The sequence below is a fragment of the Chelativorans sp. AA-79 genome, assembly GCF_029457495.1.
Lineage (GTDB): Bacteria > Pseudomonadota > Alphaproteobacteria > Rhizobiales > Rhizobiaceae > Chelativorans.
Genome location: NZ_CP120361.1, coordinates 615,703 through 668,862, shown reverse-complemented (window position 1 = coordinate 668,862; position 53,160 = coordinate 615,703). Strand labels below are relative to the sequence as shown.

Sequence of the window (53,160 nt, the reverse complement as noted above, 5' to 3'; positions counted from 1 at the left end):
GATGTGCGTCGAAGAGGTCATGTGCCTCGTCCCGCCTCCCCTCCCGCTGCAGCCGGACCGTATCGACCAGCATGTCCGGAAAGACATAGCCCGTCATCGCACCGTCGGCGCCGCGCTCCATCTCGAAATCGAGGAAAAGTCCGCCATTGCCGCAGAGGATGGAGATCTGGCGCATCTCGCCCGCCGCCTGGAAGGCCCGCAGCTTCGATATCTTTTCCAGACCCGGCCAGTCCTCGTGCTTGAGCATCACGCAGGAGGGGTGGTTCTGAACGATCGTGCGGATGACGTTGGGCGTCATCACCACGCCGAGCGTCAGCGGGTAGTCCTGGATGACGAAGGGCACGTCCTCCCCGATCGCCTCGACCGCCTGGGCGTAATAGGTGACGATCTGCTCATCGGTCCTGAGTGAGGAGGGCGGCGCGATCATGACGCCGGCGGCACCCAACTCCATCGCGTTGCGGGCAAGCGAGCGCATGGCGGCAAAGCCCGGGGCGGAGACGCCGACGACGACCGGCACGGCGGCACGGCCCACCACCTGGCGGGTGATGGCAAGTGATTCCTCGGGCTCGAGCTTCGGCGCCTCGCCCATGATGCCGAGGATGGTGAGCCCGGTCACGCCGCAACCGAGATAGAAGTCCGTCAGCCGGTCCACCGAGGCCGCATCCAGCCGCCCGTCGGGATGGAAAGGCGTGGCGGCGATCGCATAGACGCCCTTCGCAGTGTGGTCGAGCTTCATCCCTTGGCCTTCTCGGCTTCGTAGCGCGCCTTGGTCTCGGCATTCATGGGATAGAGACCGGGAAGCGGAACGCCGCGGTCCACCTCCTTCATGATCCAGGCTTCCATCCGCTCCTGCTCGGGCGCCTCCGCCAGCAGCTCGTCGAGCAACCCCGCCGGAATGAGCACCGCGCCGTCGTCGTCCACGACGATGATGTCGTCCGGGAAGACAGCGACGCCGCCGCAGGCGATCGGCTGCTGCCACGCGACGAAGGTGAGCCCGGCCACCGAGGGCGGTGCCGCGACCCCGCTGCACCAGACCGGCAGGCCGGTATCCAGCACACCTGCCGCGTCACGCATGACGCCGTCCGTCACGAGCGCGGCCACACCGCGCTTCACCATCCGCGCGCAGAGGATATCGCCGAAGATGCCGGCATCGGTGACGCCCATGGCGTCGGCCACGACCACCGCGCCTTCCGGCATGTCCTCGATGGCCGCGCGGGTGGAGATGGGCGAGGCCCAGCTCGCCGGCGTGGCGAGGTCCTCGCGGGCGGGCACGAAGCGCAGCGTGAAGGCACGCCCGACGATGCGCGGTTGGCCGGGCCCGAGCGGTTTCGTTCCGCGCAGCCACACATTGCGCAGCCCCTTCTTCAAAAGAATCGTCGTCAGCGTGGCGGTCGTTACGTTCTTGAGCGTCTCGATCGCGCTCTTGTCCAAAGCCATGGGTGTCCCCCGGATCAGATGCTTGCGATGAGCCCGCCGTCCACCCGGATGACGGAGCCGGTGATATAGGATGCCCGCGCGCTGGCGAGAAAGGCGACGGCATCGCCGTATTCGGCCGGCTCGCCGTAGCGGCCGACGGGGATGGAAGCGGTGCTTTCCGCAGCCACGTCTTCGGCGCTGCGGTTCTCTCGCGCGGCCTTCTGCTCATCGAGAAACTTGATGCGCTGGGTCGCGATGCGGCCGGGCAGGACGATGTTGGCGGTAACGCCGTCGCGACCGACTTCACGCGCGAGCGTCTTGGACCAGCCGACGAGTGAGAGCCGCAGTGCGTTGGATATGCCGAGATTGGGAATCGGCGCCACCACGCCGGAGGAGGTGGAGGTGACGATGCGCCCCCAATTCCGCTGGCGCATGCCGGGCAGCGCCCGGTCGGTAATGGCGATCACCGAAAGCACCATGGACTGGAAATGCTTCGCCCAGAGCTCCGGCGACTGGCCGGAAGCGGGCGTGGGCGGCGGGCCGCCGGTGTTGTTGACGAGGATGTCCACCCCGCCCCGCTTTGCCTCGATCGCAGCGAAATTGCTCTCCACGGCCGGGAGATCTGCGAGATCCCAGGCGACCGCTTCCGCCTCACCGCCCGAAGCCTTGATCTCCGAAGCCGTGGCGCCTGCCGCCTCCGCGTTGATATCCGCGGCATAGACGAAGCAGCCTTCGGCCGCGAGCGCCCTCGCGATCGCGCCGCCGAGCCCGCCGCCGGCGCCGAATACCAGCGCCGTCTTGTTCCTGATTCCGAGATCCACGTGCCGTCTCCGTCTGCCTGTAGCGCGTCGATTATCAGCCTTGCGGATCATAATCAAACATGGCTCTTCCTTCGTCCGAATCGGGAAAGATCCATCGTATGGACACCGGCTTCCTTGCAAAGCTTCGTGCCTGTCGCCGAGCATGGCCCGCTCGCGGAAGATGGCCGCCAGGGGCCTCTGGCGAACCGCTCTACAGTCTCTTGGAAATCGGGGAAATCTGGTACTCCCAAGGGGACTCGAACCCCTGTTTCCGCCGTGAGAGGGCGGCGTCCTAGACCGCTAGACGATGGGAGCGCTCAGAAGCACGCGATATAGTCGCGATCGGATTGGAATGCAACAGCTTCGAACGGCGTGTTCAAACATTCCGGTCAAACGGCTCCAGAAGGTCCCATAGATTGCCGTAGAGATCGGCGAAGACCGCCACTATGCCGTAGCTTTCCCGGCGTGGCTCTTCGCGGAAAACCACTCCGCGCGCCTGCATGGCCTGGTGGTCGCGCCGGAAATCGTCCGTATGGAGGAAGAGGAAAACGCGGCCGCCGGACTGATTGCCGATTGCGGCCTCCTGAGCGGCGCCGTCGGCCTTCGCCAGAAGCAGGCAGGCGCCGCCCGCATTCTGCGGGCCAACCACCACCCAGCGCTTTCCGCCGTCGCCGATCCGCGTGTCCTCAATGACGCGGAAGCCAAGCTTCTCACGGTACCAGGCGATCGCTTCGTCATAGTCCCACACCACGAGGCTGGTGAGAGCGATGCGCCGGCCGGGGCCGCTCATCGTGCTTCGCGGGTGACCGAGAAGCGTCCGATCAGCCGTCTTTCGGGGATGTCGTAAAGGAGGATCGCCTCGCGATCGCCCGCCAGCGCCACATGCAGGGTCAGCCGGTTGCCGGAAGCAGCATGGGAGATGATGCGCGCGCCGACCGGGAGCGGAATGTCGCCGGAAACCGTCTCGCCGGAGGGGACAGCTGCGGTATCGGACGCGCCCGGCTGCGGGACCGCGGTCTCCGGCTCCTTCACCGATTTGTAGACAAACGCCAGCACCACCGCCATAACCGCTGCGAACAGGATGCCGAGATTGATGATCATGAAACGCACGAGCTTGCGGCGCACGCGCTCTGCCGCCGGGTCGAGCGGCTTCTCTTCGTCGAGTTCGAGCGAGGCGTTCGGCCCTGCCATGCATGTTCCAATCGCAAGAAAAGTCGGAAAATGAGCGATCCTGATAACGAAGCCGGCAGCGAATGGAAAGAGCTGCGCGCGGATGAAACGGCGGAAGGCAAGCGCCTCGACCAGTGGCTTGCCGCACTGCTTGCTCCTGAATTCTCGCGCAGCCGCGTGCAGGCGATCATCCGCGAAGGTGCAGTAAGCCTCGACGGCCGCGCCGTGAGTGAGCCCAAGCGGAAGGTCTCCGCCGGCGAATGCTACCGGATCATGCTACCCGAGCCGGAAGCCCCAGAGCCCGAAGGCGAGGCCATACCACTCAGTATCCTTTACGAGGACGACGCCCTGATCGTGATCGACAAGCCGGCCGGCCTGGTCGTGCATCCCGGGCCGGGCAACTGGACCGGCACACTGGTCAATGCGCTGATCCACCACTGCGGCGCCACGCTTTCGGGCATCGGCGGCGTTCGCCGGCCGGGCATCGTGCACCGGCTCGATCGCGATACGAGCGGCGTGATGGTGGTCGCCAAGGCCGACCACGCGCATCGGGTGCTCGCCGACGCCTTCGCCGATCACGGCCAGGATGGAGACCTCGAGCGGGCCTATGTGGCGCTGGTCTGGGGCGTGCCGCCGCGCAGCTCCGGCTCGGTCGTCGCACCGCTCGGTCGCTCGACAAGCGACCGCACGCTGCGCGCCGTGGTGCCGGCGGGCCGGGCCGATGCGCGCCATGCGGTCACACGCTACGCCGTGCTGGAGCGATATGGACCTGGCCGGCCGGAGGAGCAGATCGCATCCCTCGTCGAATGCAGGCTGGAGACGGGCCGCACACACCAGATCCGCGTCCATATGGCGCATATCGGCCATCCTCTCGTTGGCGACCCGGCCTATGGCCGTGCGTTCCGCACCAAGGTGAACCGGCTGCCGCCGCAGCTCGCGGCAAAGGTCGCCGCCTTCCCGCGCCAGGCGCTTCATGCACGCCTGCTCGCCTTCCGCCATCCCGAGACGGGTGAGATGATGCGGTTCGAAGCGCCAATTCCACACGACATGACGGAACTCTTGGAGGGTTTCGCCGGTTTATGATCACAGAATGCGGATCGAAGTCACGAGCCCGGTAACGCTTTGTTGACCGGAAAGGGAAGCTTTAATTCCTCCGCATTTGTTCCTATATAGGCTATATGTCGTGGCGCGCACCGATGCGGCCACGCGTCCGCCCGCCTCTGAGGGGGCGTCGAGAAAAGGAGGGTGCTAATATGGCCCAGACATTGCCGAGCATTGTTTCTGGCGAGGGTGGTCTCACCCGTTACCTGGAGGAAATCCGCAGATTTCCCATGCTTCAGCCGGAGCAGGAGTACATGCTTGCGAAGCGCTACCGTGAGCATGGCGACACCGACGCTGCGCATAAGCTTGTGACCAGCCATCTACGGCTCGTGGCTAAGATCGCCATGGGCTATCGTGGCTATGGCCTGCCCATCGGGGAGGTGATCTCCGAGGGCAATGTCGGCCTCATGCAGGCCGTCAAGAAATTCGAGCCCGAACGCGGCTTCCGTCTTGCCACATACGCAATGTGGTGGATCAAGGCGGCGATTCAAGAGTATATCCTGCGCTCGTGGAGCCTCGTGAAGATGGGCACCACGGCCAACCAGAAGCGGCTGTTCTTCAATCTCCGCAAGGTGAAGGGCAAGATCCAGGCGCTCGAGGAAGGCGACCTCAATCCCGAGCAGGTGTCGGAGATCGCCACCCGCCTCAATGTGAGCGAGGACGAGGTGATCTCCATGAACCGCCGCCTGTCGGGCGACGCTTCGCTGAATGCGCCCATTCGGGCGACCGAGGGCGAATCCGGCGAGTGGCAGGACTGGCTCGTGGACGAACACGACAACCAGGAACAGATGTTGGTCGAGCAGGACGAGCTCGAATCGCGCCGGCGCATGCTGGAGGATGCGATGGACGTGCTCAACGACCGCGAACGCCGAATCTTCGAAGCACGCCGCCTCTCCGACGAGCCGCTGACGCTGGAAGAGCTTTCCGGCGAGTTCGACATCAGCCGCGAGCGCGTGCGCCAGATCGAGGTTCGCGCGTTCGAGAAGGTGCAGGAGGCGGTGACGGCCTCCGCCAAGCGCCAGGCCCAGGCCGTCCGCCCGGCACGGGGCGAAGGCGAGCGCGCCTCGGTTTAACAGGCCGGCCCCGCCTGCCGTGATGGAATTGGAGACCCTCCCCTCGGGGAGGGTTTTCCTTATCCGCTGGAATCGCGGCTCCACGCATCGATCGCTTGGTTGAAGATACGTTCGCCGGGCACACCCTTTTCCATGGTGATGAGGGCCCGCCGCCCCGAGCTGTAGACGATCGGAATGTCGATCCAGCTTTGCCGGCGCAGAAGCGTCAGGTTGACCCGCTGATCGGCCTGGCTGTCGCTCAGGGCCACCAGGAAGAAGCCGTCGGCGATCTTCGCCGGGATGCCGAGGAGCGGGCTTCCCGTGTCCTGCTCGGTGCGCTTCATGCTCATCCGCAGCACATTGCTGATGCCGCCGCCCTGGAAGTTTTCCGGCGTGAGGAAGATCAGCTCGACGATATGGCTGGCCGGCAGCGACTGGTCCGTGTTGCGGCGGATGGTCATCCTGAGCTGCAGGCCCTTCTCGGGGATCGTGGCTTCCGCCTGGATGGCGGGCTCAGGAGGGATGTTTTCGCCCGGCGATTCCTCTATGAGGGACCAGACGACGGAGCCGTTCTCGGCATAGCCTTCCGAAGCGTTCGTGCGCTCCTCGTAGAAGATGGCTTTCTGGCCGACGGGCAGGGCCTCCTGATCCGTACCAGAGCCGGCAGCGCTTCCAGAAGAAGCCTCCCCTGTCTGCCCGCTGCCCTGCACAGGCGCGCCGCTCCCCTGCGTCGCCTGCGCGACGGACGTCCCTTCACCAAGGCCCGGCTCGCCTCCCGCCGGTCCTTCGTCCACCTCGCGGCCGTCGGGCATCAGCCTTTGCGTGAATTTTTGCCGCACTTCGCTTGCCGGTTGCTCTTCCGGCGCAGGTGTCGGCTCGGTCTCCGCCGGCTGGGTATTCCCGGCTACCGCAACCTGCGCACCGGCGCCATCCTGTTCGGCGGGAGGTGCGTCCTGCTCGGCGCGAGGTGCATCCCGCCCCCGCCCGGCGATCAGGTCGTCGAAACTCGCAAAGCCTGCAAGCTGTGACGCTTCGTCCCGATAGAGCCAGCCGCCATAACCCGCAGCGCCCACCGCAAGCAGGAGAAGCAGCAGGACGAGCGGTCTTACGATCCCGCCGCGACGCTGCCGTGCCGGCGCATTGCCGGCCAGCCTTTCCTCGACAGGAGGAAGCGCTTCCGGCCCCTCGACGGAAGGCTGGGAGGTCTGCGACCAGTCCACCTCATCGAGCGGAGCGCGGACGGGATCGGCATGCAGTGCCGGACCGGCCCCGGTTGACCATCCGGCGGCGGACTGCGCATCATCGGGGTCGAAAGGATCCTGCGCGTGCTGCGCCTCAGGCGGCGGCGTCTCGGCGCGGTCCCACTGCGTCTCGGCATCGCCGTTGCTGCTGGCCTCCTCGTCTTCCGTCGGGCGGATGGCCGGGGCGGCCCGTTCCAAGGCCTGGAGATCCGAAAGGAGGCTGTCGAAATCGTCCTCCAGGGAAGATGCCGGCGGCGGAGCATAGTCCGCCTCCACCTGGCCGATGGCCTCCTCCAGAAGCTCTCGCTGGCGCTCGGCCACCTGGGGTGGCGACGACACCGCGGCAAGCTTGGCCTCGATCGTGATGCGTGCCTTCTGGTAAATTTTCTCGCGCGCCTCGGGCGTGTTATCCTTCAGCGCCTCGACGGCCTTGCGCAAAACCGCAGCAAAATCTGCCATAATCTGAAATGCCTGCTCCTGCTTGCCGTTGCGGACCCAAACTCGCCGGAAACTCGCACGAAAATGTGGTCACACTACAACACGGCCCAAAATATTGAAACTGTGACATGCCGGAGATCACACGAAAATTCAATGTGTTAGGCCATATGCTCGGATTCCTGCGCCAGAACGGCCCGCGCCGCTTTTCTCCCGCCCGGAAGAAAAGCGCAAGATGCAGCCCGATTCTCGCCTCGCAGGCATTCCGCTTCACCGACAAGGACCGGAGAAATGCGGATGAACCGCTGCTCCCGGCAGCCGATATTCTCCGGCATCCGAGCAACGGAAAGAAGAAGATCGGGCGGCTGCTTCATGAAAGCACGATCGTCTCGAAAACTAGTCCTGGAACGGATCGGTGACCAGAATTGCGTCTTCGCGCTCGGGGCTGGTCGAAAGGATTGCGACCGGCGCGCCGATGAGCTCTTCGATATGGCGCACATATTTCACCGCCTGGGCCGGCAGGTCGTTCCAGCGGCGCGCGCCGCGTGTCGTTTCCTTCCAGCCCTCAAGCGTCTCGTAGATCGGTTCGAGCCGCGCCTGCGCGCCCTGGCTTGCCGGAAGATAATCGATCACCTGCCCGTCGAGCCGGTATCCTGTGCACACCTTGATCTCATCCAGGCCATCGAGAACGTCGAGCTTGGTGAGCGCGATGCCGTTCATGCCGTTGGCCACCACGGCTTGCCGCACCAGGACCGCGTCGAACCAGCCGCAGCGGCGCTTGCGCCCGGTGACCGTGCCGAACTCATGCCCGCGCGTGCCGAGGAAGTCGCCCACCTCGTTGTCCTGCTCGGTCGGGAACGGCCCCTCGCCCACCCGCGTCGTATAAGCCTTGGTGATACCCAGCACATAGTCCACGGCGCCCGGGCCGAGGCCGGAGCCGGTTGCAGCCTGCCCGGCCACGGTGTTGGACGAGGTGACGAAGGGATAGGTGCCGTGATCGATGTCGAGCATCGTCCCCTGCGCCCCTTCGAACAGGATGCGGCTTCCCGCCCGCCGCGCATTGTCGAGGATCGTCCACACGCGGTCGACGAAGGGAAGGATCTTCTCCGCGACCGACGTAAGCTCCTGCATGATCGCCTCGTGGGAGACCTCCGGATGTCCGAGGCCGCGCCGAAGCGCGTTGTGGTGGGTGAGCAGCCGGTCGACCTTGAGCGCCAGCGTCTCCGGATCGGCGAGGTCCATCACGCGGACCGCACGGCGGCCCACCTTGTCCTCATAGGCCGGGCCGATGCCGCGTCGCGTCGTGCCGATCTTCGTTCCCGAATTGGAGGCGGCGTCCTCGCGGAAGCCGTCAAGTTCGCGATGCAGGGAGAGAATCAGAGCAGTATTCTCGGCGATCTTCAGGCTGTCGGGCGTCACCGTCACGCCCTGCCCCTTCAGCCGCTCCACTTCCGCCACGAAGGCATGCGGATCGAAGACGACGCCATTGCCGATGACGGAAAGCTTTCCCTGCCGGACCACGCCGGAGGGCAGGAGCGAGAGCTTGTAGCTCACCCCGTCAATGACGAGCGTGTGACCGGCATTGTGTCCGCCCTGGTAGCGCACCACCACATCCGCGCGCTCGGAGAGCCAGTCGACGATCTTTCCCTTGCCCTCGTCGCCCCATTGCGAGCCAACGACCACCACATTCGCCATCAGTGCTTTCCTTCCTCTCGGCCGGAGTGCACCGGCCTTCGAAAACCAGAGGCTCTATACCTTCATGCGGGGCTCGATGCGACCCCTCTTTCGCCGCACTCTGGAGGCCGGCGGGAATTTCAGGCGGGGTAGTGCATGAAGCGGATGGATGCTTTATCCCTGAACCAGCATCATGATCCGGACTCCCCCCGCATGCTCAATTCCGCCTATCCGTTGCTTCTGCTGACGACGCTTTTCTGGGGCGGAAACGCCGTGGCGGGGAAACTGGCGGTGGGTCACGTGTCTCCTTTCGCGCTCACGTTCCTGCGCTGGATCGTCGCGCTTGCGCTTCTTCTGCCGTTCGCGTGGAAGCCGCTTCGCCGGGATTGGCCGGACGTGAAGCGGCATCTGCCTCTTCTGGCGAGCCTGGGCGTGATCGGCTTCACTTGCTTCAACGCGGCCATGTACAGTGCCCTGACGCTCACCTCGGCAGTCAACGTCTCCATCGAGCAGGGGGCGATCCCGCTCGTGATCATCGTGGTGAATTTCCTCGTCTTCCGCGTGAAGGCCACCTGGCTCCAGCTTGTGGGCTTTCTCCTCTCGCTCATCGGTATCGGCCTGACGGCAAGCCACGGCGACATCACGAGGCTCGCCGCTCTCGACATCAACTTAGGCGATCTCTTGATGCTGATCGCCGTGCTCGTCTACGGATTCTATACGGTGGGTCTCCGCTTCAAGCCGGAGATCCATTGGCTGAGCATGATCACGGTGCTTGCCGCCTCCGCCCTGGCAAGCTCCGTTCCGCTGCTTGCGTGGGAGCATTCGACCGGCGATCTGATCCTCCCGGATCTCAGGGGCTGGGCAATCGTGATCTATGTCGCCGTCATGCCCTCTGTCCTGTCACAGGTCTTCTATATCCGCAGCAACGAGCTCATCGGCCCCAACCGCGCCGGGCTCTTCGTCAATCTGGTGCCGATTTTCGGGACGCTGCTTTCCATCCTGATCCTCGGCGAGGATTTTCACCTCTACCACGCCGCCGCGCTTCTTCTGGTCTTCTGCGGCATCTCGCTTGCCGAATACAGCGGACGAAGGGCCGAGGCCGCCTCGCCGCGCGTCCGGGCACCGGTGGACGGGTCATAAGCCGGGCGCACGCGCAGCACGCCCGGCGAGGGTTCGCTATGCGCCGACGTCGAACCGTAGCGGCCTGGCCGAGAGGATGGTGCCCGTCGACTTGAGTTCGTCCACCACCGCCTGCGGGAACGGCGCATCGAGATAGAGCAGCGCGATGGCGTCCCCGCCGGGCCGGTTGCGGCCGAGCTGGAAGTTCGCGATGTTCACCCCGTGCTTGCCGCAGATGGTGCCGAGCTGACCGATGATGCCAGGCGTGTCGTAATTGGTGGTGTAGAGCATGTGCTCGCCGATCTCGGCATCGAGATTGATGCCCTTGATCTGGATGAAGCGCGGCTTGCCGTCGGAAAAGACCGTGCCGGCAATCGAACGCGTGCGCTCGGTGGTCTTCACCGTCAACTTGATATAGCCATCGAACACGCCGGACTTGTCGCGCTTCACTTCCGAGACGATGATGCCGCGTTCCTTCACCATGATCGGTGCCGAGACCATGTTGACGTCGTTCACCTGGGGCCGGATGAGACCCGCCAGCGCCGCACTGATGAGCGCCCGCGTGTTCATGGTGGCGGTCGAGCCGTCGAACAGAATCTCGACCTCCTCGATCGGCTCGTCCGTCACCTGGCCGACGAAGGCGCCGAGCACTTCCGCGAGCTTGATGAACGGCTTGAGGCGCGGTGCCTCCTCCGCCGTGATCGAGGGCATGTTGATGGCGTTCGTGACGGCGCCCTTGATGAGGTAGTCCGACATCTGCTCGGCCACTTGCAACGCCACGTTCTCCTGCGCTTCCGTCGTCGAGGCGCCGAGATGCGGCGTGCAGACCACATTGGGCATGTTGAAAAGCGGGTTCTCGGTCGCAGGCTCGTTCTCGAACACGTCGATGCCCGCGCCGGCGACCTTGCCGGACTTGAGCGCCTCGAGCAGGTCGGCCTCGACGATCAAGCCGCCGCGCGCGCAATTGATGATGCGCACGCCCTCCTTCATCTTGCCGATCGCTTCCGCGTTGATGATGCCCCGCGTCTTGTCGGTGAGCGGGGTGTGCAGCGTGATGAAATCGGCACGCGCGAAGAGTTCGTCGAGTTCCACTTTCTCCACGCCGAGTTCCTCGGCCCGGTCTTCCGAGAGGAAGGGATCAAAGGCCACCACATGCATCTTGAGCCCGATCGCGCGCATGGCGACGACGGAACCGATATTGCCGCAGCCGATCACGCCCAGTGTCTTGCCGGTGATCTCGACACCCATGAAACGGTTCTTCTCCCACTTGCCGGCATGGGTGGAAGCGTTGGCCTCGGGAATCTGCCGCGCCACGGCGAAGAGCATCGCGATCGCGTGCTCCGCAGTCGTGATGGAATTGCCGAAGGGCGTGTTCATCACGATGATGCCGCGGCGCGAGGCGGCGGGGATGTCGACATTGTCGACGCCGATGCCGGCGCGGCCGATCACCTTGAGGTTCGTGGCGGCGGCGATCAGCTTCTCCGTGACCTTGGTGGCGGAGCGGATCGCGAGTCCGTCATACTGGTCGATGACGGAGAGAAGCTTCTCCTTGTCCTTCCCGAGATCGGGCTGGTAATCCACGTCGATGCCGCGCTGCTTGAAAATGTCGACGGCGGTCGGCGAAAGCTTGTCGGAAACGAGAACGCGAGGTGCCATCTCCAGGCTCCATTCTGTCGAAAAAGGGAAAAGGGAGGCCGCAAGACGGATGCGGCCGGGAAGAATCAGGCCGCCTGAAGCGCGGCTTTCTGCTCCTGGAAAGCCAAGTCGAGCCAAGGCGTCAGGGCTTCGAGATCAGCGGTCTCCACCGTGGCGCCGGCCCAGATCCTGAGGCCCGGAGGCGCATCGCGGTAGTGGCCGACGTCGTAGGCGACCCCTTCCTTGTCGAGCCTGGAGACGATGCCCTTGGCGAAGGCCGCGCGGGCCTCTTCGTCCAATGCCGCAACGGCCGGATCGACGATGCTGAGGCAGACCGAGGTGTTGGAGCGCGTGGACGGATCTTCCGCCAGATGCGCCAGCCAGCCGCTCTTCTGCACGAAACGGTCGATGACGGCGAAATTGGCGTCGGCGCGGGCGATCAGACCTTCGAGCCCGCCGGCCGACTTCGCCCATTCGAGCGCGTCGAGATAGTCTTCCACACAGAGCATGGAGGGCGTGTTGATGGTCTCGCCCTTGAAGATGCCTTCGATCAGCTTGCCGCCCTTGGTCATGCGGAAGATCTTGGGCAATGGCCAGGCGGGCGTGTAAGTCTCGAGCCGTTCCACCGCGCGGGGAGAGAGAATGAGCATGCCGTGGCCGCCCTCGCCGCCCAGCACCTTCTGCCAGGAGAAGGTGACGACGTCGAGCTTGGCGAAATCGAGCCGCTGGGCGAAGGCCGCCGAGGTGGCGTCACAGATGGTCAGGCCGCCGCGGTCGGCCGGAATGAAATCGGCATTCGGCACGCGCACGCCGGAGGTGGTGCCGTTCCAGGTGAAGACGACGTCCCGGTCGAAATCGACCTGGGAAAGATCGGGCAGCTTGCCGTAATCGGCCTCGATGCGGCGGACATCCTCGATCTTGAGCTGCTTGACGACATCCGTCACCCAGCCTGCGCCGAAGGATTCCCAGGCCAGCATATCGACACCGCGTTGGCCCAGAAGCGACCACAGTGCCATTTCGACGGCACCCGTATCCGAGGCCGGCACGATGCCGATGCGGTAGTCTGCGGGAACCTGAAGCACTTCGCGTGTGAGTTCGATCGCGCGGGCAAGCTTCTCCTTGCCGATCTTTGCACGATGCGAGCGCCCGAGGGCAGCGCCTTTCAGGGCCTCGACCGTCCAGCCGGGGCGCTTCGCGCAGGGTCCTGAAGAGAAATTGGGATTGGCCGGACGCATGTCCGGCTTCGAGAGCGTGGTCATGTTGTACCTATCCTTCCAGATAGCACGCCCCTCGGTGGGGAGGGGTGGCCCGCGGATGGGGTTAGTCGAACTCGCACTGAAAGGCAAGTGGCAATCATATCGAGGCCTGCCCGTGTGCGGCACGGGATCGAGCATTCCGTGGGCGGCGCAGGCGCCTAGAGCGGGTAACACATCCCAGATATCGGATTATGTTAGAATTTTATTTCATGAAAAGGAGAAGCCTATGGCATATATAGAATTTTATTCCAAAGCACATCCATGTTTGGGGTGCTTTCCTTTGCGATGAGAAAAGAAGAGTTCTCCCATGGCCACCCAAGCTCACCCCTCCCGACCGGCGGAGCAAAAGCCGTTCTACCGTTCTTTCGGTTTTCAGGTGCTCTTCGCGATGGCGGTCGGCCTCGTCCTCGGCTTGATCGCCCGCGACATGGGCACAGGCCCGGCAGGCGATCCGAACTGGCTCGCGCAGACGCTGCAGACCATCGGTTCGATCTTCGTCCAGCTCCTGCGCGCACTCGTCCCGCTGCTCATCTTCACCGCGATCGTCGCCTCGATCAGCAATCTGCGGGCACTCTCCAACGCGGCCGCGCTCGTGTGGCAGATGCTGCTGTGGTTCGCCATCACCGCATTGATCGCAGTGGTGATCGGCATTTCGCTCGGTCTTATCATCCAGCCCGGCACGCGGGCCGTGATCGACCAGGCCGCGGCGGCCGCACCCGCCACCACCGGTTCCTGGCTCGACTTCCTGAAGGGGCTCGTGCCGGCCAACATGCTCGGCCTTCAGGCATCCACCAGAATAAGCGAAACGGGTGCCACCACAGCGCTCAATTTCAATGTCCTGCAGATCCTCGTGGTCTCGATCGTCATCGGCATCGCGGCCCTCCGCGTCGGGCAGGCGGCCGAGCCTTTCCTCGAACTGAACCGTTCCCTGCTCGCCATCGTCCGGAAAATCCTGTGGTGGGTGATCCGGCTGACCCCGATCGGCACGATCGGCCTGCTCGGCAACGCCGTTGCGCAGTATGGCTGGCAGACGCTCGGCCAGTTGGGCTGGTTTTCCGCCGCTGTCTATATCGGCCTCGCCCTCGTCCTGTTCGTCGTCTACCCGGTGCTGCTTTTTGCGAACGGCCTCAACCCCGTCCGCTACTTCGCGGGTGCATGGCCGGCGATCCAGCTCGCCTTCGTCTCGCGCTCCTCGATCGGCACCCTCCCGGTGACCGAGACGGTTACCGAACGCGAGCTCGGCGTGCCCCGTGAATATGCCGCCTTCGCCGTGCCCCTTGGCGCCACGACGAAGATGGACGGCTGCGCGGCCATCTATCCGGCGATCGCGGCGATCTTCGTCGCGGAGTTCTACCACGTGCCGCTGGCGCTCCAGGACTATTTCCTGATCGCCTTCGTCTCGGTGGTCGGCTCCGCCGCGACCGCGGGCCTTACGGGCGCGGTCGTGATGCTCACCCTGACGCTGTCGACCCTCGGTCTGCCGCTCCAGGGCGTGGGTCTGCTCCTGGCGATCGACCCGATCCTCGATATGGGCCGCACCGCGGTGAATGTCGCCGGACAGGCGCTGGTCCCCACGATCGTGGCCAAGCGGGCCGGCATTCTCGACCAAGCACGCTACGACCACGCCGGACAGGTGGACCTGCTCCAGGCCGAGCCCGCGCCCCGGGCCGCCTGATTCGCTATCCGAACGGCGGAAGAAAAAGCCCGGCATGCGGACCGCGTGCCGGGCTTTTCGATTGGAGGCGTCCGGAGCGGTCACCAGAGATCGTATCTCAGGCCCACTTTCACCTGATGGTAATCCAAGCCCTCCTCAACAGTGCCGGCGTCCACGTCCACATATTTCGTGCCGGGGGAGCTCAGAAATTGGTAACCCACGTCGAGCGACATGTTCTTTGTGATTTGATAGCTCACCCCCGCATTGAGAGAGTAAGCGAACTCGTATTGGCGGTCGACGGCTTCGGCCGCAGCACCGAGTGCGGCCGAGGAGGCCGAGATCTCATGCATCGAGTAGAGGATGCCCGCGCCGGCGCCGACATAGGGCGTGAAGCCCACGAAAGTGCCGAGATCGAGATAGCCGTTGACCATGGCTCCCAGAACTCGGTGATCCGCCGAAATTGATACGACGCCGTCGTCATAGTCGAACTCGTCGCTCGAGATATAGGCGAGACTGACATCGGCCCTGAGCAGGTCGGTGAAGTGATACCCGAAGCCGATGCTGCCGCCGAAGCGGTTGTTGTCGGCCTCGTCGCCGAACAAGTCGGCGTCATAGGCCGACTCGTTGGCGGCGTAGGTCACGTCTCCCCGCAGATACCAGCCCGAGCCGACCTCCACAGGCACGAGCGGCGCCTCATCGATCACGATGGGCGGTTCGTAGTCGGCCGCGTGTCCGGTGACAGCCGTGCCTAACACAACCGTGGATGCGATCAGGGTGAGGCTGCAGGATTTCCGCATGGTTCCGTTCTCCGCGAATCGCGGCGGAGCCGTAGCTGCCCCCGCCGCCCTTGTTGCGGAGACTGTTAACCATTTTGGTTAAGCCGCGGTTAAGGATAACGGAAGGTTACAGGAAAAGCGGCCACCGAGGCCGCTTGCCGGCAAACGAAAACCGCCCGGCGATGCCGGGCGGTCGATCAAGAAGACGGATTTCGTTACTTGTAGATCACCGGCTCTGCGGGCGGTACATAGGGAGGCTCGTAGGAGACGACCTGCGGGGCGGCGCAGTTCGCATTCGCGCCACCGAAGGAGTAGCGCAGGCCTGCGCGCGCTTCGTGCACGTTGAACCCGTCGTCGAATCCGGGACCGGCACCGATGCTCGCGCCACTGGGGCTGAACTCCTCGAACATGCGCCCGCCTTCGATCCGCGTGAAGCGGTAACCGGCATCGAGCTGCAGGTTCTGGGTCAGGCAATAGGACGCGCCGGCCATGAGCGACCAGGCAAAGCGCCATTCCTTGGCGCCCTTATGGATCCAGGTGTCGTCCCCGATGGTGTTGTGGAGATCGTCCCATTTCACATAAGCGCCGCCGATGCCCGCGCCCACATAGGGCGTGATCCCGCGATAGGTGCCGAGGTCCACATAGGCGTTGGCCATCAGGAGCAGCGCGCTGTAGGAGGTGCTGTCCCTCGAGCTGCAGGGAACGGCGCCGCAATAACCATGCGTGGTGCCACGGAAATCCGAGTCGAACCAATAATCGGCGGTCAAATCGGTGCGGAAGTGACGTGTCACCTGATAGCCGATACCGCCGCCGAGCGACATGGCGCCGTCGAGATCCGTCGAGGCGAATTCGCCGGTGTCCGGCGGATCGGTGTAGAGGATGTATTCGGTGCCGCGCAGCTCCGACCAGCGATAGCCGATATCCCCACGCAGGTACCAGCCGCCGACCGCGACCGGCTGTTCGATGATCTGCGGAGGCGGCGGAGCCTCGACAGGCGGCACATACAAGTCAGCGGCATAAGCGCTTGTCGTGAAAGCAAGCGCGGCTGCCGTAAAAATCGGCTTCGTCATCTTCAACATCTACATCCCCCAAATGCCGTCCGGTGACCGGCGCCACGGCTGGTTGAATCATGCCGAAGATTGCAACAGAAAAGTTAAGCCCCTCTTAACCCTAACGAATTTTCCGCTTTTCGTTTACCTTGTCTGCTGCGGAGTGTTCCGGCGGCCGGCGCAGGCCCGGCCGCCTGGGACCAAGGAGGGTTGTCAGGCGGCTGCGGTTCTCGTTTCCGCGATGGCTTCGACGATGTTGTCGACGACCGCCACGACGAGATCGGGGTTGTCGCCCTCGGCCATCACGCGGATGAGAGGCTCGGTGCCGGAGGGGCGGATGACGAGCCGGCCGCTTTCGCCAAGCCGGGCCTCCGCGTCGGCGATCGCCGCTTTGACGGCAGCGCTCTCGAGGGGCTTTCCGCCGCTGGTATGCACATTCTTCAGCACCTGCGGCACCGGCTCGAACTTGCGGCAGACCTCGCTCGCCGGCCTGTCCAGCCGCTTGATATGGGCGAGCACCTGCAGCGCGGTGACGAGGCCGTCGCCAGAGGTGGAGAAATCGGACAGGATGACATGGCCGGACTGCTCGCCGCCGACATTGAGGCCGTGCTCGCGCATATGTTCGACCACATAGCGGTCGCCCACCTTGGTGCGGTGAAGCGACAAGTCACGCTCGCGCAGGAAGCGCTCAAGGCCCAGATTCGACATCACGGTGGCGACGATGCCGCCGCCGACGAGCTTCTCGCTCTCGTGCCAGGACTGGGCGACGAGTGCCATGATCTGGTCGCCGTCGATAATCGTGCCGTTCTCGTCGACGATTACGACGCGATCGGCATCGCCATCGAGCGCGATGCCGATATCAGCGCGCACCTCATGCACCTTCTTTGCAAGGCTCATCGGGTGGGTGGAACCGCAATCCTGGTTTATGTTGAAACCATTCGGATCCACATGGATCGGCACGACCTCGGCGCCGAGTTCCCAGAGGGCTGCCGGTGCCACCTTGTAGGCTGCGCCGTTGGCGCAGTCGATGACGATACGCAGGCCTGCCAGCGACATGTCGCGCGGCAGGGTGCGCTTGGCGAATTCGATATAGCGGTCGTGCACGCCGTCGACGCGCTTGGCCCGGCCGAGCGAATCGGCATCGGCCAGCGCCAGTTCGATATCCCTGTGGAGCATCGATTCGATGCGGTTTTCGATCTGGTCGGACAGTTTGTAGCCGTCAGGTCCGAAAAGCTTGATGCCATTGTCGTGAAACGGGTTGTGCGAGGCCGAGATCATGACGCCGATGTCGGCCCGCAGCGAGCGCACCAGCATGGCCACGGCGGGGGTCGGGATCGGCCCCAAAAGGAACACGTCCATGCCCGCCGCGCAGAAGCCCGCGACCATCGCATTCTCGATCATGTAGCCCGACAGACGCGTGTCCTTGCCGACCACCACCCGATGACGATGGCTGCCGTTCTGGAAGGTGAGGCCGGCGGCCATGCCGACGCGCATGGCCACTTCCGCAGTCATGGGAAAGCGATTCGCGCGTCCCCGAATCCCGTCGGTTCCGAAATATTGTTTCGACATAGGTTTTTTCGTCCGCACCGATCTTGATCGCAAAGCAGCGCTCCTTCCCTCTCTCCGCCACAGCTTCGCGCGATATACGTCACACTTTATGCGAGAATTCGTATTCGATCCATATGAACAGGCGCTTGTCCAGCATAGTTAACAGGCGGTAAGCACACCTGCCTCCTGCGGCCTCGGCATTCGGGACCATTCATCGCGCCCCCGGCACGATGAATTGGCCTGCGGCAACCGGCCCCTCACCCCTGCGGCTGGGGCTCCATCCCGGCATCGGGCTCTTCGCCCCCCTTCTTGCCTTCCTTGCGCGCGCCTGCCTTGGGCACGGTGGAGCCGCGCGAGGGGGGAGTGTCGTCGCCAAGATCGCGCGACGGCTTCTCGCCGCGGATGATCGCCTGGATTTCGTCGCCGGAGAGCGTCTCGTATTCGAGCAGCCCTTCGGCAACCGCGATCCACGCGTCGCGCTTGGAGGTCAGGATCTCCCGCGCCTTCTCATGGGCCTCGTCGATCAGCCGGCGCACCTCGTCATCGATCTTCTGCTGCGTCTCCTCCGACATGTTCTGCTGGCGCGCGACGGAATGGCCGAGGAAGACTTCTTCCTGGTTCTCGCCATAAGCGACCTGGCCGAGCTTGTCCGAGAAGCCCCAGCGCGTAACCATGGCGCGGGCGAGCTTGGTTGCCTGCTCGATATCGGAGGCGGCACCCGAGGTGATGTTCTCCTTGCCGAACTTCAACTCCTCGGCGACACGCCCGCCCATCATGATGGCAAGGCGCGAGATCATCCACTTGTAGCTCATGGAGTAGCGGTCGCCCTCCGGCAATTGCATGACCATGCCGAGCGCGCGCCCGCGCGGGATGATCGTCGCCTTGTGCACCGGATCGGACGAAGGCACGTTGAGCGCCACCAGCGCGTGGCCCGCCTCGTGATAGGCGGTCAGTTCCTTCTCCTCCTGCGTCATGGCGTGCGAGCGGCGCTCCGCACCCATCATGACCTTGTCCTTGGCGTCCTCGAACTCCTGCATGGTGACGAGGCGCTTGTTGCGCCGCGCCGCCATCAGGGCAGCCTCGTTGACGAGATTGGCAAGGTCGGCGCCGGAGAAGCCCGGCGTGCCGCGCGCCACGATCTTGAGATCGACATTGGGCGCCAACGGCACGTTGCGCACGTGAACCTTAAGGATCTTTTCGCGGCCGGCCACATCCGGGTTCGGCACCACGACCTGCCGGTCGAAGCGGCCGGGGCGCAGCAGCGCCGGGTCGAGCACGTCCGGCCGGTTGGTGGCGGCAATCAGGATGATGCCCTCATTGGCCTCGAAGCCATCCATCTCGACCAGAAGCTGGTTCAGCGTCTGCTCGCGCTCGTCATTGCCGCCGCCCAGGCCCGCGCCGCGGTGCCGCCCGACGGCGTCGATCTCGTCGATGAAGATGATGCAGGGCGCGTTTTTCTTCGCCTGCTCGAACATGTCGCGCACGCGGGACGCACCCACGCCCACGAACATTTCCACGAAGTCGGAGCCGGAGATGGTGAAGAAGGGCACATTGGCCTCGCCGGCGACCGAACGCGCCAGCAGCGTCTTGCCGGTTCCGGGAGGGCCGACGAGCAACACGCCGCGCGGGATCTTGCCGCCCAGTCGCTGGAATTTCTGCGGATCGCGCAGGAATTCGACGATCTCCTCGAGATCCTGCTTGGCCTCGTCCACGCCCGCCACGTCCTGGAAGGTGACGCGGCCATGCGCCTCCGTCAGAAGCTTGGCCTTGGACTTGCCGAACCCCATGGCGCGGCCGGAGCCCGACTGCATCTGCCGCATGAAGAAGATCCAGACCGCCAGGATAAGGATCATCGGAAGCCAGGAGATGAAGTAGCCGAGGATCGAGCTGGAGCCGTCGGTCTCCGGCCTGGCATTGATCGTTACGCCGCGGTCCTCGAGCCGCTGGACGAGGCTTGAATCGCCCGGCGAATAGGTCTGGAACGGCGTCTGGTTGTCCGCATAGGTGCCGGTGATCCGGTTGCCGGTGATGGTGACGCTTTCCACACGACCCTGCGAGAGTTCCTCTAGGAACTGGGAATAGGCGATGTCACGCGTGGCGCCGCGCTGCTGGGGCGCCTGAAACAGGTTGAACAATGCAATCAGAAGGACCGCAATGATCGCCCACAGCGCGAAATTTCGATAATTTGGATTCATGTTCGTTCCGTCAGTGCGCCGAGGCCGGCATCGTTGCCCCTAACATAGGGAGCGAGCACAGAGTTGCCAAGCATTCCGGCAGCGGTGGACCTCAAAATGAGCAGCACATGGTTTATCCCATATGTTCTTTGTGGCCATGGAATGGCAGAGCGGGAAGCGGGCCGCCTCGAAGGAGATCAAGAACGGCGCCCGCGGGGGCGGAATCGAAGGAGGGGAGAAGCCGTGCCCATGGCCCGGCTACGGGACGCACGGAGACCCCCTCGGCCTCGCCGGCAAGCCCGAGGCAATCGCCGTTTTTCCAGAGGGCTGGCTCCGTCGCGAGCGCGGAGCGCAGCAGGCCGGCGGGGGCATCCACGTCTCCCAGGGAGGCCTCTTCGGCGTTCTCACGGCCATAAGGGGCGAGCACAAGCCCGGCAGTCCCCTCCCCGGCCATGACCAGGTAGCGGCCGTCCCACAACACCTCGCCGGCAAGGGCGGCTGCAGGAAGGTTGCGCCGCTCGCGATGGAGATAGAGTTGCCCATGGCTGACCGTGACCACCGCCCGCGAAAGGCTGGCGCGCAGCCCCTCGCCGGCCCGCGACAGGACCGCCACCGTGCGCGCCTCGTCGGGCAGGTGCGGCGTGCCGCCGGCGACCGCCAGAAGAATGCGCAGCGCGTAGAGGCCGGCCGCGGTTTCGCGTACCGCCGGCAGCGGCAGGCGGAGCAGGCCGGGCACGGGCCTTTCGGCCGCCCGCGCGACGATGCTCGCGGCGGATCGCCCCGTCTCCTCCCGAGCGGCCTGCGCCTTGCGCGCCGAGGCGATCAATTCCCGGATTGCCGGCTCGTCCAGGTCCTGCCGCACGCGCGCCCGCTCGAACCGGCGGTCCCGATTGGTCGGGTCCTCCGCCCAAGCGATGCCGCGCTCGCGCAGGAAAGCGCGAAGCGCGCCGCGCCGGACGGCAAGCAGCGGCCGGACGATCCAGACATCGCCGTCATAGAGCGTGGCAGGCGCCATGCCCGCCGTGCCGCGACCGGCCCCGCGCGCAAGCCGCATGGAGAGCGTCTCCGCCTGATCGTCGGCGGTGTGCCCGGTGAGCACGAAGCGGGCGCCGGCCTCCCGCGCCGCCTGTGCGAGCAGCGCAAGCCGCGCTTCGCGCGCGGCCGCGGAAATGCCCGTCGAGGGCTTCGGCCCTTCCCAGCGCAGCAGGCGATGGGCAATGCCATGGGCCGCGGCGAGACGGCCGACCGCCCGCGCTTCCTCGCCCGATCCGGGCCTCAGCCCGTGATCGACGGTCACCGCCAAGAGAGCGGGCGCACCGGACAGATGCTCGAGGTGATCGTGGAGGAGGAGGAGAAGGGCGAGTGAATCGCCACCGCCGGAAACCGCCGCGACCACGGTATCGCATCCGGCAAGGCGGATATCGGAAAAGAGCGCGCCCGGCTCGTGCGGAAGCTCCGGGCTCAGCAACCCGCGAGCGCCTGTTCCTGCTGCACCCGCCCCCTGAGCGCGGCGGAGATGTCGGGATAGCGATGGCCGATCTCCGAATAGGTGGCGCAGGCCACGTCGCGCTGGTTCATCGCGGTGAGCGAAACGCCGAGCTTCAGGAGCATCTCCGGCGCTTTGACGGCATCGGGAAAATCGCGGTTGGCCTGCAGAAAGACCTCCGCGGCCTCGCGGTAGCGGTCCTGGCCGAGCATCGCCTCGCCCAGCCAGAAATGGGCATCCGCTGCGTGCTCGCCCTCGGGAAAGGTGTCGAGATATTGCCGGAACCCTGCCTCCGCCGTGCGGTAGTCGCCGGAAAGGATGAACTGATAGGCGCTCTGGTAGATCTCCTCCGGATTGTCGGAGTGCGGCAGCGCGGCCACCACGGAGCCGTCCTGGCCCGCCGGGGTGCCCTGCAGGAGATCGATGGGCTGGCCGGCGCCGCCCGAGACGACATTGCCATTCTCGTCGAAGGTGATTGTGCCGAGCGTGCGCGGCGGCTCCCCGAGCGGCGGGTTGCCTCCCGCCGCCGGGGGAACCGGCGCCTGCGGCACGCCTGCCGGCGGAAGCGTGGCAGAGTCCGCGGCTGCGGCCGCCTGCTGGCCGCCGCCTTCAGCCGGCGGCGGCGATAGGCGCTCGGTCCTCTGGTCGGGCTTTTCGCCTCCGGCGCTGCCCTGGCCGCCGCCTTCAAGTTCCTGGAAGCGGAACTCGGTGTCCTCCTGCATGCGGCGCATCTGGTCCTGCATCTGAAGGATTTGAAAATTGAGCTCTTCGATCCGCCCGTTGAGCTTGCGAATCTCTTCCTCGAGCCCCGTCAGGCGCGGATCGGTCGCCTGCACGGGGACGACCCGGGCCTCGCCGGCAGCTCCCACCGGCTGCTCCGGCATCGGCGCGGAGCGCAACTGGAACGCCGCGGCGGGGACAACCGACGCCGCGACGAAAAGTGTCAGCGCGGCGAGCCCGCGCAAATGGTTTCGGGACAGCATTCCTATCTCGCTTCTCGACCAGAACACGGCAGGGAACTTAACCCTGCGGCATCCCCTTATCAGGTCGCGAGACTTCGGCCAAATTTTGATTTTGTGAGCGAATAGGAGGAGCGGACAGCGAATAGGGAGAGAAAGGGAGATATTTCTTCCCCTATCCTACTCCCTACTCGCTCAACTCGCCAATCGCTCAGCTTCCGGCGCCGTTCAGCACCGTGACGGCGCGCCGGTTCTGCGACCAGCAGGAGATGTCGTCGCAGACGGCGACCGGACGCTCCTTGCCGTAGGAGATGGTCTGGATGCGGCTCGCGGTCACGCCGCGCGCCACGAGGAAGTCGCGGGCGGCGGCGGCGCGACGGGCGCCGAGCGCGAGGTTGTACTCGCGCGTGCCGCGCTCGTCGGCATGGCCCTCGATAGTGATCGAGTAGGACGGATACTGGTTCAGCCATTGGGCCTGCCGCGCCAGGGTGCCCTGGGCATCGGCGCGGATGACGGAGGAATCGGTGTCGAAGAAGATCCGATCGCCGATCGCGACCGTGAATTCCTGCCGGGAGCCGGGGGTGGCCGCCCCGCCGACGCCGCCGGCGCCGAGACCCAGATCGGCCGCGGAATTGGGAACCTGCTTGTTCGAGCGGCAGCCGGCGACGGCAAGCAAGGCGACAAGGGCGATGGCGACAGGATTTCTTGTCAGAGCTGCGATACGGCGCATGCCGTCACTCCTTGGGATTCGAGTGGATTTCTTCAGTGCCTAGTAACCATGGCTCGGTTAAGGGTTGCCGAAGAAACAGGGTTAATCTTTTCTTTCCGCCGGGCCGGAATCACGAGAACCCGTGATTCGGACGGTAGCGGCAATTGCGGCTGAAAGGCGGCGACCGCCTCACTTCAGGAGCGGCGACCAGGCGGGATCCGATGCGAAATTGGGCGTCGGGATCTGCTGTTCGTTGCGGCCGGTGAGGTCGATCGAGTAGAGTTTCGGCCCCGGCGAGCCCGCGGCCTGACGGAAGAACATGATGACCCGCCCGTTGGGCGACCAGGTCGGCCCTTCCTGCAGGAATCCGGTGGAAAGGATGCGTTCGCCCGAGCCGTCCGTGCGCATGACGCCGATCTGGAACTCGTTGCCGCTCTGCTTGGTGAAGGCGATGAGATCGCCGCGCGGCGACCAGACCGGCGTCGAATAGCTGCCGTCGCCGAAGGAGATGCGCTGCGGGTTGGAGCCGTCGGCATTCATCACATAGATCTGCGCCCGCCCGCCGCGATCGGAGGTGAAGACGACCTTGTTGCCGTCGGGCGAATAGGAGGGTGAGGTGTCGATGGCGTTGGTGTCGGTCAGCCGTGCGGTGGTCCGTGTCCTCAGATCCATCGTGAAGATGTTGGAGTTGCCGTCCTGGCGGAGCAGGCTCATGATCACCTTGTCGCCGTTTGGCGAGAAGCGCGGTGCGAAGGTCATGCCGGGAAAGTTGCCCACGAGCTCGCGCTGCCCGGTCTCGAGCTGCAGCAGATAGACCTGCGGCTGTCCGCTCTCGTAAGACATATAGGTGATCTCCTGCCGCTCGGGCGAGAAGCGCGGCGTCAGCACGATGGCGCGGCCATCCGTGAGATACCGCTGGTTTGCTCCGTCCTGGTCCATGATGGCGAGCCGCTTCACGCGGTTGTCACGCGGGCCGGACTCGTCGACATAAACGATGCGGCTGTCGAAATAGCCTTTCTCCCCGGTGAACTGCTCGTAGATCGTGTCGGCGATGATATGGGCGACGCGCCGCCAGTCCTGCGGATTGGCGAAGAACTGCTCGCCGACGAGCTGTTGGCCGGCGAAAGTGTCCCAAAGGCGGAACTCGGCCTTGAGGCGGCCACCCGGCTCCTCCGTCACACGGCCGGTAACGATCGCCTGCGCGTTGATGACCTTCCAGTCCTCGAAACGGGGGGAGACGTCGGGATTGGAAATCTTCTCGATGAAGGCCGCCCGATCGATCGGCGCAAACAGGCCGGAGCGGCGCAGGTCGGCCGCGATCACGGCGGAGATCTCCGCGCCCCTTCCGCCACCGGACAGGAAGTCGGTGATGGCGATCGGTACAGGCTCGACGACGCCGCGGTTGACGTCGATTTCCACCAGCGCGCGCGCCGGCACGATGGTCAGCGCGACGAGCCCCATGGTCAGGCTTGCAATGGCGAGGGCCGCGTTGAGAAGGTTACGCATCAGCTCATGCCTCTTGGGATTCTTGGGTTCGATGACCTGAACATGCCCGGTCAGAAGGTTGGTTTGGAAGTGAGAACAATGGTGTGTCGACTGCTGTATCTTTCCGCCGGCAGATTGTTGTAAGGGGCGCATGCCATGATGGCACGATGCGCCGACTCCGCTGTCGAACGAGCTATGGCCGATCCGTCGCCGCCCTCGATGGTCAGCTTTTGGTCCGTGATCTCCTGTGCAAGTGCCGGCATCGCGGCCGGCGCGGCGATTCCCACGGGCAAGCTTACGTTAGCGAAGGCCGCATTGGGGAAGCTCCGCATCAGAACATCTCGGTTGGATCGAAATTGACGATGACCTCATCCCAGCCGCCGCTGTATTTCTCCGCCGGTAGATCGTAGGGCGCACATTGCAGGATGGCGCGGCGCGCCGATTCCGCCGCGGCCCGCGCCACCCCCGATCCGTCGCCGCCCTCGATGATCTCGGGACGGCCTTCGACTGCGCCGCTGGGATCGAGGTTGAACTTGATGGATACTCGGAGGTTTTCCGCATCGAGGGCGCCGGGGGGTACATTCCAGCAGCGCTGAACCTGCGATCTCAGCGCATCCAGTTCACTCTGCGACAGCTTCTGGCCACTGGTCGTCTCCCTGGCACCGAGAGATGCTTCCTCGGTCGAGCGTTTCGCGCCGCCGCCAGAAGCCTTTTCCTTATTGAGGAGCATGGCCACGTCGTCGAGCACGTCCTCCTTCTCGGTCTCGCGGCTCGCCTGCTTCTGCTCGGCGGCCGGCTTCTCGGCCTGCTTGCGCTCGGGCGCCTTGGCGATCTGCGGCTTGGGTGGCTGCGGACGCGACTGCGGGACGGGAGCCGCGGGCGGCAGCTTCACGCTTTCCGCTTCGGCGTTTTCGGCCACGAGGGGTTCGGGCGCAGGATCGGGCTTCAGTTCCTGCCTGGGTTGCGATTCAGGCTCGCGCTCGGTTGCCGGAACCGGCACTTCCTCGGCTCGCGCCTGCTGCTTCTCCTCGACAGGCTTTTCCGCCGGCTTCGGCTGCGGTTCCGGCGAAGGCGGCGGCTCCGACGCCTGCTCCACCGGCCGTGGCTTGGCCTCGGGCGTCGGCGGCGGCTTCAGGTCCGTATCGGCCTCGCCCACTTTCTGCGCATCCGCCACCGGGTCCGGCCGCTGGGTCGGCTTCGGTGCCGGCTTGGGCGCAACGGGCGCATCCTTCTCGCCCTGCTGGACCTGCGAGATATCGCCGACGGGGATGATATCGACCGGCAACGCCTCGACATCCGAAACCTCGAACGCACGCGGGGCCGACAACGAGAACAGCCCGAAGCCGAGAAGCACCGCATGCAGGGTGACCGATGTGGCGAGACCGGCCTTCATGGTCGTCAGCTATCCTGTTCCTGCAGGGTGACGAGGCCGAGATTGCGGAATCCCGCAGCGGAGATCCGCGCCATCACGCGCATGACCGTCCCGTAATCGGCCGAGCGGTCGCCGCGCACATAGATGCGCTCTTCATAGCCTGCCTGCGCGATCGCCTGCAGCTTGGGCACCACCTCGTCAAGCGGGATCTCGGTCTCCTGCAGATAGATCCTGCCTTCGCTGTCGACGGAGACCGTGATCGGCTGCGTTTCCGAATTGAGCGCTCTCGCCTGCGTCTCCGGCAGGTCGATGGGCACGCCGACTGTGAGCAGCGGCGCCGCCACCATGAAGATGATGAGCAGCACCAGCATCACGTCCACGAAGGGCGTGACGTTGATTTCCGATATCGGAGCCAGATGGCGCCCACGGCGCCGGCGCCCGTTTCCACCACCCCTTGCGGAAGCAACCGACATGCCCATCAGGCATACTCCTCGGCACGTGCCTTCGGCGCGACCTTCTCATCGATTTGCCGCGACAGTATGGCGGAGAATTCGTCCGCGAAACCTTCCATGCGCGAAGTGAGCTTGCCGGCATCCGCAGTCAGCTTGTTATAGGCGATGACGGCCGGAATGGCCGCGAGCAGCCCCATGGCGGTGGCAAGCAGCGCTTCCGCGATGCCGGGCGCCACGACGGCGAGATTGGTGGATTTCGATCCGGCAATGGCCTGGAACGACGTCATGATGCCGACCACCGTGCCGAAAAGGCCGATGAAGGGGGCGGAGGAGCCGACGGAGGCGAGAAAGCCGAGTCGGCCTTCCAGCCGCTCCATCTCGCGGGTGAGCGCCAGGTCCATCGCCTTGTCGATGCGCGTCTGCAGCCCGAGCGGCGATCGCGCGCCCTTCTCGAAGCTCTTCTTCCATTCGCGCATTGCGGCGACGAAGATCGAGCCCATGCCGCTGGTCTTGCGGTCCGCAAGAGAGCGGTAGAGCTCCTCCAGCGACTGGCCGGACCAGAAGACCTGTTCGAAGCGGTTGAGCGCCACGCGCATGCGCGCATAGGCCAGGCTCTTGTCGATGATGATGGTCCAGGTCCAGATGGAGGCACCGAGGAGACCCAGCATCACCAGCTTGACGACCCATCCGGCTTGCCAGAAAAGGGCCCAGATGGAGAGGTCCCCACCGGGCGCGGCGAGCTCTACACTTTCCATACTCAACGTCCTCGTAAAAACCCGGGCAGCATGACTTGCCGGTCCGTCCCCGCCTCTCGTGTCCTTGCGCCGCGGACAACGCCGCGGTTTCCAGAAGGCTTCAAGGCGCCTTTTTCCGACAAATTTTGGTCAAAGGAAGGCGCTTGAGCCACCGGTCGCGCCTTTCATCATATGAAGACGTATGGTTAACGCCGTATTACCAAGGTCGTTGAATCGCGAAGATCGCGCCCGCAACGACGTCAGGCCGGTCTGCGCAGGAAGAATGCGGCCCATTCCTTCGGGAACCTCCGTGGCCTGCCCCCCTCTCCGATGACGGCGGCTTCCACCCGGGCCTCCACCAGGAGATCCGCCCCGCGTGCGAGCCGTTGGTGCATTCTTATGCGTGCGCCCGATATGTCCTCGATGCGCGTCTCGATCGTGACGATGTCATCGATGCGGGCGGGTTGGCGGAAATCGATTTCCATGCGCCGCACGACCCAGGAAAGCCGCTCGCCATGCTTGCCGTCTGCAAGCTCCGTATGGTGCACACCGGAAAGGCGCAGGAAATCCGAGCGCCCACGCTCCAGGAATTCCAGATAACGCGCGTGATAGACGACGCCGGTGAAATCGGTATCCGCGAAATAGACCCGCGCCATCAGGCGGTGGCCGGTCTCCGTCAGTGCGCCGCTGATGCCGACGGTGAGTTGATCTTGTGCCGCTTCGGTCATCGTTGTCGCGCTTGGTCCTCTTCCTGGAAGAGGCTGATCTGCGCCTGGGAAATTTCCTTTGGCGGATTGAGGCCCAGATGCTTCCAGGCTTTTGCCGCCAGCACCCGGCCGCGCGGGGTGCGCTGGATGAAGCCCTGCTGGATCAGATAAGGCTCGATGATGTCCTCGATCGCGTCGCGCGGCTCCGAGAGTCCTGCCGCGATCGTCTCGATGCCGACGGGACCGCCGCCGAAATTCTCGACGATCATCGTGAGATAGCGCCGGTCGAGCTGATCCAGCCCGAGCGCATCCACTTCGAGCCGCGACAGTGCCGCATCCGCGACCTCGCGTGTCACCTGGTCCGCGCCTGCCACCGAGGAGAAATCGCGCACGCGGCGCAGGAGGCGCCCGGCGATGCGCGGCGTGCCGCGGGCGCGGCGGGCGATCTCCTCCGCACCGTCCTCCGTGAGCGGCAGGCCCAGGATGCGTGCGCCGCGCGTGACGATCGCCTGCAGTTCCTCGACCGTGTAGAACTCGAGCCGGACCGGGATGCCGAAGCGGTCACGCAGCGGCGTGGTGAGCAGGCCGAGGCGCGTGGTGGCCGCCACCAGCGTGAACTTGGCGAGGTCGATCTTGACCGAGCGCGCGGCCGGCCCCTCGCCGATGATGAGGTCGAGCTGGTAATCCTCCATGGCGGGATAGAGGATCTCTTCGACGGCCGGGTTGAGCCGGTGAATCTCGTCGATGAAGAGCACGTCCCGCTCTTCGAGATTGGTGAGAAGCGCTGCGAGATCGCCCGCCTTCGCGATGACCGGGCCTGACGTGGAACGGAAGTTGACGCCGAGCTCGCGCGCCATGATCTGCGCCAGCGTGGTCTTGCCGAGCCCCGGCGGGCCGACGAAGAGCACGTGATCCAGCGCCTCACCGCGTGAGCGTGCGGCCTCCACGAACACCTTCAGATTGGCACGCGCGGTCTTCTGGCCGACAAAATCGTCCAGCGACTGCGGCCGCATCGTGGCGTCCGTATCCTCGCCGCGCTGGGCGGGGGAGATGATGCGGTGCGCATCACTCATGTGAGGAACTCCATGCCGGGAACGTCGAATGCGGCGCGGCGGTCAAAATAACGGTATAGGCGCGGCCTGCGTCGGCTCCCGACGAAGAATTCAAATGATCCGCGATGGCCACGCGATCAATTTCCTCGCCGTTCAGCTTCGCGGATGAGGGGCCGAGAATACTGAACAGGGCAGCCGCCTTGGCATTGCGCGGCATCACCCAGGCATTCCCGTTTTCCCCGGTAAACCCGATCGTAGCTCCCGGGTGGGGGTTGGAGCGGTCACGGAGTTCCTTTGGGATCGTGATTTGCCCCTTTGAAGTGATGGCAGCCCGGATACCCATGGCCTTACCTTTCGCAAATTCCTCACTTCACGGTAAAGTAAGGAACACCTGTTTCAAGCATGCGGTTTACCGCGCCAGTTCCCTCAAACCCAGCCGGATGAGCGTGCCGGCATCCGCACCCTCGCCTGCCGATTTCAGCGCGGCGGCCACCGCATTGGCGGCGATGTCGCGCGAGTAGCCGAGATTGGCGAGCGCAGAAACGGCATCGGAGACCGGCGCCGAGGCCACGCCCTCGCCGAGTTCCTGCTTGAGGCCGATCGTGCCCGTCGCCTCGCCGGCGAAAGCCGGTGCCTTGCTTTTAAGTTCCGTGACGATGCGCTCGGCCACCTTCTTGCCGACGCCAGGCGCGCGCGCCACCATCGCGATATCGCGAAGCGCGATGGCGTTCGCGAGCTCGGCCGGCGTGAGGGTGGAGAGAACGGCGAGCGCCACCTTGGCGCCGACGCCCTGCACATTGTTCTGGAGCAGCCGGAACCACTCGCGCTCGAGCGCGCTCTGGAACCCGTAGAGGCGGATCATGTCCTCGCGGACATAGGTCTCGATGAAGAGCGTCGCGGCTTCTCCCGCACGGCCAAGAGAGGACAGGGTGCGGGCCGAACAATGCGCGACATAGCCGACGCCGCCGACATCGATGATGCAGTGATCCTCGCCGATCTCCTCGACGATACCCTTCAGCTTGCCGATCATGGCTGTGCTTCCAATGCAAGCCGCGCGGTGATCGACTGACGGTGATGCGCGTGGCAGATGGCGACCGCGATGGCGTCCGCCGCATCGTCGCTGTCGAACCGCGCCTTCGGCATCAGCACTTTCACCATCATGTGGATCTGCTTCTTGTCTCCATGGCCGACGCCGATCACCGCCTTCTTCACAGCGTTCGGCGCGTATTCGGCGACCCGCAGCCCCGCGCGGGCCGGCACGAGCATGGCGACGCCGCGCGCCTGGCCGAGCTTCAGCGTCGCCACCGCATCCTTGTTGACGAAGGTGGCCTCCACCGCCGCCTCGTGCGGCACATGCTGATGCAGAACATCGGCGAGCCCGTCATGAAGCTGGCAGAGGCGGGAGGCAAGGTCGGCCTTGTGGTCCGACCGCACGGTGCCCGCGCCGACGAAGCGCAGCGAGTTGCCCAGAGTGTCGAGGACCGCCCAGCCGGTACGCCTCAGCCCCGGATCGATGCCGATGATGCGAATCGTGCTTGTCATCGCGGCAGGATAGAAAAGCGAACAGAGAATAGCGAGCAGCGAATGGAAGCGCCGTGTCGGCTCGCCTTCCTGTTCGCTGTTCCTTCTCTGCTAGCCCCGCGCGAAAGCCGTCTGAAGCAGCGTTATCTGATCGGAGACCGGGTTGTGGGCGAAGGACTCGCCCTTCGCCCGGCTCTTGACCGTGCCGTAGATCTCCTCGTCCATGCGGCGGACGAGAGCCTCGAGCCTGAGCGAGCGGCGCACGAGACTGCGGAAAGCCTCCGGCAGCTCGCTCCAGCCCGGCGCCTCCTCCTGGAGCGAAGTGGTATCGAGCCGCACCTTCGCCTTCTCGGCCGCCACCTGCTCACGCGTCATCTCGCCTGAATTGGCCGCGCGCTGGAGGAGCAGCCAGGAGGCGAGCTGCATGAGGCGCGTGGTAAGGCGCATGGATTCGGCAGCATAGAGCCCGGCGGCCACCCGCGAGAGAGTCTTCGCGGCAGCACGACCGTCGCCATCCAGATACTCGGCGGCTTCCTCGACCAATCCCATTCCCTCATTGTAGAGGGGCTTGAACGATTGGGAGAACACGCGCCTTTCCGCCAGCTTGATCATATTGACGCCCCCCGTATGAACGGTAGCCATTCCTACTCGCCTCACAACCCTGTACGGCCCGATTTAGCCGGGCATCTTGCATTTTGATGTGGGTCAGAAAATGCGCCGGGTGACAACCAAACGCAACCCCTACCTTAATGAAAGGTTAACAGGGAATGCGGAGCAAAAAAAGAGCCGCGGGACAGCGGCTCTCAGGAGTTAACAGGGAGGCGTCAAACAGAATGGCTCCAGCCACTCAGTCAGAATCCAGATCACTGGATACGCACAGTAAAAGCGCGTAAAGCTTAATGAAGAGTTAATGAACTCTGCCGCCTTCATGAAAAATTTTCCTAAAACCGCGCTTGCGGATCCAAGCGGGGCGGCAATTCCTGTCGCCGAGACTTTTGAAACTTTTCTGTGGATGGCGTCGAAAGTGCCTGCGCGCCTGAAGCCGGCCAGCGCCCTCACAAACCCCAAAGGCCGGCCACGCCGTCATATATGAGCTTCAAAGAGACGACGAAGATCATGGCGTACATGAGAGGATAGAAGATCTCCGGGCGCATGCGTCGGACGACCCAGGCACCCGCGAGCGTGGCGAGCGGCGCCACCGGAACGAGCATGAGCGAAGCGGTGAGATTGGTCGCGTCGAACTGGCCGAGCGCGAAATAGGGCACGAGCTTTGCCGCGTTCACGATGGCGAAGAAGATGACGCTCGTTCCCGTGTAGAGTTTCGGATCCTGTTTCAGTGGCAGAGCGTAGACCTGGTATGGCGGCCCGCCCGCATGGGCGACGAAGCTGGTGAATCCCGAGACGGTGCCCCAGAACAGACCTTTCGCCGGGCTGTGGCCGGCGGCTTGCTCACTTTTCCTCAGCTTGTCCGCCACCCAGCGCAGGAAGAAGAGGAGCGTGACGATGCCGACGATCAGGCGGACATGGTCCGCCGTCACCACGGCCGCGGTGAGCCAGCCGATGCCGATGCCGAGCATCGCGCCGGGCAACATGATCGCGAGCACCCGCCGGTCATGGAAGCCGCGCCAGGCCCAAAGCGAAACCATGTCCATCACAATGAGAATAGGCAGGAGGATGGCGGCCGCCTGCACGGGTGAGACGACCAGCGCCATCAACGGCACGCCGATCAGCGCCATCGCGCCACCAAGCCCGCCTTTTGAAAGACCGACGAGGATGACCGCAGGAATCGCGGCGAGATAGAAGATCGGGTCGGTGAGGATTGGTGCCATGGGAGGACGTCGCTTGCCGTTGCGGCATAAACGGTTTGCCTGCTCTTGGCGAGGGGGCGGGCATGATTTCGAAATCTTCTTGTGGCTGCGCCTTCCCTTCGTTTACAGCCTTGCGGAGGCTCCATGCCCCATTCACACCAAAAACCGCCGTCAGTTTTCGGCGCCCAGGGATTTCGCACGGCAGGGAAACATGACCGAAGAAACAACGCCCAACCGCTGCCGCATCGTGTTGATCGTGCCTCAGCCCGGCGCCGATGACGAAGGGCGGGTCGAGGCCGCTCTTCGCGGCGGCGACATCGCATCGCTCGTCATTCCCGACCACGGCATCGACGAAAGCGCCTTCCAGGCGCGCGCAGAGCGCCTGGCGCGCCTGGCCCAGGCGCGTGGAGTCGCCGCGGTGGTGGCAGGCGAGCCGCGCATCGCTGCGCGCATCCAGGCCGACGGGATCCATGTTGAGGGTTCCAAGGCCGAGCTCGCGGATGCCATCCGCAGGCATCAGGGCCGAATGATGGTGGGCTGCGGTGGCGCGAAGAACCGCGATGACGCGCTGGAGCTCGGCGAGACCCAGCCCGACTATATCTTCTTCGGCCGCTTCGGCTATGACACCAAACCCGAGCCCCACCCGCGCAATCTCTCCCTCGGCGCATGGTGGGCGGATATGATCCAGATCCCCTGCGTCGTGCTCGCCGGTTCGGACATCGCCTCGGTGGTGGATGTGGCCCGGACCGGCGCGGAGTTCGTTGCATTGGGGAATGCGGTGTTCGCGGAGGGGCTGGATTCCGCAGCCAAGGTGGCGGAGGCCAACGCGCTGCTCGACGAGCACGCGCCGGTACTGGAGGAACAGCGATGAGGCACCTCGTCACGACCACCCTGCTTTCTGCAGCGCTGGTCTGCACGCTGTCCGGGGAAACGGTGGCCCAAACACCGGCCGCGCAGCAACCTGCCGATCAGAAGGCCGGCCGGCCATCGGCACCCGAATCCGCTTCGGATCCCGCCCGGCCCGCACCTCGAGCGCTCGACCCGGCCCGGTTCGGCAAGGTGCTGGACGAGGCCTTCGGCGCCTACCAGCGCGGCCACTACCTCACGGCCGTGAAGCTGGCCCTTCCGCGGGCGGAGGCGGGGGACGCGGCGGCGCAAACCTTGGTCGCCGAGATCTACGCACGCGGCCTGGGCGTGCACCGGGACGGGAAGGAGGCAGCCAAGTGGTACGGCAAGGCCGCCGAGCAGGGCGATCCCGATGCGCAGCTGCAATATGCGCTCATGCTGCTCGACGGCGAATTCGTCGAGCACGATTTCGACAGGGCCTATACGCTGATGCGGAAAGCCGCCGAGGCGGGCAAGCCGCTCGCCCAGTTCAATCTCGCCCAGATGATGGTGGAGAGCGGCGCGAAGGCAGAGGAAGCGGTCGCCTGGTACGAGCGCGCCGCCAATGCCGGCTTGCCCGATGCGCAATACGCAATGGCGCAGGTCCACGCCAACGGCTTCGGCGGCAAGCCGAAGGACGACGCAGCCGCGCGAAGATGGTTGCTCCGCGCCGCCCAGAAGAATTTCGACACGGCCCAGCTCGATCTCGGCACTTGGCTGATAGAGGGCCGCGGCGGCGAGAAGGATCCCGAGGAGGGCTTCGCCTGGCTCAGCCGCGCCGCCGAAAGCGGCAATGTCGCCGCGCAGAACCGCGTCGCGAAACTGTACATGGCCGGCATCGGGACGGAACCCGACTCGATCCTCGCCGCTTCCTGGTACATCACCGCTCGCCGGTCCGGCCTGACCGATATGGACATGGAGGATTTCCTGGCCGGGCTCACCGACGAGCAGATCGAGCAGGCAACGGAGCGCGCCAACCGGCTGCGGTAAGGAAAACACGGCAGGGCGGCACGGGTCTCCCCGCCCTTGCTTCCATGCCCGTTTTATGATCTTGAAGCGCCGGCCCGGCTCTATGGCGCGGCTCCACATCAGGACGGCAGGAATGAAGATCAACGGTAACGAAATCCGCCCCGGAAACGTCATCGAGCACAATGGCGGCCTCTGGGTCGCGGTGAAGACGAATGCGGTGAAGCCCGGCAAGGGCGGGGCTTACAACCAGGTCGAGCTCAAGAACCTGATCGACGGCACCAAGCTCAACGAGCGCTTCCGCTCCGCCGAGACCGTGGAGAAGGTGCGGCTGGAGCAGAAGGACTTCACCTTCCTCTACGAACAGGGTGAGGCTCTGGTCTTCATGGATTCGGAAACCTACGAGCAACTCGAGCTTCAAAAGGAGTTCGTGGGCGACCGCGCCGCCTTTCTGCAGGACGGCATGACGGTGACCGTAGAGCTCTATGAAGAGAAGCCGATCGGCATCTCGCTGCCGCCGCAGGTCACCCTGGAGGTGGCCGAGGCCGACCCGGTGATCAAGGGCCAGACGGCGACTTCCTCTTATAAGCCGGCGGTGCTCGAAAACGGCGTCCGCGTCATGGTTCCGCCCTTCGTCTCCGCCGGCGAGAAGATCGTCGTCGATACGGACGAGATCACTTATCTGCGCCGCGCCGACTGACGGCGCGGAGCTTCTATCCCAGGATTTCCCCATGCCGCGCTCGGCCATCATCAATGTCATGATCCAGGCCGCCATGAAGGCCGGACGGTCGCTCGCGCGCGACTTCGGCGAGGTGCAGAACCTGCAGGTCTCGCTCAAGGGGCCCGGCGACTATGTGAGCCAGGCAGACAAGCGCGCAGAGCAGATACTCTACACCGAGCTTTCGCGCGTCCGGCCCGGCTATTCCTTCCTCATGGAGGAGAGCGGCGCGGTGGAGGGGGACGATCCCCAGCATCGCTGGCTGGTGGACCCGCTCGACGGCACCACCAATTTCCTCCATGGCATCCCGATCTTCGCGGTGTCGGTCGCGCTGGAGCGCCAGGGCACCCTGGTGGCAGCCGTGATCTACAATCCGGCCATGGACGAGCTCTACACGGCCGAACGCGGCGGCGGCGCCTTCCTCAACGACCGGCGCATGCGGGTGGCGGCGCGCAGGGACCTTCCCGACTGCGTCATCGGAACGGGCATTCCCCATCTCGGCCGCGGTCATCATGGGCGCGCGCTCGTCGACCTGCGCAATGTGATGGCCGAGAGCTCCGGCATCCGCCGGATGGGCTCCGCCGCGCTGGACCTCGCCTATGTGGCGGCGGGCCGCATGGACGGTTTCTGGGAGGATGCGCTGCAGCCCTGGGACACGGCGGCGGGCATCCTGATGGTGCGTGAGGCCGGCGGTTTCGTCACCGACAGAACGGGCGGGCAGGACATATTCGGAACCGGTTCCGTGGTCGCGGGCAACGAGGCGATCCACCGCAGCCTTCTCAAGATCCTGCAGAAGCCTGATTCCTGACCCCGGCATTCGCCGCGTAGAGCTGCCCGGAACGTTTGACGGCCTCTTCCGCCGTCTCGGGCGGGCTCCAGGCGAACACGCGGATGAAGGCGGAAGGATCGAGCGTCAGATCATCCAGCAGCGCCGTCTTCAGCTTCTCCCTTCCTGCCACGCGCGCTGCCGCCTGCATCAGGCTCACCGGCACGGGGAGCAGCCGGTGCGGCATGTCCATGCCGGCTCTCAGCCATCGGAGGATCTGCGCCAGCGAGACCACCTCGCGGTCGGCGACCTCGAAGGTGCCGCCCCCGGTTCCGCCGAGCGCCGCTTCCACGGAAGTCACCATGGCGTGAGAAAGGTTGCCGACCGAGCACATCGAGCGACGGTTCCTGACGGCGCCGAAGGGCAGCGGCGTCGTGCTGGCGGCGAGGCGCTGGAGCCTCTGCCAATTGCCCGGTGCATCATGTCCGTAGACCAGCGGCGGGCGCAGGATGATGCCCGCGCCGCCGCTTTCGGCGAAGCCGCGCGCATGGGTTTCGGAGGCAAGTTTGGAACGCCCATAGGCGTTGGAGCTTCGCGGGTCACGCTCCGCCTCGCGGGCCGCGATGCTGCTGAGGATCATCAACACCTTGACGCCGGCCTTGTGGCACGCCTCCGCCAGTCTGCGCGTGCCGGCGTCGTTGACCGTGAAGAACTCGGCCTCCGCCGCCTCGCGGTGCGCGAGCCCCGCCAGGTGGATGACCGCATCGACATCGGCCAGGGCCTGCGACCAGTCCGTCGCGGGGCCGATTTCCCCCACGGCTATGAACCGCGGGGCATCCGGCCTTGGGCGCCGGCCCGCCTCCACGACCTCGTGCCGGCGAATGGAAAGCGCGGGCACGAGATGGCGGCCGATGAAACCGGTGCTGCCGGTGACGAGTATTCTTGCCATGAGCCTGGATACCTTCCGGTCTCACCGAAATCTTCGTCTACTCTAACTTCACCGTCGGAGGATTAGGAAGGACATGCGTTACATATTTCAATTTGGTCACAATTCCGTTTAGAGTCTCCGCCAAACACCGTATCAAGCTGAAGTGGAGTCGAGGGGAGAAATGGCCTTGCTGAAATCGCTCGGGGCGGAGCGGCTCGTCGTCGATGACGGATATGATCCGCGGCGTCTCTCGAGCCCTCAGGTTTTCCTCTATTCCATGCTGATCTTCCTGGTGATCGCCGGTTTCGTTGCGGCGATCCTCTATCGCCAGATATCCGCGGCATTCCAGAGCAATCCCGGGCTGAACGGACTTATCCTGGGAGTGCTCGGCGTAGGTATCCTGCTCGCCCTGGCGCAGGTCGTGCGGCTTTTCCGCGAGGTGCGGTGGGTCAATTCCTTCCTTGCCGGCACGGAAACGTCCGATCCGGTTCTGCTGGCGCCCATGAAGGCCCTGCTCAGCCGCTCCTCCACCATGGCGCTCTCGACGAGTTCCATGCGCTCGATCCTCGATTCCATCGCCACGCGCCTCGACGAAAGCCGCGACATCTCGCGCTATCTTATCGGGCTTCTCGTCTTCCTCGGCCTGCTCGGCACCTTCTGGGGCCTTTTGCAGACCATCGGCTCCATCGGCGATACGATCCAGTCGCTGGATCCGGGGTCGGGCAATACCAATGACGTCCTGAACTCCCTCAAGGAAGGGCTTTCGGCACCCTTGGGCGGCATGGGCACGGCCTTCTCGTCATCGCTCTTCGGCCTGTCCGGTTCGCTGATCCTCGGCTTCCTCGACCTGCAGGCGGGGCGGGCGCAGAACCGCTTCTACACGGAACTGGAGAACTGGCTCTCGACGGTGACGGATCTCGGCTCCGACCTCGGCGAGGGTGCCCGCAACGGCACGTCGGAAGAACTGCGTGAACTGGCCGAGAAGCTCAGGGCGATGCAGGAGACAGGGGGCAGCAACCCCCGCACGGCGGCTGCCATGGCCTCGCTCGCCGAGGGAATCTCGGGCCTGGTGAAGAACATGCGCCAGGAACAGCAGATGATGCGGGATTGGGTGGAGGCCCAGGCCGCCGATCAGAAGGCGCTGCGGGAAACGCTGGACAAGATCGCGACGTCGCTGAAGAAGCGGGAAAGCAGCTGATGCCGCTTGCGCGCGCCCGCCGCCGGGAGCGGGGAATCGACTATTGGCCGGGCTTCGTCGACGCGCTGTCGACGCTGCTACTCGCCATCATGTTCCTGCTCTCCGTCTTCGTCGTCATGCAGTATTTCCTGAGCCGGGAGATCAGCGGCAGGGATGAGGCGCTGGACCGCCTGAACGCGCAGATCAACGAACTGACGCAGCTTTTGGCCCTGGAGCAGGCCAACACGCAAGACGCGCGGGATCAGGTCGCGACGCTGCGCGCTTCGCTTGCGGAAGCCGAGGCCGAGCAATCGCGCCTGCAGCAGCTTCTTTCGAGCGGCGCCGGCAGCGAAGCCGCCGCAAGCGAGCGCATCGGCACGCTTCAGGGCGAATTGGAGGAGGAGCGGCAGATAAGCCAGCGCGCCCTTTCCCAAGTGGAGCTCCTCAACCAGCAGATCTCCGCGCTCCGGCAGCAGATCGCCGCACTCGAGGATGCGCTGGAGGTTTCCGAACGGCGCGACCGGGAATCCAACGCCAAGATCGCCGATCTCGGCCGCCGCCTCAACGTGGCGCTCGCCCAGCGCGTGCAGGAGCTGAACCGCTACCGGTCCGATTTCTTCGGTCGCTTGCGCGAGATCCTGTCCGATCGCGAGGATATCCGCATCGTGGGCGACCGCTTCGTGTTCCAATCCGAGGTGCTGTTCGCCTCCGGCGCGACGGAGATCAACCCGTCGGGCCAGGAGGAAATGGAGAAGCTCGCGGATGCGATCCTGGAACTGCAGAAGGAGATCCCGCCGGAGATCAACTGGGTGCTGCGCGTCGACGGCCATACCGACGACGTCCCGCTTTCAGGCACGGGCCGTTACCGCGACAACTGGGAACTGTCCGCCGCACGCGCAGTGGCCGTGGTGAAGTTCCTGATCGAGCACGGCGTGCCGGCGGAGCGGCTCGTGGCCGCGGGCTTCGGCGAGAACCAGCCGCTCGATCCCGCGGACACGCCGGAAGCCCGCGCCCGCAATCGCCGCATCGAGCTGAAGCTGACGGAGAGATGAGGAATGGCGAATAGCGGCAGCGCGAACGTCCCCGTTATGGTGTGGAGATCGTTTCGTACACCAGGTCTCCTGTTTGCCACTCGCTTTACTCCGCCGCGCCCTTGAACACATCCGCGCCCGCTTCGAATTGCAGGCTTGCTAGCCTGGCATAGACGCCGCCGCGCGCGACGAGATCGGCGTGCCCGCCTTCCTCGATCACGCGGCCGTCCTCGAGCACGAGGATCCGATCGGCCTTGAGAATGGTGGCGAGGCGATGCGCGATGACGATCGTCGTGCGGCCCTGCATCAGCCGCTCGAGCGCTTTCTGGACCAGGGTCTCGCTTTCGGCATCGAGCGCCGAGGTCGCCTCGTCGAGCAGAAGGATGGGCGCGTCGCGCAGGATGGCGCGGGCGATCGCGAGACGCTGGCGCTGCCCGCCCGAAAGCATCACGCCGCGCTCGCCCACCTGCGTGTCGTAGCCGTTCTCCAGCGCCATGATGAAGTCGTGCGCAAGCGCCGCGCGGGCGGCCGCCTCCACCTCCTCGCGCGTCGCCCCCGGCCGGCCGAAGGCGATGTTCTCGGCTGCGCTCGCGGAAAAGACGGTCACGTCCTGCGGCACGATGGCGATGCGCTCGCGCACTGCCCTCGGGTCGGCGCGGGAAATGTCCAAATCATCGATCAGCACCGAGCCTTCGTCGGGATCGTAGTAGCGCAGCAGCAGGGAGAAGATCGTGCTCTTGCCGGCGCCGGAAGGGCCGACAATGGCCACGGTTTCCCCCGGAACGACCTCGAACGAAAGCTGGTGCAGGGCCGAATGGTCCGGACGGGAGGGATAGGCGAAGCACACATCACGGAAGCGGACCGCGCCGCGCGCCGGCGCGGGCAGGCCGATCGGGTCGGTGGGCGTTGCGATCGCCGGCTTTTCCTCGAGGAGTTCCACCATGCGCTCGGCCGCCCCGGCCGCCTGGGCGAGCTCGCCCCCCACCTCCGACAGGCCGCTGAGAGCGCCCGCCGCCAGCACGGCATAGAGCACGAACTGAACCAGCGTGCCCGCCGTCATGGTTCTGTCGAGCACGTCCTGCGATCCCACCCACAGCACCGCCACCACGGCGAAAGATGCGCCGAGGATGACGAAGAAGGTCAGGAACGCGCGAGCGAAGATGGAGGTCCGGGCAGCCTCGAATGCGGCATCCACGGCCGCGCCGAACCGTCCCGCCGCCCTCTCCTCGTTGGTGAAGGCCTGGAGCACGCGCACCGCGCCGATCTGCTCGCTGGCGAAGGCCGTCGCCTCGGCAAGCGTGTCCTGCGCGCGGCGCGAGCGCTGGCGAACGGAACGGCCGAAGGCGACGAGCGGCAGAACGATAATGGGAATGGCAGCCACGGCGAAAGCGGACAGCCGGGGGCTCGTCACCACCATCATGACCACGGCGCCAAGCCCCATCACGGTGTTGCGGGCGGCCTGGGAGGCCGTTGCACCGATGCCCGACTTGATCTGCGTCGCGTCCGCCGTGAGCCTGGAGACGATCTCACCCGATTGAGCTTTGTCGAAGAAGGATGGAGAGAGCCGCGTGACATGCGCGAAGACGTCGCGCCTCAGGTCCGCCACGATGCGCTCGCCCAAAGTGATCACGAAATAATAGCGGCAGGCGGAAGCGACCGCGAGGATTGCCGCCACCAGGAGGAGCGCGGAGAAATAGAGGGAGACGAAGGCGGCGTCCGCATCCGAAAACCCGTGATCTATCACGCGGCGGACGGCCTGGGGCAGCGCCAGCATCGCCAAGGCGGCGACGAGCAGGAAAAAGCCCGCCCCGAGGGCGAGCCCGCGATAGCGGCGCAGATAAGGCAAAAGCCTCCGCAGCGGCTTGAGCGAGCGCCGCGATTTGCCTTCCTGCGCAGCGGGTATGGATGCCATGGCCTTTCCTCCGGCGATCGGTCTCGAGATTCCGTCCCAGCCGGCCTTGTATCGATTGAGCGCCTGATGTATAGGCACGCGAACCTTTTCGAAGCCGTAGCCTTCATTGGCCGCGGCTTCAAGTTTTCAGCAAGGGCGAGATGCCGCAGCGAAAGCCGCGCAGGGCCCTATGAGAGACAGATTCAGGACAGAGCGATGAAAGCCGACATCCATCCCGACTATCACATGATCAAGGTCGTCATGACGGACGGCACCGAGTATGAGACGCGCTCGACTTGGGGCAAGGAAGGCGACACGCTGAACCTCGACATCGACTCCAATTCGCATCCGGCCTGGACCGGCGGCCAGCAGACGCTTATCGACCGCGGCGGCCGTCTGTCCAAGTTCAAGAAGCGCTACGAGAGCCTGGGCATCTGACAGCTCCCGCAGGACTCATGAAAGCCCGCCGAAATGGCGGGCTTTGTCTATTTGTCTATACAAACAGACAAGTTACTCTGCTACCAGGTGCAACGAAACGTCTACACCCGCCATCCACGTTCAGCGGGCGAAGCAAATAGGATCGAGGCTGTGCGGCTACTCCGCCTGCTTCCGCTCCACATGGCCGAGATCGCGCTCCGGCGCGATCCTGTCGCGCACGCGGCGCTTGAGTTCGGCGGCATCGGGGAAGCCGCCGTCGCGTTTGCGTTCCCAGATCACGTCGCCGTCGCAGTCGATCTCGAAAATGCCGCCCGTGCCGGGCCTCAGCGTCACCTCTGTCAACTCCTCCGAGAAGGTGGAGAGCAGTTCCTGCGCCATCCAGCCTGCCCTGAGCAGCCAGTGGCATTGCGTGCAGTAGGCGATCGTCACCCGGTGGGACATTGTGGTCTTCCTCAGGCCGCGCTGAGCTTCGCCATGGTGGCGTCGTCCACCTCGAAATTGGCGTAGACATTCTGCACGTCGTCATCGTCATCGAGTACGGAAATGAGCCTCAGGATCGACTGCGCGCGCTCCTCGTCCACCGGGGTGGAGGTCTGCGGCCGCCAGATGGTCTTGATCGATTCGGCCTCGCCCAGCGTGCTCTCGAGCGCGGAGGTCACGTCGCCGATATCCTCGAAGGCGCAGATGATGACGTGGCCGTTCTCGTCCGACTGCACGTCGTCCGCGCCCGCTTCGATGGCAGCCTCCATCACCTTGTCGGCGTCGCCGGCCTCGGCGGGATAGACGATCTCGCCCACGCGGTCGAACATGAAGGACACCGAGCCCGTCTCGCCAAGTGCGCCGCCGGCCTTGGTGAAGGCCGCGCGCACATTGGAGGCGGTGCGGTTGCGGTTGTCGGTGAGCGCCTCGACGATGATGGCGATGCCGCCGGGCCCGTAGCCTTCGTAGCGCACTTCCTCGTAGTTCTCCCCTTCTCCGCCGGACGCCTTCTTGATGGCCCGCTCGATATTGTCCTTGGGCATGGACTGGGCCTTGGCGTTCTGCACCGCCAGGCGCAGGCGCGGGTTCATCTCCGGGTCGGGCAGGCCCGCTTTGGCGGCAACGGTGATCTCGCGCGCCAGCTTGGAGAACATCTTCGATTTGGCCGCGTCCTGGCGGCCCTTGCGGTGCATGATGTTCTTGAATTGGGAATGGCCGGCCATGGGGCTCCTTTTGGAATTCCTGACATTTCACGGATTGGCGGCCTTATAGTGAAAATGGCCGACAACGTCCAGAACCGCTATTTTTGCGCGCTCTGCCGGTTCACGCAATGGTGAGATTGCCTTCCGTAGCGGAAGATCCCGGGCTGGGTTAGCATGGCCCGGTAGAGATCCGGGAGATGCCGATGCCCGCCTTCCGCCTGATTGCCTCCTTTCTCGCCCTGATGTTGATGCCGATAGCGGCCGCGCCTGCCCAGGAGCAGCGGCCGAGCACCTGCATGGCGATCGCCGAAACCCTGCCCCATGTCCAGTTCGCAAGTTTCCGGCTGGCGGCGGCGGAGGGGGAGGTGTCGATCACCTATGCCGGCCATTCGACCTACATCATCGAAACGCCGGCAGGCGTGACCATCGCCACCGATTACTCCGGCGTGTATGGCGCAAATTTCACGCCGCGCGTGGTCACCATGAACCGGGCGCACAGCTCGCATTACACGCTCAGCCCCGATCCGGCGATCGAATATGTGCTCACCGGCTGGAACCCCGACGGCGGGCCGGTCAAGCACTCGCTGATGGTGGACGATGTCTATATCCGCAACGTGACGACGGATATCCGCGGCGGCGAGATGGGAAAGGACGGCAATTCCATCTTCATTTTCGAGGTGGCAGGGCTCTGTATCGGCCATCTCGGCCACCTGCATCACGAACTCGACGATTCCCATTATGCCGCGATCGGCCGGCTCGACGTGGTGATGGTGCCTATCGACGGCGGCCTCACGCTTTCGATCGAGAGCATGAGCGAGATCGCACGGAGGCTCTCCTCCTCGATCATTCTTCCGATGCACCGCTTCTCTACGCCCATCAGTGCCTTCGCATCGCGGATGGGCGAGAACTTCGACGTCCAGTTCCACGAAGGGCGGACGCTGCTCGTCTCTCTCGGCAGCTTTCCGCAGCGGCCGACGATCATCGTTCTCGAAGGCGTGTGAGCCTCCCCGTGGGAGGCTCACATCCTCAGTGGGGATGATCCTCCGATGCCCTCTGCCGCGCGCGCTTGCGCCGCGCCATCATGTTGAGCCCCTCCACCAGCGCCGAGAAGCCCATGGCCGCGTAGATGTAGCCCTTGGGAACATGGAAGCCGAACCCGTCGGCGATCAGCGTCATGCCGATCATCAGCAGGAAGCCCAGCGCCAGCATCACCACCGTGGGATTGGCGGCGATGAAGCGCGACAGCGGCTCGGCTGCAAGCAGCATGACAGTCACCGCGGAGATGACGGCGATGAACATGATGGTGATGTGATCGGTCATTCCGACGGCAGTGATGATGGAGTCGATCGAGAAGACGAGATCGAGCAGCAGTATCTGCGTGATGGCGGAGCCCATGGTCATCGTCGCCACGCTTCCCACCATGTTCTCCTTCGGGTCGACGGGGTCGACGCTATGGTGGATCTCCTTCGTCGCCTTCCACACCAGGAAGAGACCGCCGGCGATGAGGATGAGGTCGCGCCAGGAGAAGCCGTGACCGAACAGCGTGAAGAGCGGAGTCGTGAGCTGCACGATGATGGAGATGGTGCCGAGCAGGGCGAGCCTCAGCACGAGCGCCGCACCGATGCCGAGCCTGCGGGCGCGGGCCTGCATCTCCTTGGGCAGCTTGTTGGTCAGGATGGAGATGAAGATCAGGTTGTCGATGCCGAGGACGATCTCGAGCGTGACCAGCGTGACGAGCGCAACCCAGGCTTCCGGGCTGGACACGAAATCGAAGTGCGAAAGCAACCATTCCATCGGGGAGGGATCCTGTGTGGATTGAGGCGGGCTCCGCAGAGGTAGGAGCGAAGCCCCGTTCCGTCAACGCCAGAAGGCGGGAACCGTCTCTTCCAGCCGCGGTCCGAGCCTCAGCGGCGCGATATTCTCGGCCAGGCCCGTGCGCTCGGAGACCTCCAGCCCGACGCCGCAGACGGTGGCGGGGCCGTTGGCGGCCTCGAACCGGTTCTTGGGCACCTTGGCGACGAAGCGGTTGAGCGGCTCTTCCTTGTCCATTCCGAGCGAGGAATCGTAATCGCCGCACATGCCCGCATCCGAGATGTAGGCCGTGCCGCCGTTGAGGATCTGGTGGTCGGCCGTGGGCTGATGGGTGTGGGTGCCGATGACGGCGCTGACACGCCCATCCACGAAATGGCCGAAGCACATCTTCTCGGACGTGGCTTCGGCATGGAAATCGATGAGCGCGGCATCCGCCTGCTCGCCGAGATGGCAGGCGGCAAGCTCGTTTTCCGCCGCGCGGAAGGGATCGTCCAGCTCGGGATGCATGAAGACCCGCCCCATGATGTTGGCGACGAGGACTCGCGCGCCGTTCCGGGCCATATAGAGCCCGGAGCCCTTCCCCGGCGTGCCCTTCGGGAAATTGGCGGGCCGCAGGAACCGCTCCTCGCGCGGGGCGAAGCTCAGGGCCTCGCGCTGGTCCCAGACGTGGTTTCCGGTGGTCACCACATCCGCGCCGGCCTGCAGCGTATTGCGGAAGATCTCCTCGGTGATGCCGAAGCCGCCCGCGGCATTTTCGCCGTTCACCACCACGAAATCGAGCTTGAAGTCCGAGATGAGGCCGGGCAGCCGCTCCCAGACGGCTGTGCGGCCCGTGCGGCCGACCATGTCGCCAAGAAATAGAATGCGCATCCCCATGCTCTTACAAGGGCGGGGCGAACCGGCGCAAGCCGCTTTCGGTCAGGATTTCCGGCAGGGCGATGTCATGCCACTCGTTCGGCACTTCCGCCACCTCCTGGCAGTCGAAGGCGATGCCGACAAGACGCGGCGACCGGCCTTGTTGCTGCAGCCGGTGGATGGCGCGGTCGTAATATCCCGCGCCGTAACCGATGCGGTGGCCCCTGCAATCGAAGGCGGCGAGCGGAACCAGCATGAGATCCGGCTCCAGCTCGGGCGCGCTCTCGTCCGGTCCCAGCGTACCGAACCCCATGTCGATCAAGGGCGCCCCGCGTATGAGCTCGCGAAAGACGATGGTCTCCTTGTCGAGGATCGCCGGAAGACAGAGTCTGGCGCCGCGCTCCCGGAGTGCGGACATCAGCGGGCGCACGTCCACTTCCGACCGCATAGGCCAGAAGCCGGAGATGACCGAACCTGGCGGCGGCGCGATCTCATCCGCGATCTCGGCGAAGCGAAGCGACGACTCTATGCGCCAGTGGGGGGCGAGGGCGTCCCGGCAGGCGAGCGCCTGCTGGCGTAGCGTTCTCTTGATCTGTCGTGGCGTGGCCGTCATCGTCGCCTTTCGTCGAGTGAAGGATAGCCGCTTGAAACCGCCCGCGATGCGAGGGATGCGACAAGATGGCAGAAGGGGGCGACATCGGGAAGAGAGGCGATCCACGACAACCGATGGAATGACCGATCCCGGGAACCTACAAAGTAGGTGGGCGCCGTGTGGCCAAGCCCACGGGCAAGGCCAGGGACAGCTCCCTAGAGGATCGATAAGGCCCCGGGGAATTGAATTCCTGTCGCGAGGCGCAGACCGCCTTCGTCAATATAAGCGGGAGACGGTTGCCGCGCCAGAGGCAGAAGGCAAGGGAAATCCGATTTTCGATGCCGCATCATGTCAGGCGCAACGGATCCGCTCTTCTGCCACTTGCAAGCGCCCCGCGCTTTGACCGAGCCTGCGTCCCCATCAAAGGAGAAGACAGCAATGCCCGAGATCATGATCCGCCGCTTTCTGCCCGCCGACCGGTGGCGGTGGGCCGAGCTCTGGCAGGGCTACAACACCTTCTACGAGCGCGAGGTCGAAGAGCGTGTAACAACGCGCCTGTGGGAGCGGCTGATGGCAGGAGCCGGAGAGCCCCACGGCTTCGCCGCCGAAACCGACGGCAAAGTGGTTGGGCTCGCGCACTATTTTTTCGTGTTCTCCACATCCGACTGGAACCCGCGCTGCTACATGCAGGATCTGTTCACCGATCCGGCCATGCGTGGACGCGGCGTCGGGCACGCACTGATCCAGGCGGTCTACGAAGAGGCCGATCGCAACGAGGCGGCCCAGACCTACTGGCTGACGCAGGAGTTCAACGAGACCGCCCGGAAGCTCTATGACCGCGTTGCGCGCGCAACGCCCTTCGTCAAGTATCAGCGGTAGGGACTCACACCAGCCCTCTCCGGCCGACCTTCGCGCGCCCCAACGGCCTTTGCGCTTCCGCCTCGGCGCCCGCGGTCACCCGGACATCGGTGCCGCCGCCGAAGACGAGATCGAGAAACGCCACGAGCCACTGCTTCAGATGCGTGTCCCAGATCAGCCGGCCGCCGAGATGGTCCCGTCCCGGCTGGGCGCCCGGCAGTACGAAACGGTGTGCGCCGCGAACGACCCAGCGCTGCATCATCGCCCGAGTCAGCTCCGCATGGAACTGGATGCCCCAGGCATTCCTGCCGTAGCGGAAGGCTTGGTTGGGGTAGTGCTCGGCGGTCGCAAGCAACGTCGCGTCAGAAGGAAGGGAAAACCCCTCGCGGTGGAACTGATAGACCATCTCCGGCCAATGCAGGAGTTGCCGCCCTTCTTCCGTCGCCCGCAGCGGATACCAGCCCACCTCCACGAGGCCTTCGTCATGGCTTCTCACCTGTCCGCCGAGATGCTTCACCAGCATCTGCGCGCCGAGGCAGATGCCGAGGAAGGGTTTTTCCTCCCTGAGTGGCACCGCCAGCCAGTCCGTTTCCTGGCGCACGAAATCGTCGCGGTCATTGGCGCTCATGGGACCGCCGAAAATGACGGCGCCATGATGATCCTCCAGCGTTTCGGGAAGCGGATCACCGAGCGGCGGCCGCCGGATATCCAAGGTAAAGCCAGTCTTTTCGAGAAGCTGTCCGACCCGGCCAGGGCTGGACATTTCCTGATGCAGCACGACCAGGATCTTCTTCATGACGTGCTCGCCCATATCGGGTCTTACCCGTCCCCTTCCCGTCGGCCTTTGGCCCGCACCTCTTGCCGCATCGTCACGCGCGTGCGCGAATCGACGCCGATGAGTTCCGCGACACGCCAGACCAGATTGTCCTCGAGCTCATGCAGTTCGCCATCCGAAAACACGACCTCCCACATGAGGCGCACGAACTCGGCTCTCGCCTCCTCGTCGAGATTCCGCTTGAGCACGCTCGTGAAAGCATAGAGATCGACCGCATCGGCCTCCGCCTCCTCGGCGGCCTTCATCAGCGTCTTGAGCTCGGCCCCGCTCACATTGTAGGCGCGCGACAAGGCGCTTTTCAGCCGCACTCGCTCGTCCTCGCTGCAAATACCGTCGGCCGTCATCACATGGATGAGCAGCGCGGCCGCCGCCACCCGCGGATCATCCTCCTCGAGCCCGGACGCCTTGTCGCCGGCCGGCAGGTCTTTGAGGAACGACAGGATGCGATCGAACATGGCTAACCTTCGGAATCATGCCTCTATGTTGAAGGCTGGGAAGAAGGCCCACAACGGCTTTTTTGCAATTGCTAACACTGCTCAAGAAAAAATGATCGCTGGGACGATCCGTTCCGTACGCGGATCTCCTGCACTTCAGAAGAGCCGGAACCGGTTCGCCTCGTCCGCACGGGCATCTTCGTCCGGTTCCACACCCGGATCGTCGGGCAAGGGTGGCCGGACATCCTCCCGCTTTTCCGCAGGGGGCTTCTCGGCGGTCTTCCTCGCTCCGTTTTCGGCATTGGCCGGAGCCGGCGGGGGAGAGACCGGCTCCTCCTCTTCCCTCTCCTCCTCATCCACGGATGGCGGGGGAGCCGTCTCCGAAGCAGGAGAGGGTTGTTCCGCAACCCTCGCCTCCTCCGCCACAAGCGGCTGGGCGTCGAGGGTCATGCCATCCTCGTCACCTGCGGATGTTTCCGGTGCGGCTTCGACTGGAGGCAATGCCTGCAAGGCCTCCTCACCTTCGACCAGTTGGCCGAGCCGCTCCATCGGCGCCCGCCACTCGAAGGCATCGAGCCGCCCCGTGACCGGCGAAGCCGGCGCCCAGCGCTCCGATACATAGCCATCGGCCACCCAGGCGGGATCACGGGGGGCGCGCACGGCCTTCGCAAGCCAGTGGCGGACGCGGCCCTGATCGCCGGTTTCCGCCTCCTCGATATCGGCGAGGAGCAGGAAAGCCCCTTCGCGCGCATCCAGGCGCACGGCGGCTTCGGCCGCGGTCCGCGCCTCCTTGAACTCGCCCGCGTCGAGTGCCGCGCGCGCGACGGTCAGCTCGGACTCGACATTGTTCGGCTTCAGCCGGCGCAGCTTCTTCGCCCGCGCCAACCGGTCGTGCGTGGAATCGCCCGGCCGCGCATGCACATAGACGTCGGCCACCTCCGGATGAGGCGATTTCGCCCATACGGTCTCCAGAACCTTCGCGCCGCGGCGCAGGTCGTTCTGGCGGAAGAGCGCACGCGCCGCCGTGACCGCAGCAGGCACGAAGTCCGGCTGCAGGCGGTGTGCTTCGAGCGCCAAGGTCCTGGCCGCCGCCGGCTCCATGTCGAGCTGCGCCATGGCCTGGGCCGTCAGCAGCACCGCGCGCCGCCTGGCATGCGCCTCGCGATCCTCCTTGCCCGCCGGCTTCTGCTTGTCGAGCAGCGCGAGCGCGCCCTGCCAGTCACCCTGCTCGGACTTCGTTTCCAGCGTGGCATTCACCGCCCAGCCGAGCTGAGGCGCGTTCTGCGCGGCCTCGGCGGCGTAGTGCCGGGCGGCTTCATGCTCTCCAAGCCGCTCGGCCTCGAGATAGAGTCCGCGCAGACCCAGAAGCCGCGTCTCCGGATCCTCCGCCATGGCCTGGAACTTCGCGCGGGCGGCCTCGTGATTGCCTTCGAGCATCGCCGCCTGCGCATCGAGGAGATGGATGAGCGGCTCCTGGTCCGAGGAGATGTGCTTGGCCGCCTGCTTGCCCATGCGGCTGGCGAGCCCGCCGTCGCCGGCACCGGCCGCGATCAAACCGGTGGAAAGCGCCTGGTAGCCCCGGTCGCGCCGGCGCACGCGGAAATACCGCGCAACTGTGTAGGGGCTGTTCCAGATGCCGCGGATGACCCACCACAGGATCATCACGGCGGCGACCGTGGCCACGAGGAGTACCGCCGCCACCATCAGCGTGACCTCGTAGCGGTAGCCGGCAAAGGTGATGGCGAGCTCGCCCGGCCGATCGGCGAGCCAGGCAAAGCCGAGCCCCAGCAGCAGGACGACGACGAAGAAAAAGAGGATGCGGAACATGGGCGCTGTCCTTACGCGGGCTTCAGTGCGCTCGAAAGCGCCTTGTCGAGAACCTCTTCGGCCGCCTGCCGGGCGCGCAGCTTCTCGGCGAAATCTCCGGCCGCCTGCTTGGCATCCGGCGGCAGCGCTTCGTATTCGGCCAGCGCCTGGGCGTAGTCGCCGCGCTTGACGGCCGCCTCCATGCGTGCCGCGATCGCCTCCGGCGTGTCACCCTCCACCTCGCCCACCGGGCGAACGGTGACGGCAGAGCGGGCGCTCGCCATCAGGCGGTCGACGAGACCGGCATCAGGCGGCAGATCGGACGCGGAGGCGGCGATGCGGGATGCCACCTGCGGAACCTCGCCAACGAGTTCCGCCTCGCTCGGGATGCCGGTCTGGGCATAAGGCCTCAGGGGATCGAGCTCCGGGGCGTTCGGCGCAAGCGCGGAATAGGTTTCGAGCTCGCTGGCGAAGGGCTCGCCGCGCTCCACCGCCGATCGCAGGGCGGATGCCGCGACAATGAGAGCAAGCCGCGGCCCCTCGTCTTCCTCGGCCACCTGTTCGCCGAGCTGCGATACCTGACCGGCCAGCTCGTCGAGCCGCCGGGCATTGGCGGCACTGGTTTCCTGTGCCGTGCTCGCGGCCTGTGCCGCAGGCGCTATGCGGCCTTCCAGATCGGCGAGGCGCTGGCTGAGCGCTGAAGTGTCGCCGTTTCCGGCCGCCTCCGCCGTGGAGGCGAGACGCTGCTCGAGTTCGGCGATCTGCTGCTCGAGCCTTTGCACTGCGGCACCGCTTTCGCCCGGCGGCGCCGATTGCAGCGCCGCAACGGTATCGCGCAATTCGCTGATCTGCTGCCGCGGCTCAGCCAACGCCTGTTCCAGCGCCTGCGCGGTCGGCGCGGCGGAAGCATTCTCGCGCAATCGAGAAAGCTCTCCCTGCAGGCTGGCCACCTCCTGCTGAAGATTCTGCACTGCCGGGTCGGGCGCGGCTTGGCGCATGGCAGGAATCACCCCCGTCCACAGAAGGGCACCGCCGAGGCCCAGCGCGATCAGCGCGCCAAGGACGCCACCGGCGAGCGCGCCGCCGAAGCCGCCGCCACCGCGAACGGGCCTTGCCGCTTTATCCGGCGTCTCCGCCGGCCCGGTCTCGGCCTTCGTCTCGTCCTGGCGGTAACGGAGCTCCTCCGCAACATCCTCCGATTGGACGCGGGTTTCCTGGTCCGCCCCACCGGACGGCTCGCCTCCTGCGGTCTCGGTTTCCCCGGCGGCGTCGGACTCGCTGCCGGCAGCGGAAGGCGCCTTCTCCTCTGCCACCTGATTCACGGCCGGTTCGCCGCCGGGCTGCTCGGCCCGCTCGCCGGCGGCCCCGAACGCGGCCTCCTCCTCGCGCGCCTGGCGGATCGATTCGGCTTCCAGGTCGATCGTCATCGGCTCCCGGCTCGTCCTGGAGTGGCGTGTCCTCGGTGTCTTGGCCATCTGACAGCTCCGTTGCTTCTGGTCCGCGCTCGTGCGCCGTGACATTCCTACTACACATCCGGCCTGAAGAAAGGTTGACGCCCGCTCAGCCGTTTTAAGATCGTAAGCATCGCCTCTTGCGTTGGTTCCGGGGCCACATGAACCGCATTCGCGTGCCTGGCCGGCAGTTTTTCCGCCACCCTGTCGGAAATGGCGATGTAGGCCGCCTGCCGAAAAGAAGCAGCGAACCGCCGCTCCAGGCTGTTCAAGACCTCGGCCGCGACAGCGGAATAGACGAGCACCACGTCGATCGGACGCTCCCCAAGGGTTTCCTCGACTCCAGCCGGAAGCGGAACCCGGATCGTGTCGTACGTTTCGACTATCGTGACGGGAAGCCCTGCCAGCGCCAAGCTCCGCTCCAGCGTGTCGCGGCGCACACGCCCACACAGGAGGAGAACCCTGGTGCCGGGTTCCAGGGTACCCGTGATGCGTTCAGCCAGGTGTTCGGCATCGCCCGCCTGCGAATCCCTGACCGAGAGCCCAGCCGCGCCGGCGGCGCGGCCAGTCGCTTCGCCCACGGCATAGGCCGGCAGATGCGCGATCCGCTGGAGCAGGGCCGGCGTTGCGTGGCGCACCGCATTGGCGCTGGTGACCGCCACCGCGCCGAACTCTTCCTGCGGCAGGATGCCGGTCTGCAAGGGCTCGATCTTCGTGAGCGGGAGGAGCACCGGCTCGAAGCCCGCGGCCACGAGTTCCGGCGCCGTTTCCGAGGCGCCCGGTTCCGGCCGTGTGACGAGCACCCGCCGCATGAGTCATTCCCAACTGGCGAAGAAGCGGCTCCCCGCCTTTGTGCGGATCTGCGCGCCGGCTTCGGCGCCGATGGCCGCCGCCTCCGCGATGCCGCCTTCGGCTTCGATCGCGTGTGCCTCGCTTCCATCAGGCGTCAGGATCATGCCGGAAAAGGCGATCCGGCCGCCGTTCACTTTCGCGTGGCCTGCCATGGGCGTCCGGCACGAGCCGTCGAGGGCGGCCAGGAAGGCCCGCTCGCAGGCGAGCGCATGGCCCGTCGTCTCGTGATGGATCACCGCAAGCAGCCGCGCGATCCGCTCGTCCCCCACCCGGCTCTCGATACAGATCGCCCCTTGCCCGAGCGCCGGCGGAAACGTATCGGGATCCAGGATCTCGGTCGCCACGTGCTCCAGCTTCAGCCGCTTCAGCCCGGCGAGCGCAAGCAAGGTGCCGTCGGCGACACCGTCTTCCAGCTTCTTCAGCCGTGTCTGCACATTGCCGCGGAACATGCCAACCTTGAGGTCCGGCCGAAGCCGGAGCGCCAGCGCCTGACGACGCAGCGACGAGGTGCCGAGATTGGCGCCCTGGGGAAGCTCATCCAGGCGCTTCGCTTCACGCCCGATGAACACGTCGCGCACGTCCTCCCGTTCCAGGAAAGCCGAGATCTCCAGCCCCCCGGGCAGAACGGTCGGCATGTCCTTGGAGGAATGCACGGCGAGATCGATGCGGCGGTCCAGCAGCGCCTCCTCGATTTCCTTGGTAAAAAGACCCTTGCCGCCGGCCTCCGAAAGGGGCCTGTCCTGAATTCGGTCTCCGGACGTTCGGATGACGACGATCTCGAACGCCTCTTCCGGCAGGCCGTGCGCCGTCATCAGCCGCGCCCGCGTTTCCGCGGCCTGTGCCAGGGCCAGCGCGCTGCCGCGCGTTCCGATTTTCACCACATCAGTTTGCATGCCGCCATGTCCGTGCTAACCGGCATTCCTACCTATCGGGGAATGCCCCCAGGGGCAACCAAAGTGGACCGGACCGAATGACGCGCGTGCTGGGCATCGAGACGAGCTGCGACGAGACCGCCGCCGCCGTTGTCGCGCGCGGCCGGGACGGCGTGCCCGCGATCCTCTCCAATGTGGTGCTGAGCCAGATCGAGGAGCACGCGGCCTTCGGCGGCGTCGTGCCGGAGATCGCGGCGCGCGCCCATGTGGAAGCGCTGGACGGCGTGATCGAGGCCGCACTTGGCGAAGCCGGCCTCACCTTCGATGACATCGACGGCATCGCCGCCACGGCGGGTCCCGGCCTCATCGGCGGGTTGATCGTTGGCCTCACCACGGGCAAGGCGCTTGCCGCCGCGCTGGACAAACC

General features: G+C 65.2%; 56 protein-coding genes, 1 tRNA gene and 1 other RNA gene (2 of these 58 cut by a window edge). 15 read left to right on the top strand and 43 right to left on the bottom strand.

Going from position 1 to position 53,160, the window contains the following annotated elements; all coding sequences use genetic code 11:
* From PVE73_RS03365 to PVE73_RS03340, 6 genes are all read right to left on the bottom strand, one after another.
* Positions 1 to 736: the 5' portion of a dihydrodipicolinate synthase family protein gene (locus tag PVE73_RS03365; RefSeq protein WP_277365591.1), read on the bottom strand. 191 nt of this gene lie to the left of the window's left edge; the window shows 736 of its 927 coding nt (coding positions 1-736); the start codon lies at positions 734 to 736; its stop codon lies beyond the left edge, outside the window.
* Complete coding sequence (locus tag PVE73_RS03360) at positions 733 to 1,437, bottom strand: ribonuclease activity regulator RraA (RefSeq protein ID WP_277365590.1); 705 nt, start codon at positions 1,435 to 1,437, stop codon at positions 733 to 735. The genes PVE73_RS03365 and PVE73_RS03360 overlap by 4 nt, the downstream gene beginning before the upstream one ends.
* Before the next feature lie 14 nt (positions 1,438 to 1,451).
* Positions 1,452 to 2,237, bottom strand: a complete 786-nt coding sequence (locus PVE73_RS03355) for an SDR family oxidoreductase (protein WP_277365589.1) — start codon at positions 2,235 to 2,237, stop codon at positions 1,452 to 1,454.
* 218 nt (positions 2,238 to 2,455) lie between these two features.
* A tRNA-Glu gene (locus PVE73_RS03350) sits at positions 2,456 to 2,531 on the bottom strand.
* 61 nt (positions 2,532 to 2,592) lie between these two features.
* Complete coding sequence (locus tag PVE73_RS03345) at positions 2,593 to 3,006, bottom strand: VOC family protein (protein ID WP_277365588.1); 414 nt, start codon at positions 3,004 to 3,006, stop codon at positions 2,593 to 2,595.
* Positions 3,003 to 3,407, bottom strand: a complete 405-nt coding sequence (locus PVE73_RS03340; protein ID WP_277365587.1) for a fimbrial protein — start codon at positions 3,405 to 3,407, stop codon at positions 3,003 to 3,005. The genes PVE73_RS03345 and PVE73_RS03340 overlap by 4 nt, the downstream gene beginning before the upstream one ends.
* A gap of 30 nt (positions 3,408 to 3,437) precedes the next feature.
* Between PVE73_RS03340 and PVE73_RS03335 the strand changes: the two genes are divergently transcribed.
* Both PVE73_RS03335 and rpoH read left to right on the top strand, forming a co-directional pair.
* Entirely contained in the window at positions 3,438 to 4,469 is a 1,032-nt protein-coding gene (locus PVE73_RS03335; protein ID WP_277365586.1) for an RluA family pseudouridine synthase, read from the top strand.
* 170 nt (positions 4,470 to 4,639) lie between these two features.
* Positions 4,640 to 5,560 (top strand): RNA polymerase sigma factor RpoH, encoded by a 921-nt coding sequence (gene rpoH / locus PVE73_RS03330; RefSeq protein ID WP_277365585.1) that lies wholly within the window; start codon positions 4,640 to 4,642, stop codon positions 5,558 to 5,560.
* Positions 5,561 to 5,619: 59 nt separating this feature from the next.
* Here the strand turns inward: rpoH and PVE73_RS03325 are convergent, their stop codons facing one another.
* Complete coding sequence (locus PVE73_RS03325; RefSeq protein WP_277365584.1) at positions 5,620 to 7,239, bottom strand: hypothetical protein; 1,620 nt, start codon at positions 7,237 to 7,239, stop codon at positions 5,620 to 5,622.
* A gap of 107 nt (positions 7,240 to 7,346) precedes the next feature.
* Here PVE73_RS03325 and PVE73_RS03320 point away from each other — a divergent pair, with 107 nt between their 5' ends.
* The gene (locus PVE73_RS03320) at positions 7,347 to 7,634 is read left to right on the top strand and encodes a hypothetical protein (protein WP_277365583.1); all 288 of its coding nucleotides are present in this window, start codon (positions 7,347 to 7,349) and stop codon (positions 7,632 to 7,634) included.
* Here PVE73_RS03320 and PVE73_RS03315 read toward each other — a convergent pair.
* Positions 7,612 to 8,910: an adenylosuccinate synthase gene (locus PVE73_RS03315; RefSeq protein WP_277365582.1), complete on the bottom strand. Its 1,299-nt coding sequence runs from the start codon at positions 8,908 to 8,910 to the stop codon at positions 7,612 to 7,614. The genes PVE73_RS03320 and PVE73_RS03315 overlap by 23 nt on opposite strands.
* Positions 8,911 to 9,102: 192 nt before the next feature.
* Here PVE73_RS03315 and PVE73_RS03310 point away from each other — a divergent pair, with 192 nt between their 5' ends.
* Positions 9,103 to 10,029: a DMT family transporter gene (locus PVE73_RS03310; RefSeq protein ID WP_277367327.1), complete on the top strand. Its 927-nt coding sequence runs from the start codon at positions 9,103 to 9,105 to the stop codon at positions 10,027 to 10,029.
* Between the two features lie 36 nt (positions 10,030 to 10,065).
* On the opposite strand, the gene serA is transcribed toward PVE73_RS03310, so the two are convergent.
* Complete coding sequence (gene serA, locus PVE73_RS03305; protein WP_277365581.1) at positions 10,066 to 11,664, bottom strand: phosphoglycerate dehydrogenase; 1,599 nt, start codon at positions 11,662 to 11,664, stop codon at positions 10,066 to 10,068.
* A 65-nt stretch (positions 11,665 to 11,729) separates the two neighbouring features.
* Complete coding sequence (locus tag PVE73_RS03300; RefSeq protein ID WP_277365580.1) at positions 11,730 to 12,902, bottom strand: phosphoserine transaminase; 1,173 nt, start codon at positions 12,900 to 12,902, stop codon at positions 11,730 to 11,732.
* Positions 12,903 to 13,206: 304 nt separating this feature from the next.
* On the opposite strand from PVE73_RS03300, the gene PVE73_RS03295 reads away from it, so the two are divergent.
* Positions 13,207 to 14,574, top strand: coding sequence for a dicarboxylate/amino acid:cation symporter (locus PVE73_RS03295; RefSeq protein WP_277365579.1), 1,368 nt, complete (start codon positions 13,207 to 13,209; stop codon positions 14,572 to 14,574).
* An 80-nt stretch (positions 14,575 to 14,654) separates the two neighbouring features.
* On the opposite strand, the gene PVE73_RS03290 is transcribed toward PVE73_RS03295, so the two are convergent.
* The 19 genes from PVE73_RS03290 to PVE73_RS03200 form a co-directional block, all read right to left on the bottom strand.
* The gene (locus PVE73_RS03290; RefSeq protein WP_277365578.1) at positions 14,655 to 15,350 is read right to left on the bottom strand and encodes an outer membrane beta-barrel protein; all 696 of its coding nucleotides are present in this window, start codon (positions 15,348 to 15,350) and stop codon (positions 14,655 to 14,657) included.
* A 194-nt stretch (positions 15,351 to 15,544) separates the two neighbouring features.
* On the bottom strand, positions 15,545 to 16,408 hold the full coding sequence (locus PVE73_RS03285) for an outer membrane protein (protein WP_277365577.1): 864 nt from the start codon (positions 16,406 to 16,408) through the stop codon (positions 15,545 to 15,547).
* A gap of 183 nt (positions 16,409 to 16,591) precedes the next feature.
* On the bottom strand, positions 16,592 to 17,947 hold the full coding sequence (gene glmM / locus PVE73_RS03280) for a phosphoglucosamine mutase (protein WP_277365576.1): 1,356 nt from the start codon (positions 17,945 to 17,947) through the stop codon (positions 16,592 to 16,594).
* 236 nt (positions 17,948 to 18,183) lie between these two features.
* The gene (gene ftsH, locus PVE73_RS03275) at positions 18,184 to 20,121 is read right to left on the bottom strand and encodes an ATP-dependent zinc metalloprotease FtsH (protein WP_277365575.1); all 1,938 of its coding nucleotides are present in this window, start codon (positions 20,119 to 20,121) and stop codon (positions 18,184 to 18,186) included.
* Positions 20,122 to 20,233: 112 nt separating this feature from the next.
* Positions 20,234 to 21,568 (bottom strand): tRNA lysidine(34) synthetase TilS, encoded by a 1,335-nt coding sequence (tilS, locus tag PVE73_RS03270; protein WP_277365574.1) that lies wholly within the window; start codon positions 21,566 to 21,568, stop codon positions 20,234 to 20,236.
* Positions 21,562 to 22,569 (bottom strand): tol-pal system protein YbgF, encoded by a 1,008-nt coding sequence (gene ybgF, locus PVE73_RS03265; protein WP_277365573.1) that lies wholly within the window; start codon positions 22,567 to 22,569, stop codon positions 21,562 to 21,564. Before ybgF ends, tilS begins: the two co-directional genes overlap by 7 nt.
* A 187-nt stretch (positions 22,570 to 22,756) precedes the next feature.
* Positions 22,757 to 23,275: a peptidoglycan-associated lipoprotein Pal gene (pal, locus tag PVE73_RS03260; RefSeq protein ID WP_277365572.1), complete on the bottom strand. Its 519-nt coding sequence runs from the start codon at positions 23,273 to 23,275 to the stop codon at positions 22,757 to 22,759.
* Between the two features lie 168 nt (positions 23,276 to 23,443).
* Positions 23,444 to 24,760 carry a Tol-Pal system beta propeller repeat protein TolB gene (tolB, locus tag PVE73_RS03255; RefSeq protein ID WP_277365571.1) on the bottom strand — a complete coding sequence of 439 codons (1,317 nt, stop codon included), beginning with the start codon at positions 24,758 to 24,760 and terminating at the stop codon, positions 23,444 to 23,446.
* Between the two features lie 50 nt (positions 24,761 to 24,810).
* Entirely contained in the window at positions 24,811 to 25,071 is a 261-nt protein-coding gene (locus PVE73_RS03250; protein ID WP_277365570.1) for a hypothetical protein, read from the bottom strand.
* Complete coding sequence (locus PVE73_RS03245; protein ID WP_277365569.1) at positions 25,071 to 26,132, bottom strand: hypothetical protein; 1,062 nt, start codon at positions 26,130 to 26,132, stop codon at positions 25,071 to 25,073. Before PVE73_RS03245 ends, PVE73_RS03250 begins: the two co-directional genes overlap by 1 nt.
* A 5-nt stretch (positions 26,133 to 26,137) precedes the next feature.
* A complete protein-coding gene (gene tolR / locus PVE73_RS03240; RefSeq protein ID WP_277365568.1) occupies positions 26,138 to 26,590 on the bottom strand; it encodes a protein TolR in 453 nt (150 codons plus the stop codon).
* Positions 26,590 to 27,318 (bottom strand): protein TolQ, encoded by a 729-nt coding sequence (gene tolQ / locus PVE73_RS03235; protein ID WP_277365567.1) that lies wholly within the window; start codon positions 27,316 to 27,318, stop codon positions 26,590 to 26,592. Before tolQ ends, tolR begins: the two co-directional genes overlap by 1 nt.
* Positions 27,319 to 27,557: 239 nt before the next feature.
* On the bottom strand, positions 27,558 to 28,025 hold the full coding sequence (ybgC, locus tag PVE73_RS03230; RefSeq protein ID WP_277365566.1) for a tol-pal system-associated acyl-CoA thioesterase: 468 nt from the start codon (positions 28,023 to 28,025) through the stop codon (positions 27,558 to 27,560).
* Complete coding sequence (gene ruvB, locus PVE73_RS03225) at positions 28,022 to 29,077, bottom strand: Holliday junction branch migration DNA helicase RuvB (RefSeq protein WP_277365565.1); 1,056 nt, start codon at positions 29,075 to 29,077, stop codon at positions 28,022 to 28,024. Before ruvB ends, ybgC begins: the two co-directional genes overlap by 4 nt.
* Complete coding sequence (locus PVE73_RS03220) at positions 29,070 to 29,399, bottom strand: AbrB/MazE/SpoVT family DNA-binding domain-containing protein (RefSeq protein WP_277365564.1); 330 nt, start codon at positions 29,397 to 29,399, stop codon at positions 29,070 to 29,072. The genes ruvB and PVE73_RS03220 overlap by 8 nt, the downstream gene beginning before the upstream one ends.
* A 66-nt stretch (positions 29,400 to 29,465) precedes the next feature.
* On the bottom strand, positions 29,466 to 30,086 hold the full coding sequence (gene ruvA / locus PVE73_RS03215) for a Holliday junction branch migration protein RuvA (RefSeq protein WP_277365563.1): 621 nt from the start codon (positions 30,084 to 30,086) through the stop codon (positions 29,466 to 29,468).
* On the bottom strand, positions 30,083 to 30,598 hold the full coding sequence (gene ruvC, locus PVE73_RS03210) for a crossover junction endodeoxyribonuclease RuvC (RefSeq protein ID WP_277365562.1): 516 nt from the start codon (positions 30,596 to 30,598) through the stop codon (positions 30,083 to 30,085). The genes ruvA and ruvC overlap by 4 nt, the downstream gene beginning before the upstream one ends.
* A 90-nt stretch (positions 30,599 to 30,688) precedes the next feature.
* Positions 30,689 to 31,219, bottom strand: a complete 531-nt coding sequence (locus PVE73_RS03205) for a DUF1465 family protein (protein ID WP_277365561.1) — start codon at positions 31,217 to 31,219, stop codon at positions 30,689 to 30,691.
* Between the two features lie 413 nt (positions 31,220 to 31,632).
* Positions 31,633 to 32,406 (bottom strand): sulfite exporter TauE/SafE family protein, encoded by a 774-nt coding sequence (locus PVE73_RS03200; RefSeq protein WP_277365560.1) that lies wholly within the window; start codon positions 32,404 to 32,406, stop codon positions 31,633 to 31,635.
* A gap of 190 nt (positions 32,407 to 32,596) precedes the next feature.
* On the opposite strand from PVE73_RS03200, the gene PVE73_RS03195 reads away from it, so the two are divergent.
* The 4 genes from PVE73_RS03195 to PVE73_RS03180 all read left to right on the top strand — a co-directional run bounded on the left by PVE73_RS03195 (position 32,597) and on the right by PVE73_RS03180 (position 35,762).
* Positions 32,597 to 33,256 (top strand): thiamine phosphate synthase, encoded by a 660-nt coding sequence (locus tag PVE73_RS03195; protein WP_277365559.1) that lies wholly within the window; start codon positions 32,597 to 32,599, stop codon positions 33,254 to 33,256.
* Positions 33,253 to 34,260 (top strand): tetratricopeptide repeat protein, encoded by a 1,008-nt coding sequence (locus PVE73_RS03190; protein ID WP_277365558.1) that lies wholly within the window; start codon positions 33,253 to 33,255, stop codon positions 34,258 to 34,260. The genes PVE73_RS03195 and PVE73_RS03190 overlap by 4 nt, the downstream gene beginning before the upstream one ends.
* Before the next feature lie 112 nt (positions 34,261 to 34,372).
* Positions 34,373 to 34,936 carry an elongation factor P gene (gene efp / locus PVE73_RS03185; protein WP_277365557.1) on the top strand — a complete coding sequence of 188 codons (564 nt, stop codon included), beginning with the start codon at positions 34,373 to 34,375 and terminating at the stop codon, positions 34,934 to 34,936.
* A gap of 31 nt (positions 34,937 to 34,967) precedes the next feature.
* Entirely contained in the window at positions 34,968 to 35,762 is a 795-nt protein-coding gene (locus PVE73_RS03180) for an inositol monophosphatase family protein (RefSeq protein ID WP_277365556.1), read from the top strand.
* Here the strand turns inward: PVE73_RS03180 and PVE73_RS03175 are convergent.
* Positions 35,734 to 36,669 (bottom strand): NAD-dependent epimerase/dehydratase family protein, encoded by a 936-nt coding sequence (locus PVE73_RS03175; RefSeq protein ID WP_277365555.1) that lies wholly within the window; start codon positions 36,667 to 36,669, stop codon positions 35,734 to 35,736. The two genes, PVE73_RS03180 and PVE73_RS03175, sit on opposite strands and share 29 nt — an antisense overlap.
* A 160-nt stretch (positions 36,670 to 36,829) precedes the next feature.
* Here PVE73_RS03175 and PVE73_RS03170 point away from each other — a divergent pair, with 160 nt between their 5' ends.
* Both PVE73_RS03170 and PVE73_RS03165 read left to right on the top strand, forming a co-directional pair.
* Positions 36,830 to 37,846 carry a MotA/TolQ/ExbB proton channel family protein gene (locus tag PVE73_RS03170; protein WP_277365554.1) on the top strand — a complete coding sequence of 339 codons (1,017 nt, stop codon included), beginning with the start codon at positions 36,830 to 36,832 and terminating at the stop codon, positions 37,844 to 37,846.
* The gene (locus PVE73_RS03165) at positions 37,846 to 38,877 is read left to right on the top strand and encodes a peptidoglycan -binding protein (protein ID WP_277365553.1); all 1,032 of its coding nucleotides are present in this window, start codon (positions 37,846 to 37,848) and stop codon (positions 38,875 to 38,877) included. Before PVE73_RS03170 ends, PVE73_RS03165 begins: the two co-directional genes overlap by 1 nt.
* 85 nt (positions 38,878 to 38,962) lie before the next feature.
* Here the strand turns inward: PVE73_RS03165 and PVE73_RS03160 are convergent, their stop codons facing one another.
* Complete coding sequence (locus tag PVE73_RS03160) at positions 38,963 to 40,768, bottom strand: ABC transporter transmembrane domain-containing protein (protein WP_277365552.1); 1,806 nt, start codon at positions 40,766 to 40,768, stop codon at positions 38,963 to 38,965.
* A gap of 195 nt (positions 40,769 to 40,963) precedes the next feature.
* Here PVE73_RS03160 and rpmE point away from each other — a divergent pair, with 195 nt between their 5' ends.
* Positions 40,964 to 41,185: a 50S ribosomal protein L31 gene (gene rpmE, locus PVE73_RS03155; RefSeq protein ID WP_277365551.1), complete on the top strand. Its 222-nt coding sequence runs from the start codon at positions 40,964 to 40,966 to the stop codon at positions 41,183 to 41,185.
* Between the two features lie 156 nt (positions 41,186 to 41,341).
* Here rpmE and PVE73_RS03150 read toward each other — a convergent pair whose 3' ends face one another.
* Both PVE73_RS03150 and PVE73_RS03145 read right to left on the bottom strand, forming a co-directional pair.
* Complete coding sequence (locus tag PVE73_RS03150; protein WP_277365550.1) at positions 41,342 to 41,626, bottom strand: SelT/SelW/SelH family protein; 285 nt, start codon at positions 41,624 to 41,626, stop codon at positions 41,342 to 41,344.
* 11 nt (positions 41,627 to 41,637) lie between these two features.
* The gene (locus PVE73_RS03145; protein WP_277365549.1) at positions 41,638 to 42,387 is read right to left on the bottom strand and encodes a YebC/PmpR family DNA-binding transcriptional regulator; all 750 of its coding nucleotides are present in this window, start codon (positions 42,385 to 42,387) and stop codon (positions 41,638 to 41,640) included.
* A gap of 182 nt (positions 42,388 to 42,569) precedes the next feature.
* Between PVE73_RS03145 and PVE73_RS03140 the strand changes: the two genes are divergently transcribed.
* Positions 42,570 to 43,367, top strand: a complete 798-nt coding sequence (locus PVE73_RS03140; protein ID WP_277365548.1) for an MBL fold metallo-hydrolase — start codon at positions 42,570 to 42,572, stop codon at positions 43,365 to 43,367.
* Between the two features lie 25 nt (positions 43,368 to 43,392).
* Here PVE73_RS03140 and PVE73_RS03135 read toward each other — a convergent pair whose 3' ends face one another.
* The 4 genes from PVE73_RS03135 to ssrS all read right to left on the bottom strand — a co-directional run bounded on the left by PVE73_RS03135 (position 43,393) and on the right by ssrS (position 45,897).
* Entirely contained in the window at positions 43,393 to 44,160 is a 768-nt protein-coding gene (locus tag PVE73_RS03135) for a TerC family protein (protein ID WP_277365547.1), read from the bottom strand.
* A 63-nt stretch (positions 44,161 to 44,223) separates the two neighbouring features.
* A complete protein-coding gene (locus tag PVE73_RS03130; protein WP_277365546.1) occupies positions 44,224 to 45,048 on the bottom strand; it encodes a TIGR00282 family metallophosphoesterase in 825 nt (274 codons plus the stop codon).
* Between the two features lie 10 nt (positions 45,049 to 45,058).
* Complete coding sequence (locus PVE73_RS03125) at positions 45,059 to 45,646, bottom strand: 5-formyltetrahydrofolate cyclo-ligase (protein ID WP_277365545.1); 588 nt, start codon at positions 45,644 to 45,646, stop codon at positions 45,059 to 45,061.
* Between the two features lie 94 nt (positions 45,647 to 45,740).
* Positions 45,741 to 45,897, bottom strand: a non-coding RNA gene (gene ssrS, locus PVE73_RS03120) — 6S RNA.
* A 166-nt stretch (positions 45,898 to 46,063) separates the two neighbouring features.
* Here ssrS and PVE73_RS03115 point away from each other — a divergent pair.
* On the top strand, positions 46,064 to 46,504 hold the full coding sequence (locus PVE73_RS03115; RefSeq protein ID WP_277365544.1) for a GNAT family N-acetyltransferase: 441 nt from the start codon (positions 46,064 to 46,066) through the stop codon (positions 46,502 to 46,504).
* 4 nt (positions 46,505 to 46,508) lie between these two features.
* Here the strand turns inward: PVE73_RS03115 and PVE73_RS03110 are convergent, their stop codons facing one another.
* The 6 genes from PVE73_RS03110 to hemC form a co-directional block, all read right to left on the bottom strand.
* Positions 46,509 to 47,279 (bottom strand): glutamine amidotransferase, encoded by a 771-nt coding sequence (locus PVE73_RS03110; protein WP_277365543.1) that lies wholly within the window; start codon positions 47,277 to 47,279, stop codon positions 46,509 to 46,511.
* Between the two features lie 23 nt (positions 47,280 to 47,302).
* Positions 47,303 to 47,773: a TerB family tellurite resistance protein gene (locus PVE73_RS03105; protein WP_277365542.1), complete on the bottom strand. Its 471-nt coding sequence runs from the start codon at positions 47,771 to 47,773 to the stop codon at positions 47,303 to 47,305.
* 135 nt (positions 47,774 to 47,908) lie between these two features.
* Complete coding sequence (locus tag PVE73_RS03100) at positions 47,909 to 49,579, bottom strand: heme biosynthesis HemY N-terminal domain-containing protein (protein ID WP_277365541.1); 1,671 nt, start codon at positions 49,577 to 49,579, stop codon at positions 47,909 to 47,911.
* A gap of 11 nt (positions 49,580 to 49,590) precedes the next feature.
* Positions 49,591 to 51,033, bottom strand: a complete 1,443-nt coding sequence (locus tag PVE73_RS03095; RefSeq protein WP_277365540.1) for a phage tail protein — start codon at positions 51,031 to 51,033, stop codon at positions 49,591 to 49,593.
* Between the two features lie 50 nt (positions 51,034 to 51,083).
* Positions 51,084 to 51,821 (bottom strand): uroporphyrinogen-III synthase, encoded by a 738-nt coding sequence (locus tag PVE73_RS03090; protein WP_277365539.1) that lies wholly within the window; start codon positions 51,819 to 51,821, stop codon positions 51,084 to 51,086.
* Between the two features lie 3 nt (positions 51,822 to 51,824).
* On the bottom strand, positions 51,825 to 52,754 hold the full coding sequence (gene hemC / locus PVE73_RS03085) for a hydroxymethylbilane synthase (RefSeq protein WP_277365538.1): 930 nt from the start codon (positions 52,752 to 52,754) through the stop codon (positions 51,825 to 51,827).
* A 77-nt stretch (positions 52,755 to 52,831) separates the two neighbouring features.
* On the opposite strand from hemC, the gene tsaD reads away from it, so the two are divergent.
* On the top strand, positions 52,832 to 53,160 hold the 5' end (the start) of the coding sequence (gene tsaD, locus PVE73_RS03080) for a tRNA (adenosine(37)-N6)-threonylcarbamoyltransferase complex transferase subunit TsaD (RefSeq protein ID WP_277365537.1). 760 nt of this gene lie beyond the right edge of the window; the window shows 329 of its 1,089 coding nt (coding positions 1-329); its start codon is at positions 52,832 to 52,834; its stop codon lies off the right edge, out of view.

Excerpts from the sequence above, each read along its gene's own strand:
- PVE73_RS03360 (WP_277365590.1), bottom strand. The coding sequence starts at position 1,437 with ATGGCTTTGGACAAGAGCGCGATCGAGACGCTCAAGAACGTAACGACC.
- PVE73_RS03345 (WP_277365588.1), bottom strand. The coding sequence starts at position 3,006 with ATGAGCGGCCCCGGCCGGCGCATCGCTCTCACCAGCCTCGTGGTGTGG.
- PVE73_RS03340 (WP_277365587.1), bottom strand. The coding sequence starts at position 3,407 with ATGGCAGGGCCGAACGCCTCGCTCGAACTCGACGAAGAGAAGCCGCTC.
- PVE73_RS03335 (WP_277365586.1), top strand. The coding sequence starts at position 3,438 with ATGAGCGATCCTGATAACGAAGCCGGCAGCGAATGGAAAGAGCTGCGC.
- rpoH (WP_277365585.1), top strand. The coding sequence starts at position 4,640 with ATGGCCCAGACATTGCCGAGCATTGTTTCTGGCGAGGGTGGTCTCACC.
- PVE73_RS03325 (WP_277365584.1), bottom strand. The coding sequence starts at position 7,239 with ATGGCAGATTTTGCTGCGGTTTTGCGCAAGGCCGTCGAGGCGCTGAAG.
- PVE73_RS03320 (WP_277365583.1), top strand. The coding sequence starts at position 7,347 with ATGCCGGAGATCACACGAAAATTCAATGTGTTAGGCCATATGCTCGGA.
- PVE73_RS03315 (WP_277365582.1), bottom strand. The coding sequence starts at position 8,910 with ATGGCGAATGTGGTGGTCGTTGGCTCGCAATGGGGCGACGAGGGCAAG.
- PVE73_RS03310 (WP_277367327.1), top strand. The coding sequence starts at position 9,103 with ATGCTCAATTCCGCCTATCCGTTGCTTCTGCTGACGACGCTTTTCTGG.
- serA (WP_277365581.1), bottom strand. The coding sequence starts at position 11,664 with ATGGCACCTCGCGTTCTCGTTTCCGACAAGCTTTCGCCGACCGCCGTC.
- PVE73_RS03300 (WP_277365580.1), bottom strand. The coding sequence starts at position 12,902 with ATGACCACGCTCTCGAAGCCGGACATGCGTCCGGCCAATCCCAATTTC.
- PVE73_RS03295 (WP_277365579.1), top strand. The coding sequence starts at position 13,207 with ATGGCCACCCAAGCTCACCCCTCCCGACCGGCGGAGCAAAAGCCGTTC.
- PVE73_RS03290 (WP_277365578.1), bottom strand. The coding sequence starts at position 15,350 with ATGCGGAAATCCTGCAGCCTCACCCTGATCGCATCCACGGTTGTGTTA.
- PVE73_RS03285 (WP_277365577.1), bottom strand. The coding sequence starts at position 16,408 with ATGTTGAAGATGACGAAGCCGATTTTTACGGCAGCCGCGCTTGCTTTC.
- glmM (WP_277365576.1), bottom strand. The coding sequence starts at position 17,947 with ATGTCGAAACAATATTTCGGAACCGACGGGATTCGGGGACGCGCGAAT.
- ftsH (WP_277365575.1), bottom strand. The coding sequence starts at position 20,121 with ATGAATCCAAATTATCGAAATTTCGCGCTGTGGGCGATCATTGCGGTC.
- ybgF (WP_277365573.1), bottom strand. The coding sequence starts at position 22,569 with ATGCTGTCCCGAAACCATTTGCGCGGGCTCGCCGCGCTGACACTTTTC.
- pal (WP_277365572.1), bottom strand. The coding sequence starts at position 23,275 with ATGCGCCGTATCGCAGCTCTGACAAGAAATCCTGTCGCCATCGCCCTT.
- tolB (WP_277365571.1), bottom strand. The coding sequence starts at position 24,760 with ATGCGTAACCTTCTCAACGCGGCCCTCGCCATTGCAAGCCTGACCATG.
- PVE73_RS03250 (WP_277365570.1), bottom strand. The coding sequence starts at position 25,071 with ATGCGGAGCTTCCCCAATGCGGCCTTCGCTAACGTAAGCTTGCCCGTG.
- PVE73_RS03245 (WP_277365569.1), bottom strand. The coding sequence starts at position 26,132 with ATGAAGGCCGGTCTCGCCACATCGGTCACCCTGCATGCGGTGCTTCTC.
- tolR (WP_277365568.1), bottom strand. The coding sequence starts at position 26,590 with ATGGGCATGTCGGTTGCTTCCGCAAGGGGTGGTGGAAACGGGCGCCGG.
- tolQ (WP_277365567.1), bottom strand. The coding sequence starts at position 27,318 with ATGGAAAGTGTAGAGCTCGCCGCGCCCGGTGGGGACCTCTCCATCTGG.
- ybgC (WP_277365566.1), bottom strand. The coding sequence starts at position 28,025 with ATGACCGAAGCGGCACAAGATCAACTCACCGTCGGCATCAGCGGCGCA.
- ruvB (WP_277365565.1), bottom strand. The coding sequence starts at position 29,077 with ATGAGTGATGCGCACCGCATCATCTCCCCCGCCCAGCGCGGCGAGGAT.
- PVE73_RS03220 (WP_277365564.1), bottom strand. The coding sequence starts at position 29,399 with ATGGGTATCCGGGCTGCCATCACTTCAAAGGGGCAAATCACGATCCCA.
- ruvA (WP_277365563.1), bottom strand. The coding sequence starts at position 30,086 with ATGATCGGCAAGCTGAAGGGTATCGTCGAGGAGATCGGCGAGGATCAC.
- ruvC (WP_277365562.1), bottom strand. The coding sequence starts at position 30,598 with ATGACAAGCACGATTCGCATCATCGGCATCGATCCGGGGCTGAGGCGT.
- PVE73_RS03205 (WP_277365561.1), bottom strand. The coding sequence starts at position 31,219 with ATGGCTACCGTTCATACGGGGGGCGTCAATATGATCAAGCTGGCGGAA.
- PVE73_RS03200 (WP_277365560.1), bottom strand. The coding sequence starts at position 32,406 with ATGGCACCAATCCTCACCGACCCGATCTTCTATCTCGCCGCGATTCCT.
- PVE73_RS03195 (WP_277365559.1), top strand. The coding sequence starts at position 32,597 with ATGACCGAAGAAACAACGCCCAACCGCTGCCGCATCGTGTTGATCGTG.
- PVE73_RS03190 (WP_277365558.1), top strand. The coding sequence starts at position 33,253 with ATGAGGCACCTCGTCACGACCACCCTGCTTTCTGCAGCGCTGGTCTGC.
- efp (WP_277365557.1), top strand. The coding sequence starts at position 34,373 with ATGAAGATCAACGGTAACGAAATCCGCCCCGGAAACGTCATCGAGCAC.
- PVE73_RS03180 (WP_277365556.1), top strand. The coding sequence starts at position 34,968 with ATGCCGCGCTCGGCCATCATCAATGTCATGATCCAGGCCGCCATGAAG.
- PVE73_RS03175 (WP_277365555.1), bottom strand. The coding sequence starts at position 36,669 with ATGGCAAGAATACTCGTCACCGGCAGCACCGGTTTCATCGGCCGCCAT.
- PVE73_RS03170 (WP_277365554.1), top strand. The coding sequence starts at position 36,830 with ATGGCCTTGCTGAAATCGCTCGGGGCGGAGCGGCTCGTCGTCGATGAC.
- PVE73_RS03165 (WP_277365553.1), top strand. The coding sequence starts at position 37,846 with ATGCCGCTTGCGCGCGCCCGCCGCCGGGAGCGGGGAATCGACTATTGG.
- PVE73_RS03160 (WP_277365552.1), bottom strand. The coding sequence starts at position 40,768 with ATGGCATCCATACCCGCTGCGCAGGAAGGCAAATCGCGGCGCTCGCTC.
- rpmE (WP_277365551.1), top strand. The coding sequence starts at position 40,964 with ATGAAAGCCGACATCCATCCCGACTATCACATGATCAAGGTCGTCATG.
- PVE73_RS03150 (WP_277365550.1), bottom strand. The coding sequence starts at position 41,626 with ATGTCCCACCGGGTGACGATCGCCTACTGCACGCAATGCCACTGGCTG.
- PVE73_RS03145 (WP_277365549.1), bottom strand. The coding sequence starts at position 42,387 with ATGGCCGGCCATTCCCAATTCAAGAACATCATGCACCGCAAGGGCCGC.
- PVE73_RS03140 (WP_277365548.1), top strand. The coding sequence starts at position 42,570 with ATGCCCGCCTTCCGCCTGATTGCCTCCTTTCTCGCCCTGATGTTGATG.
- PVE73_RS03135 (WP_277365547.1), bottom strand. The coding sequence starts at position 44,160 with ATGGAATGGTTGCTTTCGCACTTCGATTTCGTGTCCAGCCCGGAAGCC.
- PVE73_RS03130 (WP_277365546.1), bottom strand. The coding sequence starts at position 45,048 with ATGCGCATTCTATTTCTTGGCGACATGGTCGGCCGCACGGGCCGCACA.
- PVE73_RS03125 (WP_277365545.1), bottom strand. The coding sequence starts at position 45,646 with ATGACGGCCACGCCACGACAGATCAAGAGAACGCTACGCCAGCAGGCG.
- PVE73_RS03115 (WP_277365544.1), top strand. The coding sequence starts at position 46,064 with ATGCCCGAGATCATGATCCGCCGCTTTCTGCCCGCCGACCGGTGGCGG.
- PVE73_RS03110 (WP_277365543.1), bottom strand. The coding sequence starts at position 47,279 with ATGAAGAAGATCCTGGTCGTGCTGCATCAGGAAATGTCCAGCCCTGGC.
- PVE73_RS03105 (WP_277365542.1), bottom strand. The coding sequence starts at position 47,773 with ATGTTCGATCGCATCCTGTCGTTCCTCAAAGACCTGCCGGCCGGCGAC.
- PVE73_RS03100 (WP_277365541.1), bottom strand. The coding sequence starts at position 49,579 with ATGTTCCGCATCCTCTTTTTCTTCGTCGTCGTCCTGCTGCTGGGGCTC.
- PVE73_RS03095 (WP_277365540.1), bottom strand. The coding sequence starts at position 51,033 with ATGGCCAAGACACCGAGGACACGCCACTCCAGGACGAGCCGGGAGCCG.
- PVE73_RS03090 (WP_277365539.1), bottom strand. The coding sequence starts at position 51,821 with ATGCGGCGGGTGCTCGTCACACGGCCGGAACCGGGCGCCTCGGAAACG.
- hemC (WP_277365538.1), bottom strand. The coding sequence starts at position 52,754 with ATGCAAACTGATGTGGTGAAAATCGGAACGCGCGGCAGCGCGCTGGCC.